Source organism: Sphingorhabdus sp., from assembly GCF_029865925.1.
GTDB lineage: Bacteria > Pseudomonadota > Alphaproteobacteria > Sphingomonadales > Sphingomonadaceae > Sphingorhabdus_B.
Genome location: NZ_JARXAI010000085.1, coordinates 1 through 42,632, shown reverse-complemented (window position 1 = coordinate 42,632; position 42,632 = coordinate 1). Strand labels below are relative to the sequence as shown.

The window sequence follows — 42,632 nt, the reverse complement described above, 5'->3', positions numbered from 1 at the left end:
TGGGCCTTGCGCGACTCGCTGAAGCTAAAGATCGGCCAGTCGTGCATCATGCCCGAAAGCTCCGTAACCTCCACCGAAGGCAGCTTGGCTTTTAGCGCGCGCGAGTCTGTTACCAAGATATCATCGCCGCCGGCAAAGGCCAAAATGGAGGGTAAGCCATCCCAATTGCCAAAGATCGGGCTGCACCGTGGGTCCGTGCGCGGCAAGTCGCCGGCGTACAGCGTGCCGCCTTCGGAAATGCCGCTGATGGTCAATATCCCGTCGCGCGGTTCCGTTTTCAACTGATCGGGATGGGCTGGGTCCAAATTGAGCCAAGGGCAAATGAGCAACAGGGCAGCAGGCAAGGGCTGCGCCGCATCGCGTGCCATTTGCGCCAATGCTGCGGTCAGGCCGCCGCCCGCGGAATCCCCACCCATGACAAAAGGCTTATGGCCGATCTCATCCCTGTAAGCGGCGTAATAATCATTGGCCCAAGATGTAATATGCGCGGCGGCATTTTCGGGCGCGAGGGGATAAAGCGGCGCGGTTACCGACCAGCCATATTGCGACGCCATGCGGGACAGAAATTTCCAATGGACGGAGGTTGCAGGATACACATATCCGCCGCCATGCCAGAACAGGACATGGGCGCTTGGCGCGCGGTCCTTAGGCGCTATATGCCAGACAGGGCGGCCCTGAAACGTGCTTTGCCGCACGTCGAGACCGGCCTTTACAGCTGGCGACGGCTGCGGGCCCGAACGGACCTTAGAAATGTTTTTCTGAAATTGCGGCCCGCCTGTAAACATCCGGCGATAATGGCCTGTGGTGCGCAACATAAATCCAACGAAGCTGGCGGCAAAACTCGGCATAAATATACTCCCCTTAACCGGGCGCTATATCAACGCGTTGAACCAATCAAGTCGTTCGCTTCCCGGCAAGCGATCTCACCGGGAAGCGGGAGACCTACTTTGACGCTGCGATCCAGTCGTCGATCTTCTTTTCCAAAACGGTAAGCGGCAATGCCCCTGTATTCAGAACTTGGTTATGGAATTCGCGGACATCGAATTTGCTGCCCAGTTCCTTCTTCGCTTTGTCCTTCAGGCGCATAATCGTGAGCGCGCCGATTTTATAGGCCAATGCTTGCGATGGAATGGCGATATACCGCTCAACTTCGGCCGTGGCGTCGGTTTTACCCATATCGCTGTTGGCGAGCATATATTCGATGGCCTGTTCGCGGGTCCATCCCTTGCTGTGAATACCAGTGTCAACCACAAGGCGCATGGCCCGCAGCATCTCGTCCGACAATGTCCCGAAGCGCTGATAGGGGTCCTTAAACAGCCCCATCTCATAACCCAAGGTTTCAGAATAAAGCGCCCAGCCTTCGACATAGGCTGTGTTTCCGCCGAAACGCATGAAAGCAGGCAGCTTCTCATTTTCCTGCGCGATGCTGATCTGGAAATGATGCCCGGGCGCGCCTTCATGCAAATACAGGGTGGTCATGCCCGGCGTGGTGCGGCTTGGAAGGTCATAGGCGTTGAAGTAAAAAGTCCCAGGCCGCGAACCGTCCGGCGTGCCTTGCTGATAGCTGCCGCCCGCTTCATATTTTTCGCGGAATTCTTCATAGGGTTTAATCTCAAGCGGTGCCTTTGGCAGATATTTGAACTGCGTTGAAATGGCCGCATCAACCTTTTTGCCGATATCGTAATAGCCTTGCGTCAAGGCATCACGGCTGGCGAGTTTGAACTTGGGATCCGAACGCAAATGGTCAAAAAATTCGGGCAACGTGCCTTTGAACCAGACTTCCTTGCGGATCGCCTCCATCCCCGATGTGATTCGCGCAACTTCGGACAGGCCGAGATTGTGGATGTCGTCGGCCTTCAATGGCAAGGTCGTCGTTTGCTCGATCATATATTGATACAGGCCTTCGCCGCCCTTCATCGCCGAAAGGCCGACCTGTTCGCGCGCCAAGGGCAAATAGCTGTCGCGCAGAAAATCGCGCAGGCGGGAATTGGCGGGGTAGAGGCCGTTTTCGACGATGTCGCGATATTCGGACGTGAGCCGCGTCTTGTCGGCATCGCTGAAACCTTCGGGGAATTTCAGGACTGGACCATAATAGGGCGATTCTTCGGTCTTTTGCGCAAGCTGCGTATTCAATTGATCGACGACGTTGGTGATCGTCATCTTCGTTTCGAACACGCCGGTCGCCATGCCCTGACGGAAACGGTCAATCGACCGATCCATGAGTATGATAAACTCCTTATGCCGTTTCAGGTTGTTGTCATAATCCAGCACTGTCTTGAACGGCGCAGCACCCTGCCCGCTGGCAAAGGTCGGGTAGAATGTGTGAAAGCCAAAAAAGTGATTGAGCGGACGGACAACGGTCAGGTCCATAATTTCTCTGGACAAGCCTTTGAGCGCATCGGTCTGGTTTTGCTTGAACACGTCATAGGCGATTTTGTCGGTGGCGTTCAGCTGGTCACGGTCAATGCTTTTCAGGGCCTCCAAATTGGTTTCGGCAGCTTTGCGTTCATTGGCATAATAAGCATCGGAGATGTAATCGCCAAAGCGATCAGCATAGCGCATGTCGCCTCGGAAAAGGGCGTTGAGCGGGTTGCGCGTCAGGCTTGCTTCGTCATCGGCGGCAAATAATGCGGCCAGTCTCTGGCTTTCTGTGGCCGCAGTCTGCGCCGTCTCTGTGGCCTGCGCATGAACGACCGTTGCACCAAAAGGCGTGAGCAAGGCCACGCTCGCAAGAAGAATGCGTGCAGCTGGTTTCATGTAATACTCTCCAGAATTTATACAGGGCATCAACATGATGCAGTGTGTTCTCGAGCCTGCGTGTCCTCCTTGGACCTAGCGGGCGCAAACGGGTTTCGACAGACGACAAACACCATGAGGCGGGCGATGCGCTGTGCGTATTATGAAGGCTTGGGCGTGTTAATTTCTAGCCAGTTATTTTGTCGGTACCATTTGGTAATAACGTGCTTCACCCCACGCACGACGGGCGTGCCTGTGTGCAATGTCTTGTAGTTGAGCGTCCCGTCAGGCTTCACATTGTTCCATATCAGCATCGTCCCCGCCTGCGGCCGAACGCCAAGGCCAAGGTGCGGAAATTCCGTTGTGCCGCCTTCCTCGGGTTCGTCAAGGAAGATCATCGCTGTCCAGCTGCGTTGCCCACCGGACCGACCTTCATGTGCCCAATAGTCTTGCGTAGGGTGGAAGAAATCGTGATGCGCCTTAAACTCTTGCCCGACCTGATAGCGTTGCCCCTGCATCGTTTCGGCATAGGTGTTATCGATGCCCAGAACATCGCTCATCCGTGCCTCGACCTTAGCGATGAACGCGTCCCACCGGTTGAGATGGCAGCTATAGCTTGTGCGAAAGCCTTCCTGCTCAGTGCCCTTGTACAATGTCGACGGCACAGCATCGGCGTCTATTTTTGCAATCATAGTTTTGCAATCGGCCGCACTCAGAAACCCCTGATACAGATAGAGCTGCGCCTCTGCATGGTCGACCTGCTGCACAAGCGGATTGGCACCCAAACGGCTTGTGACATGCGTGCCAATGCGCGCAAGCTTTGCAGGATCGTTGTTGGGATCAAACTTTGGGGCGGTTGTATCAGCTTGCATGAGGTCACCGAATCATGGAACAATCCGTCCTCTTACCATGACCCAATCCGCCTTTTCTAGGGTGCGAACGTTGGTCAGCGGATTTTCTTCGACGGCAACCATATCGGCAGAATAACCAACCGCGATCCGGCCGATTTCATTTTCCATTCCAAGCGTTTTTGCGGCTACTGTGGTCGCACTGGCAAGCGCCTCCGTTGGGGTCATTCCCGCTTTCACTAACAAGGCAAATTCGCCGCCATTGCTGCCATGTTCGAACACACCGGCGTCGGTTCCAAAGGCGATAGCTACACCCATGGCCTTGGCGCGTGTGACCTGCCGCCCTGCCGCTTCAAGCGCTTGCTTCGCCTTTACTTCGACAGTGGGGGTATAGATGCCCTTGCCAAGGCGTGCGCGCACGCCTTCTAATGCCATCAGGGTCGGCACCAAAGCCGTACCTTTTGCCTTCATAACCTTCAACGCGGCTTCATCGGCAAAGGTACCATGTTCGATGGAGTCGATCCCCGCTGCGGCCGCTGCCTCAATGCCGCGCGCGCCATGGGCATGCGCCATAACCTTTAGCCCAAGCGAGTGGGCAGTGTTGGTAATGGAGACCATTTCTTCATTCGTGAAATGCGCTTCCAATCCTCTACCTTGTTGCGACAATACGCCGCCCGTGGCGGTAATTTTGATAACGTCTGCCCCGGATTTAGAGGATTTGCGCACCTTTTCTGCGCATTCGACTGGGCCGGTGCAGGTATATCCCGAAGCTAGCGCAGTAAGCACATCTGTGCGGAACCCGGTAACATCGCCATGCCCGCCGACAATGGACAAAGCCGGTCCGGCGGCGATGATCCGTGGTCCAATGATCCGTCCCTCCGCAGTACCACGGCGCAAGACAAAAGCCGTATTTTGCGCAGAGCCAGCCTCGCGGACCGTAGTGAAGCCAGCCTTGACCGTTAGTGCCGCGTTCTTAACGCCCATGACAACACCCCATTCGTCGGGATTAACCGCTTCATCACGGAAATCATCGCCCGGGTCGCCGGTCAAATGGACGTGTAAATCAATAAGGCCAGGGACCAATGTCTTGGTAGATAAGTCGACAACCGTATCCGCTTGAAACGGATTTTTTGTGCCTTTCGCAATGTCTTTGATACGCCCATCTTCAACTAGGATGACGGCTGGACCCGTGGGGCCGGTTGCAGCATCGGGAATGAGGTTGCCGACGATGATGGCTTGAGTCGCTGCCATAGTGGGCGCTGAAACCAAGGCCGCTGCGCCTGCGAGCAATAGATACCGTAACATCAAAACCTCTCCCATTTTTATGAAACGGAGATTGGTCAGGTTGTCACGATGTTACAAGGAAAAAAGGCTGGATTGATTAATCCAGTGCCGCGACCCACGATAAACTGCTACGATAATGCGTTTCGATGACGGTGGGTTTTAGGGGATCTGGTTAAACGGGATATCCATGACCGGAAATTGCTCCCATCCGGTAAAATCAAAATGCCACCACTCATTGGATAAACCTACAAAACCCTCCGCCTCCAAATAGCGCGCCAAACGGGCACGGTTCGAAATGGCTGTGGCAGATGCGCCCATATAATCACGATGCGCTTTTTCCGAAAAATCGTCAAACTCGGTTGGCATTTCGACAAGTTGCCCGTTGCGCAAGTCATGCAAGGTCAAGTCGACGGCACAACCGCGATTGTGTTTGGACCCTCTTTTGGGGTTCGCGACATATTCTTTCTTGGGACCAACGGGCGTGGCCTCCCACAGTTTTTTGGTAATGCGCCACGGGCGATAGGCATCGTAAATTGTTAGCCCGAAACCATCGGCTTGCGCGGCTTTGCTGGCGCGCGCGACGGCGTGCGCGGCAGGTGCGGCCAAAAACGCGCGGGCTTCGTCATACAACACTCCGCCGGTAAAATTGTTGGCGGTCGCATACCGCATATCGAGCCGGATCGCCGGATCGAGCTTTATGAGCTCTAACAACCTTTTGGGGTCATCAGGTTTAAGCGCTGCGGCTTTGTCCGCTGGAATGAACGCCACATCGCTGTCGGGACCAACCGCCGCGCAGCCGACCAGTGGCAGGGCCGCCAGCCCAAACGCCACCTCACGGCGCGAGAAGGTTATGCCGTGTCCTTCGCGAGCCATTCTTCAAGCCATTTGATGGTGTAATCGCCATTCTGGAAATCGGGCTCTTCCAACAGGCGTTGATGCAAGGGAATGGTGGTCTTCATACCCTCAATCACAAACTCGCCAAGCGCACGGCGTAAGCGCATCAGGCAGCCTTCACGTGTCTGGCCATAAACAATTAGCTTTGCGATCATGCTGTCATAATAAGGCGGGACTTTATAGCCATGATACAGGCCGCTATCGACGCGCACATACAGGCCGCCGGGCGGGTGATACCAGGTAACGGTTCCAGGTGAGGGCATGAACGTGCGCGGGTCTTCGGCGTTGATCCGGCATTCAACCGCATGGCCCGTGAAGGTTACGTCTTCTTGCTTAAACGAAAGCGGTTTGCCCTCAGCGACGCGGATTTGTTCGCGTACCAAATCGATACCAGTGATCATTTCGGTGACAGGATGTTCGACCTGCAAACGTGTGTTCATTTCGATGAAATAGAATTCACCATCTTCCCAGAGGAACTCGATAGTGCCCGCGCCGCGATAGCCCATGTCGGCCATTGCCTTGGCGCAGATATTCCCCATGCGGTCGCGCTCGGCAGTTGCAAGTACAGGTGAAGGAGCTTCTTCGAGGACCTTTTGATGCCGCCGCTGCAGCGAGCAATCGCGTTCACCCAAATGCACCGCATTGCCGTTGCCGTCGCCGAAAATCTGAAATTCGATATGGCGCGGGTTGCCGAGATATTTTTCGAGATACACGGTCGCATCACCGAACGCCGCTTTCGCTTCGGACCCAGCTTGCTGCATTTGGGTCTCAAGCTCTTCTTCGCTGTTCACGACCTTCATACCGCGGCCGCCGCCGCCTGACGCAGCTTTGATGATTACAGGATAGCCGATGTCGCGTGCGATCGCCTTGGCCTCATCCACATCCTCAATCGCGCCGTCGGAGCCGGGCACAAGCGGAAGACCCAATGCACCTGCCGAACGCTTGGCTTCGACCTTGTCTCCCATGGTCCGGATATGCTCGGGCTTCGGGCCGATCCATGTGATATTATGGCTTTCAACGATTTCGGCAAACTGGGCGTTTTCTGACAAGAAACCATAGCCGGGGTGAATGGCGTCGGCATGGCTGATTTCGGCCGCGGAAATAATCGCTGGAATGTTTAGGTAGCTGTCAGTCGCCGATGGCGGCCCGATGCAAATTGCTTCATCGGCAAGCCGCACATGCATGGCGTCTGCGTCGGCCGTTGAATGGACGGCAACCGTCTTGATCCCCATTTCATGCGCAGCGCGGTGAATACGCAGCGCGATCTCGCCGCGGTTGGCGATAAGGATTTTCTCAATGGCCATGTTTACGCAATCGCCAACAATGGCTGGTCAAATTCGACTGGCTGCCCGCTTTCGACATAAATTTCGGTGACTGTCCCTGAACTGGCGGCAACAATCGGGTTCATGACCTTCATCGCTTCGATAATCAGGACAGTGTCGCCAGCTTTCACTTGCTGACCAATGCTCACAAAAGGTGCCGCTTCGGGGTCAGGCGTGAGATATACCGTACCGACCATCGGGGACTTCATGGCATTGGCAGAGATAGCAGGGGCGCTTGGTGCAGCAACGGCCGCGGCCGGTATCGCTGCTGGTGCCGCAACGGGCGCCGCCGCCAAAGGTGCCGCCACCGCAGTCATCGTGCGCGACACGCGAATTTTGCGTTCGCCGTCCGCAACCTCAATTTCGCTAAGCCCAGCGTCGTTCAGCATCGCCGCCAATTCGCGGACAAGGTCCGTGTCGACTTGCATGCTGCCAGTAGTTCCTATCTTCGCCGCCATGTAGTACTCCTTGGGACGCTAAAATTATATTGCAGCGCCTAATGTCAAAGTTGTAACGCTACGTCCAGCGCCAGTTCGTACGACTTTGCGCCATGTCCCGCAAAGACCGCCTTAGCGGCCATGCCAACATAGCTCAAATGCCGGAAAGATTCCCTTTTGTGGGGATCGGATAAATGCACTTCGAATACCGGCACGGTAATCGCCTTGATCGCGTCCAAGATTGCGACTGACGTGTGGGTAAAGCCAGCAGCGTTCAATAACACGGCCTTCGCGCCAACGGCTTGCGCCTCATGCAGCCAGTCAATCAAATGGCCTTCATGGTTGGACTGCCGAAAATCGATAGAGGCACCCGCGGCGCGCGCACGGTCATCCAATCGGCCCGCGATATCATCAAGGGTGTCTGTGCCGTAAATTTCAGGTTCGCGTGTACCAAGCAAATTGAGATTTGGTCCATTCAGAACAAAGATTGTTGGCTGGTCAGCCAAAATACGTCCCCCAATATTATCAAAGCAGCGGTTGCACACCGCGTCTGGGAAGCACTATATGCCCCTCGACAAAAATAGCGAGATGAAATGACCTCTTCCCTAGCAAACGATTCTATCTCCCTGACGCTGAATGGCGATCTGCGCCGCTTTCGTAAGTCTGCCACTGTTGCCGACCTTGTCCGCGACATTGGCCTTGATCCGAGCAAAGTGGCCGTGGAGCGCAACCTTGAAATCGTCTCGCGTTCGACGCTGGAAGACGTTGTCTTGGCGGATGGCGACAGGTTGGAGATCGTCCATTTTGTTGGCGGCGGGCAAGACAATACCCCTAACGATAGCTGGACCGTGGCGGGACGCACGTTTCATTCGCGGCTGATTGTGGGGACGGGCAAATATAAGGATTTTGAACAAAATGCTGCTGCGCTTGTGGCATCGGGTGCAGAGATAATCACGGTTGCTGTCCGGCGCGTCAATGTGTCGGACCCCAAGGCGCCGATGCTGACGGATTTTATTGACCCTAAAAAATACACCTATTTGCCCAATACCGCTGGTTGCTTCACCGCGGACGACGCGATCCGTACATTGCGTTTGGCGCGCGAAGCTGGTGGTTGGGATCTTGTAAAGCTTGAAGTGCTTGGCGAGGCCAAGACGCTATACCCCGATATGCGCGAAACATTAAAGGCGACTGAGGTCCTGGCTAAGGAAGGCTTCTTGCCTATGGTCTATTGCGTCGATGATCCGATAGCGGCCAAGCAATTGGAGGACGCAGGTGCAGTCGCGGTGATGCCATTGGGCGCGCCGATTGGTTCGGGTCTTGGCATTCAAAACCGCGTTACCATCCGCTTGATTGTCGAAGGCGCTAAGGTTCCCGTTTTGGTGGACGCAGGCGTCGGCACTGCATCTGATGCCGCAGTGGCGATGGAGTTGGGCTGCGATGGTGTGCTCATGAACACCGCCATTGCCGAGGCCAAGAACCCCATTGCCATGGCAACCGCGATGAAGCTTGCGGTTCAGTCCGGCCGCATGGCCTATCTGTCGGGCAGAATGGGTCGGCGCATGTATGCGGACCCCTCCAGTCCGCTTGCTGGCTTAATCTAAACTTCCTCGATATATCGAGGAAATGGCCTAAGCTTTTGCCGCAGCCTATCATTTACCAGCAAGGCGTTTAACGTCCGCCAGATATTTGCGCCCGATGCGCATCGCATGGTCTTCACCCAATATCGCGTGCCAGACGCCGCCACCTTCATGGCGCAGCCCGATAATCAGGTCCCGGCGCACAATATGGCTGCGGTGGATGCGCTGAAATTGTTCCGGGTCCAAACGCTTCTCAAGCGTTGAAATGGTTTGGTGCAGCAGATAGCTGCGTCCTGCCGTATGCAGCCGCATGTAATCCCGCTCTGCTTCAATCCGTTCAATGTCCATCGCGGCAATGCGGATAAGCTCAGCGCGATGCGATACCCAGAATTCATGTGCATATCTGCCGTCGGTTTTTGAAGACGGTAGTGCCTCGGCGTCATGGGTGCCGCACGCGCGGGCTATAGCGCGGCCAAGCCGTTCGCTCGATACGGGTTTCAACACATAGTCGACAACGTCCAAGTCGAAGGCTTCGACCGCAAAATTGTCGTACGCCGTGATCAGAATGATCGCTGGCTTTTTGTGTATTAATCCCAAGGCGCGCGCAGCGTTGATGCCGTCCATTTTCGGCATGCCTATATCCAGAAAGATGAGGTCGGGCGTCAATTGCTCTGCGATCTGGAGCGCTTCGATGCCGTCACCTGCGGTGCCGACAATGTCGATAACGGGATGGTCTGCGCTTAAGGTTCTAAGGCGCTCGACGGCAAGTGGTTCGTCATCAACGATCAACGCCCGCAAGCGTTTCATGCCGCTATCCTATGGCTTAAAGGCAAAGTGAGCATCGCGATAAATCCGCCACCATCCAACAGTTTTGTATCGAGGCGCGCTGCTGATCTATAGCGGGCCTCCAATCGGTCACGCACATTGGCAAGGCCAATGCCGCTGCCGCCGACATGATCGGCATCCATTACCTCGCCATCGTCAACGACACACAGCACAAGGACATCACCTTCGCTTTTGGCGTTGATGATGATTTCAACCGGACGTGTGGTGCGCGAGACCCCATATTTGATGGCATTCTCGACAAGGGGTTGCAGGATTAAGGCAGGCACATGCTGACCCATTAACGCATCGGGGATATTGATTTTGACGCGCAGCCGTTTGGGATAACGCACGCTTTCGATTTCCAGATACAGCCTTTGAAGTTCGACCTCTTCGGCAAGTGTAACATCCTCAAGCGGATCAGATGACAGGCTTGTCCGATAGAAATTGGACAGATTCTGGATCATCGCCTCGGCCTCTTTGGGTTTTCCGGTAAGGACAAGGCTTGAAAGCGAATTCAGTGTGTTGAACAGAAAGTGGGGATTGACCTGATAGCGCAGCGAACGCAGTTCGGCATTCTGCGCCGCTTGCGCAAATCGAGAGGTTTTGCGCTCGGCCTCCCGAACTTCGCGCGCATAGCCAATGGCGACGTACAGAGAGCTCCACGCGATCAGGAAGAAGTAATGGGTGACCGAAATGTCGGCAATTTCTTGCCAGAAGGACAGCCCCAGCTGCACCTTCAAATCCTCAACCGACCGCCCGACGCTTGGGTCTTTAAAAAGGCTAATGGGGTCGTACAGATTGAAAATATAAAAATTGGCAGATGCCAAGACTATAGCGCACGGGATTGCACCGATAAATGCCACGCTCACGCGAGAACTGAGCGACCGGCGGTCTGCATTCCGTAGACCGAAATACAATATCCACGTCACGAGCACACCCACTAACCCCACCATCAAGCGGCGTTCGAACAGCACGGCCTGCGCCGGAAAATCGAGCAGGGCCGCGCGCAGTGACAATATGAGCGCGTAAAACGCCCAGAACCCAATGATGGTCAGCAGGGCCATCTGATGGCCGATAAGTGCATTGCGGGGCGTGGATTTATCCATGTCTTGCTATAGCCGATTTTACGCCAGTTGCACCACGTGCTGCGTCTCTCGTCGAATGCCTCGTTAATTTGGTCGAATCTTTATCCACTGCATCGGTTGTTAATCCTTCGCTAAACATGTTGGAGCGATTATGTTATTCTTGGGAATGAGAGGGATATCGGCATGACGAAAGCAACGCATGAAGGTCCGGGCACCTTAACATTGGCCGAGATGAAAGAATTTGCGGGTTTTAGCGCTGCGACACAGCGGTATATCCGGCGGTCACTGGATGTTGCGTTTGATCGCAAGGATGCCATTGCCCTGTGGTCACGCGACGCGGTCGAGGTTACGTCGATTGATGCCCAATATTTATTTTACGCACGTTTGCCGGATATCAAGGCGTTGGTTCCGGATTCGGCTGTGCTGCAAGATGCCGAACCCTTTCTGGCGCAACTGGTAACGCTGTCGGCATTTGATTTGGGGCAGGGACCGATTGCATGCTTTGCGGCATATCGGTTTTTGTACGAGCGGTTGCTTGGCGCCGATGCGCGGCCGTGGTTGCCCGCAGCATTCTGCGCCGCAGCAGCAATGCCCCACGTACCGCCGTGCAAGCGCAAGATATTGCTGCAATCGATCAGTGAGGCCGCTGTGACCGCAACAGGTTGGTCAAAGCGCCCGCCAAGCTTTTATCCTGAATGGGTGGACAAGGTTGAGGCTGGCAGTAGCCGCGCTTTTTAAGCAGTCGGTCTAAGCTGGCTTTCGTTGATAGCGGAAATACCAAACCTCGTGCCCCTGACGGCGCGCCTTGGCCTCATAACGGGTTTCGGGCCAGCCGCCGGGACGGTTTTGAAAATCGGCCGCATTGTTGCCGAGCCAATTGAATTGCTGACGATGCCGCTGCATGACCATCAACGCATGGCGGACATATACGGGGTGGTCCGTGCCGAACCGGAATTCGCCGCCGGGCTTTAATTTCGCCGCGATCAAATCCAATGGCCCATTATTCATCATCCGGCGTTTCACGTGCCGTGCCTTTGGCCAAGGGTCCGGATGCAACAGATAGACAAAAGATAATGACTTATCTGGAACGCGGCGCAGCATGTCCAAGGCATCGCCCATATGCAGGCGGACATTGTGCAGTCCGCCCTCGCGGATATGGGATAAAGCTTGGGCAACGCCGTTGAGAAACGGCTCGCATCCGATAAAGCCATGATCGGGCAGCATGTCGGCGCGGTAGGCCATATGCTCCCCGCCACCAAAGCCGATTTCAAAGTGCATTACGCGGTCGTCGCCGAACAGATCCATGCTGCCAAGCGGGCCTTCGTCTGGAACCGCGATTTGCGGCAACAGATTCTCAACCAACTCATTGTGCTCGGAGCGCAGCTTTTTGCCCTTTGAACGGCCATATAGGCGGTTCAGCGTCGTTGGGTCCCCGGTCTTGTTCGCAGTCATAGGCGTGGCGGCTAAACTTTCAGCCGCCACGCTGCAAGTGTAATCAAGTGGTCCTTACCCTAAAGCGGCCTTCAAATCTTCGACGAGATCGGTGCGCTCCCACGGGAAGAAATCGCCTTCCGGCTTACGACCGAAATGACCATAAGCGGCCGTCCGGCGGTAAATGGGCTTGTTCAGGCCAAGATGGGTGCGGATACCGCGGGGGGTAAGGCCACCCAGTTTTTCGATACCCATGATGGCAGCTTCGATCTGGTCATCACCCACCGTACCAGTGCGGTGGGTATCGACATAAAGCGACAATGGCTTCGATACCCCAATCGCATAGGCAAGCTGAATCGTGCAGCGCGTGGCAAAGCCGGCGGCGACAATATTTTTTGCCAGATAGCGCGTGATATAGGCAGCCGAGCGGTCGACCTTTGTCGGGTCCTTGCCCGAAAACGCGCCGCCGCCATGCGGGGCTGCGCCGCCATAAGTATCAACGATGATCTTGCGTCCGGTCAGGCCAGCATCGCCATCCGGTCCGCCAATTTCAAAGCTGCCGGTCGGGTTGATGTGATACTCGGTTTCGGTCAGCAGGCTTGCTGGAAGCAGGTCGGCAATGACGCCCTTCACATAATTGTGCAGCTGCGCCTCTTTTTCGCCTTGGTCATATCCCGGTGCATGCTGGGTGGAGACGACAATCGCGGTTGCAGCTTCAGGCTTGCCTTCGCTGTTGTAGCGCAAAGTGACCTGGCTTTTGGCGTCCGGCTCCAGAAACGGTGCTGCGCCCGAATGACGGTCAGCGGCCATGCGTTCGAGGATCTTGTGGCTGTAATCCAGCGTGGCGGGCATCAGGTCAGGCGTCTCTGTCGATGCATAGCCAAACATGATGCCTTGGTCGCCAGCGCCCTCATCCTTGTTGCCACTGGCGTCTACGCCTTGGGCAATCTGTGCGGACTGGCCGTGTAGGTTATTTTCAAAACGCAAGGTTTCCCAGTGGAAGCCCTTTTGCGCATAGCCGATTTCCTTGACGGTGCGGCGGACAGTGGCTTCGATTTCTTCTTTGGCACCTTCGGCCCATGCGCCATTTTCATAGACGCCTTTGCAACGGATTTCGCCAGCGAGCACAACCAACTGCGTGGTGGTCAGTGTTTCGCACGCGATGCGCGCTTCGGGGTCTTTTGACAAAAACAGGTCGACGATAGCGTCGGAGATTTGGTCCGCAACCTTGTCCGGATGTCCTTCGGACACGGATTCGGAGGTGAAGAGGTAGTTTGATCGCATGGTTTTTCCAGTCTATTGGCTGTATCTGCGTATAAAGAATTCTTTATATCGATTTTGTGCCCCTAGCCCTTACCGCGACGGCGGGCAAGCGGTAACAACGCCAATAGAATCAATATCCCGGCTAGGGTAAGCGGAATGATGTTGCCAAAATGCGCGAACAATGTCGGCGCTTTCGCCCGTGGCAATCGTGCGTCGATGCGACCATCAATACCCAAAGGCAGGCTTTTCACGATCCTGCCATCGGCATCGATGATCGCACTTATTCCCGTTGGTGTGGCCCGCACGACGGGCAAGCCTTCCTCCATCGCGCGCAGCCGTGCTTGCGCCAAATGCTGCGGCGGACCGACATCTCCGAACCAAGCGTCATTGGATGGGTTGAAGATGAAGTCCGGCCGGTTCTTGCGATCAACGACTTCGCCGGAAAAGACCATTTCATAACAGATTTGCAGGCCAATTTTGACTGGCTTATCATTGACGGACACGGTCATCGTCTGTGGACCCGGGCCAGGCCAGAAATCCAGACTTCCCGGAACCAGCCGCGCCAGCCCCAGCCGTTGCAGCAGCCAAGGCATCGGCAGATATTCGCCATAAGGGACAAGATGCGCTTTGTCATAATGGCCAAGCAACTGGCCATAAGCATCCATTGCCGACGCACTATTGCGCGCGGCAACGAGCCGCCCCTTTTCAATTACAAGGCGGTTGGCGCCTGTTACCAGCACATCGCCATCTCCCATGAGTGTGGTCAGACGCGCTCGGCTGCCGGCCGCGCTGTCGCCGGGTTGCCCTTGATAATAACGATAGGGATAGCCTTCCTCCAGATAGTCCGGAATTGCGGCCTCAGGCCACAGGATTAAGCGCGGGCCTTGGTCGGGCAAGGGGCGGCTGTTCATCGCCAGCTTGGCAAAGTTCACTGCGTCATAGCCCAAAGCATATTTGTCAGATTGCGAGATATTGGGCTGGACTACCGTGACCGTGACGGCTTGCGCATGTGCGGCGGCGCTGCGGTCATCTTCGCCCCAAAGGGAAAAGCGCCCGATGACTGCGGTCGCGACCAGTATACAGAGCAGAACGCCACCAACGGTATAGCTTGCCCACCGGCCTTTGGTGCGCTCGCCAGATACGGCTTGTGTCCGCAGCGCCGCAAATTGGTAGACACCACCTACAGTCAAAATGACGATAGCTGACAGGCCGTAAGTACCAATCACGCTGGCTGTCTGCGCCACATATGGCATCGAAACCGTAATGACGCTGAGCGGGTTCCAGACATAGCCTGTGAAAACCCAACTGCGCAGCCATTCGGTGATAATCCACAATCCGGCGAAGGCGAATATGAGGGGAAGTGTGTCCGCAGTACCCTTGATCTCGTCACTCCCGCCTGCACGGGAATTACGGAAGTTGTTCGTTATGGTGCGACCTATCCAATACGCCCCACATGTCGCCAAAGCTGGGTAGACCGCAAGATACAGCGCCAGCCCCAACACTGCGATATAGCCAAGCCAAATTGGCATTGCCGCCTGAAAGGTGAAGGCTACGGCAATCCATTGATTGCCAAAGGCGAAATGCCCAACGCCAAATAGCCATCCAAGCATGAAGGCGCGCTTTGCATTTTGCGCTTTCGTAATAAGGTGCATGAGCAAGGCAAAACACACCAGCGTGAGCGGCCAAAGCCCCCATGGCGCAAAGCCATAAGCGGACAATGCGCCAGCGCCCAATGCGGCCCAGCGCGGGAATTTTTGAAGCAAGTCCGAGATCTTCTGCACCTCCCGCCTTTGCCTGTGCAATGTGACAAATGCAATCAGTCACATAGTGTCGCAGCTTGCGGTTCAGCCACAGCCTGCTAATTTGGGAAAATGATATTTCTTGCAATGGCGCTTGCCGCAACGCCCCCTTCCACCCTGACCGCGACGCAATAAAGCGACCTTGCATGTGTTGCGGCGTTGGCCACCTTGGCGGAAAAACAACGGATTGGCTCTGCCCCATCCGATGCGCCGGACGTTCGCCAATCGGGTAAAATATGGGCTGGCATATTGGGCAGTCGGATTACGGCGCAAAGCGGGCAACCGCGTGAGTTGGTCGCGGTGGCGATGGGCGAGGCGGCAGCGGCTGAATTCCAACGGCCAAGCGACTCCGCCCGGATCAATTTATGCGCCTTGCAAATGTCGGCAGAACTTGCTGCTACTGACACTATCGACAAACCCTTACCCAAGCCGGTGAAATCAAAATGAGCCTTCGTCCATTCCATTTGGCCTTTCCCGTCCATAATCTTTCCGAAGCCCGTCATTTTTATGGCGAGGTCATGGGCTGTGCCGAAGGCCGGTCATCCGACCAATGGATTGATTTCGACTTTTTTGGCCACCAGATTGTGGCGCATCTTGATGCTGGCGCGCGCAGCGTTGCCACGCACAATCCCGTCGATGGCCATGATGTACCCGTACCCCATTTTGGCGCCGTCCTGACTATGGCGCAATGGCAGGCCTTGGCAGAGCGCGTTCAGGCGGCTGGTATCCAATTCGGCATTGCACCGCATGTCCGGTTCAAAGGCCAAGTGGGCGAGCAAGCAACGATGTTCTTCTATGACCCAAGCGGCAATGCGTTGGAGTTTAAGGCCTTTGCCGACGACGCGCTTTTGTTCGCGCGCTAACGCGGCCTAACGTTGAATGCTGGAGGCCTGAGAACAGCCGTCACTTTTTTCAGCGCCGCCGCCTGCAAGCATCGTAAATGCGATAAATCCGCCGACCACAATGAGAAGAAACGCAGCCGTCACCCATGCCAGATATTTGTCGATGAACGCTTTAATCGGCCGTCCGAATTTCCAGAACAGGAAACCAACCAGCATGAATTGAAACGCACGGCTGAGGACGCTGGCCCAGATGAAGGTAAACAGGTCCATCTTGATAAACCCGGCCGTCAGCGTGATGAGCTTGAACGGGATTGGGGTCGCGCCCTTTATCAGGATTATCTCGGCACCAAATTCCCGCAAGTAACAGGCGGCAGCCGGAAAACTGTCCCACAGGCCAAGCGCCTTTAACAGCGCAATGCCAATGGTCTCATAGGCGAAATAGCCGATGGCATAGCCAAACAGGCCACCCATCACCGATGCCAATGTGCACACTACCCCGAACCGCAACGCTTTGTCCGGACGCGCAAGGCACATCAGCCCAAGCAGAGGATGCGGCGGAATGGGAAAGAAGGAACTTTCGACGAAAGAGAAAAGGAATAGCCAGCGCTCGGCATGGGCATGCCCTGCCTTTTCCATCATCCAATCATATAATTTCTTCAACATCGCATCCGGCGATAAGACGCGTGGACCGGCTTGTCCAAGCTTTTAACCCGCGCGCGGATCTTGTTGAGATAGGGCTTGCGGGCTTTGGTTTGAGTCATGGCCGGGCACGAACACAAAATACCCCAAAATGATCAGCGATAAAATGATTAGGATCTTCAACAGGTCGCGTAAATCCTGCGCACGCAGCCGTTTTTTGGAGTTATTGCGCGGATGCAGTGGTTTTCCAGCAATGTCGAGAATGATGGCCATCGGATACTCCTTGACCAGAAAAACCCACTGCCTCGGCTTATGTTCCGTGCGGGGCATCACCAAGGCTTGCATTTTGCCGCGCTTATGCACAGCGAGGGTCTATGGATTTTCAAAACTTCGATATCGATCATTTCCTGCACACGCATTGGCAAAAAAAGCCGCTGCTGATCCGTAACCCGTGGTCCAATTGGCAAAACTTGCTTGAGCCTGACGAGCTGGCTGGATTGGCGTGTGCGGAAGAGGTGGAATCGCGCCTGATTTGTCAGCCAGCTGGCGGATGGGAAATGGAGCAGGGGCCACAGGGCGAAGAGCGCTTGTCCGAACTTGGCGAAAGCCATTGGACTTTGCTGGTGCAAGCGGTTGACCAACATGTACCCGCCGTCGCTGACCTCATCGCGCCGTTCCGCTTCATCCCCAACTGGCGCATTGACGATGTGATGGTGAGCCTCGCCGCTGACCAAGGCGGGGTCGGACCGCATTTTGACCAATATGATGTTTTCCTGATCCAAGGGCTTGGCCGTCGGCGCTGGCAAATCGGGCCTTTATGTGATGGCGATACGCCATTGTTGCCGCATGAGGATTTGAAACTCCTCGCGGAATTTACGGCGACCGACGAATGGGTGCTGGAACCCGGTGATATCCTGTATGTTCCACCCGGATTTGCGCATAATGGCGTTGCCGTTGGTTCGGATTGCATGACCTATTCGGTCGGTTTCCGCGCGCCATCGCGCAGCGACCTATTGGGGCATTTTGTCGATGACGTTCTCGACGGCATTCCGGACGATGAATTATACCGCGACCCGGATTTGGCACGCCAAGCCAACCCCGGTGAAATTTTACCCGACGCGCTTGTGCGGTTGCAGCAGATGATGCTCGAGTCGCTGTCGGACCCTGCCCGCTTTGCCCGCTGGTTCGGAACCTTCAACAGCACGCCCAAATATGCCGATATGGACTGGCAACCCGAAACACCGGTTGAACCGGAAGATGTTCGCGCAAGCATAAACGACGTGGTGCAGTTATTGCGCAATCCGGCGAGCCGCTTGGTCTTTATCGCCAATGGGGATGACGCGGTGATGCTGTTTGCCGATGGTGCATGTTTTGACTGTGTGGGCGAAACGTCGGCTGTGGCAAAAATTCTCTGCGCGCAGGATAGCCTTGTCCTTGACGTTGACCTTGCGACCAACGCGGCCGTCGTCGATCTCCTGACACAGCTATGCAACATGGGCTGCGTCGCGTTCGAAAGCGAGGAATGATCTGCGCACGCGTTTAAGCATCTGCGCGAAGAAAGCGCGTTATGCGACGGAGGCGGAGGCTGTTGCGGCGATTGCAGCGGCGACCATCACGTTGCGCCATTATACGTGCGACCGTTGCGGCCAATTTCATTTGACGAGCCGGACCAAGGGCAAGCGCATCGCGCGGCCGGTGACTATTTAGCCTTCAACCTCTCGCCATGTTCCCGGCGCGAGGCCATCGAGCGTCCATTCCCCAATCGCGCGCCGCACCAACCGAAGCGTCGGATGCCCGACCGCAGCGGTCATGCGCCGCACCTGCCGGTTGCGGCCTTCGCGGATGGTCAGTTCGATCCAGCTATCGGGGATGGATTGCCGCACACGGATGGGCGGGTCGCGCGGCCAGAGCATCGGGTCGGCAACCCGCTCGGCCTCGCAGGGCAGGGTCAGGCCGTCCTTCAACGAAACCCCGCGCCGCAACCGCACCAGCGCATCGTCGGCCACATCGCCCTCGACCTGAACCAGATAGCTTTTGGCCATCTTATACTTCGGGTCCGATATCTGCGCCTGCAACCGGCCATCATCGGTCAGCAGCATCAGCCCCTCACTGTCCATATCCAACCGCCCAGCGGGGTAGACACCGGGGACGTCGACAAATTGCGACAGTGTCGGGCGCGGCGACCCTTCGGTCCCCTTGTCGGTGAATTGCGGCAAGACGCCATAAGGTTTGTTGAACAGGATGATGCGGGACATGATTGCGCCTTAGCCAAAGCGGGCGCGCGGCGATATCATCTTGTGCCAACTCATTTTGTCTGTGGGAACTTCGCGTATAAGAAGGCTCTTAATAGGGTGTAGGAGATTGCAATCTGGACGGGGGCAGTTGGAGATTTTCAGCCCACCAAACTGGCATGCGATTGTGGGACAGGTCTATCGGACGCCAAAGCCATTATAATGTGGGTCAATGGATCAGTGGCCGCTCCATATCTTCGCCGGCCGGCGGCACCTTCATTGACGTGGAAGCGCGCGAAACGCTTGATACAATTATAAAATTTTTGCGGTCTATTGGCATGTGCGCAAGCTAAACTTGCAAGCTGGAGAAAGTGGATAAAAATATCAAATATCGACAATAATGGCGACATTTTAGCAACAGTATAGATGCATGGCGACTTGCATAAGTGGAACAAAAACCTTAGGCTGAAGTTCTTAAATTTACATTCCTAAAATAGAAAAGGGGAAAGTTAATGCGTAAGTTAGCCATAAGTTTGGCGCTCGCTTCTGCGGCTCTGGCATCACCGGCTTTGGCCCGCGACGATCAGTGGTATGTTGGAGTTGATGGTGGGGCGATGATTGTAGACGACCCTAGCTTGGAAATTAGCACGCTTCAGAACGCGGCGTCGATTGACACGAATAAGGGTTTTGATGTTGGCGGCGTTGTAGGTTATGATTTTGGTGGTTTCCGTCTGGAATCAGAAGTCTCCTATCGTCAAGCCGATGCAAAAGGCTTCAATAGCCAAACATCTCAGATCACAAGCGGTAGTGCCACTGCGCTTCAGCCCGCTGGTTCCTACAGCGTTACTGGTAACGCAAGTGCATTAAGCTTCATGGCCAATGGATTGTTAGATTTCGGTGACGATGACGGCATTCAGGGTTTTGTTGGCGGCGGCGTCGGTGTGGCACGCGTTGACATGCAAACTGTATTGGCAGCTCCAGCATTTCTTGACGATTCCGACACTGGTTTCGCATGGCAGGCACTTGCTGGTGTTCGCACGCCATTGAGCAAAAACTGGGATGCCGGCTTGAAGTATCGTTTCTTCAATGCGAGCAACGTTAACCTGGTTGATCGTCTTGGTCGCGCGGCTAATACACGCTTGCGTTCGCACAGCATCATGGCCAGCCTGGTTTATAACTTCGGTGGTGCACCTGCGCCAGTCGAAGTGGCTCCTCCACCGCCACCACCAGTCTATGTGGCGCCACCGCCACCGCCACCACCACCGCCGGTTTGTAACTTGGGCCCATATATCGTATTTTTCGATTGGGATAAATCGAACCTGCGTCCAGATGCGGCTTCGGTTTTGGATAATGCTGTTGCGCAATATGCGAACTGCGGCATGGCAAAGGTTATGCTTGCTGGTCACGCCGATAAGTCGGGTACCGCAAAGTATAATGTCGGCCTATCGCAGCGTCGTAACGATACCGTTCGTGGCTACCTTGCTTCGAAGGGCGTTACAGACGGCGCAATGAGCGCTGAAGCATTCGGTGAAACTGCACCTCTGGTACAGACTGCTGATGGTGAGCGTGAACCGCAAAACCGTCGCGTTGAAGTGACTTATGGTCCAGGTTCGGGAATGTAATTTCCAAACTGACGTAATGTTAGAAGAAAGGCCGGTCGCAAGACTGGCCTTTTTTTGCGCGATGTGGACGCTATGCCAGACAAGCAGGCTGGGTTTTACGCGGCGGCCTTTGCTTTGGGTCGGGCGTTCACAGTCGCAGCTTCCAAAAGGCGCGTTTCAAGAGCTTTTAGTTTATTCTTGTTTTCGATTTTTCCGCCAAACAAATCGGTGACATAAAATGTGTCGACCGCCCGTTCGCCATAGGTCGCAATATGCGCGCTGTGCAATGTGACCTTGGATTCAAAAAGCGCTAGCGCCAGATTATTCAACAATGCAGGGCGATCGAGTGCGTTTACTTCAATCACGGTAAACCGGTTTGAGGCCTGATTGTCGATCAACACCGATGGTGCAATTTTAAAGGCGTCCGTCCGGCGCAACGCCTTTGGCTTAGCCTCGAGCTGGATCATCAATTTGGCGCGATTTGTCAAAGCTTCCTCAATGCTCCGCTTAAGTCGGTTTAGCTGCCCTTGCTCTTGAAAGGGACGCCCCAGCGGGTCTTGAATGAGGAAGTTATCGACCGCCATCCCATCGCTACTGGTATGAATACGGGCATCGATGATGTTGCCGCCAGCCAAATGTATGGCGCCGGCAATCCGGTAGAAAAGACCCGGATGGTCTGCCGCAAAAACAGTGACCAGCGTTGCCCCACGGTCGGGGTAGAAACATGCGTCAATCGCAAGCTCTGTCCCGGCGTTCTTCAGTATATGCCAGGCGTTCCGCGCGATAATGTCATCGGGCTCCGCTATCCAATAGGCGTCGGGCAGATTTTTCGCGAACGCCGCAAATTTTTTCGAGGGCAATTTTAATAAGGCTTCCAGCTGCGCCTTTTTCGATGCGATCCGCTCGCCACGGCCCCTTTGCTTGTGACCCAAACGAAGCACTTCTTCAGTGGCTTCATACAAGTCTGACAGCAATTGCCGTTTCCAACTGTTCCATACACCTGGCCCAACCGCGCGGATATCGACAACGGTGAGCACGAGCAGAAGTTTTAGGCGTTCTGGGGATTGAACGGCTTGGGCAAAGTCTAAAATTGTCTTAAAGTCAGCCAAGTCACGTTTAAACGCAGTGGCAGACATCAATAGATGGAAACGAACCAGCCAGGCCACGGTTTCGGTTTCGGCTGGCGAAAGTCCCAGACGCGGGCATAAAGTGTCGGCCACTTCAGCCCCCAGCACGCTATGATCGCCGCCACGTCCCTTGGCGATGTCGTGCAGCAAAGTTGCGATAAACAATACCCGCTTGCCAACGATTTGCTGAACGATGGCTGTTGATAATGGATGGTCCTGCTTCAACTTTCCGCGGCTGATATCAGCCAGCAAACCAATGGCGCGGATGGAATGTTCGTCGACTGTATAATGGTGATACATGTCGAACTGCATCTGCGCGACTACCCTACGAAATTCGGGAATAAATCTTCCAAAGATAGTGGATTCATTCATCCAACGCAGAACTGTTTCCGGGTCGCGCGGCGATGTTAGGACATCCAGGAACAGGGCGTTGGCTCTGGGATCACGGCGAACAACCTTGTCTACCAATCGTGCATCCCTTTGTGCCGCGCGCATCGCCAAAGGGTGGATTTCCAATTCATGCAAGTCGGACAAATGGAAGATTTCGAGGAGGCGCACCGGGTCGCGCATGAAAAATCCGTCATCGGGCAAGGCGAGCCGGCCTCTGTCCAGTTGAAAGCCATTGAGCTTGCGTGGTTTGCGGACGAAACTTGGAATGAAACGGCGACCTTTTTGCGCCATGGCCTCGTCCAAATGCGCAAGAAACAACCCTGTGACGTCGCCGACCGTTTTTGCGTTCAGGAAATAATAATGCATGAACCGCTCTACCGCTGAACGGCCGGGGCGATCGGCAAACTGCATTATTTCAGCCACATCGCGCTGCAAATCAAACGTCAGGCGTTCTTCTGCGCGGCCTGTTATATTGTGCATGTGGCATCTTACGGCCCACAGGAAATTTTCGGCTTTTCTGAAGCGATTGTATTCGTCGGCACTCAGCAGGCCGACGTGCACAAGTTCGGACGCCGTAGGCACTTTGTGGACGTATTTTCCGATCCAATACAGCGTATGCAGATCGCGCAGGCCGCCTTTGCCATCTTTGATATTTGGTTCCACGACATATCGGCTGTCACCCATGCGCTTGTGTCGGTCATCGCGTTCTGCCATTTTCAACCGGACAAAATCGGGTGCCGTATTGCCCACCACTTCTTTCCAGAAGCGCAGCGATGCTTCTTCATACACCCCGCGGTCGCCCCACACGAACCTGCTTTCCAGCAAGGCTGTGCGAATGGTCAAATCCTCCTGCGCCATTTTCACGGTTTCATCTAAGGATCTGCTCGACTGGCCAACTTTCAGGCCGAGATCCCACAACAAATAGAGGGTCGCCTCCACTACTTGCTCCGTCCACGAGCTGCGCTTGTAGGGGGTAACAAAGGCGATATCGATGTCGCTGTACGGCGCCATTTCGCCGCGGCCGTACCCGCCGACCGCAAGTACCGCGATCCGTTCTGATGCAGTACGGTTCGCGGCGGGGTATGCGTGAACGGTCACATAATCATAAATGAGCCGAACAATCTGATCTATCAAGAATGCCTGTTCAGCCGAAGCGTGATAGCCCTGCGACGGGTGTTCGCCCAAGCGTCGCTTAATTTCGGCGCGACCTTCGGCAAGCGCGGATTGCAGAATTTCGAGCACGTGCGAACGCCGCGCTTGCGCGCCGGTTTCACGCATCACGCTCTCAATTTTTTCAGCAAGCGCGCTCCGGTCGATGATATCGCGCTGTTTGCTAATACGTTCCACTGTTGATGCCATCAGGCGACCTTAGTCGCCAAATGGCACCATGTCAGCATCAAGCAGAGATCTTGGCATTATATTCCCGCCGCAGCGTTACCCGGTCAATCTTCTGCGTGCCCAATCGTGGCAATGGTTCATCTACTTGCCAGAAATGCGCAGGAATTTTGAACGGCGCAAGGCGCGGTGCCAAAAAGGCCTTCAGCTCTTCTTCTGTCAGCGTCACGCCGTCCTTTGTCTGGTAGACAATGCCCGGAACCTCGCCATATCTGTCATCAGCAATGCCGAACACGGACAGCTCGACGATGGAATCATGTTCATAAGCCGCAGCTTCAACTTCGGGGCAGCTGACATTTTCGCCACCACGGATGATGATGTCTTTCTTGCGGTCCACGATGAACAGATAGCCGTCCTCGTCCAGATACCCGATGTCGCCCGTCCGGAAAAATCCATCGGCGGTAAAGGCATCACGCGTTGCGCTTTCGTTGTTCCAATAGCCATTGAAGTTGGCAATCGTCCGAATGGCGACTTCACCGCGCTCACCCTGTGGCAAAATGTTACCATCATCATCAAGCATTTCGACTTCGACGATTGGTTTTGTCGCTGGACCGGTGCTGGTAGGCTTTTCAAGGTAATTGTCCGTGAAGTTACCGCAGCCAACGCCATTGGTTTCGGTGAGGCCATAGCCCAATAACGGATAGCCCCAGCTCATTTCCTTACGAATTTTTTTGACATGCTCGACAGGGCGAGGTGCGCCGCCCGCTGCAAAGGCAGTGCAGCTTGTTAAGTCATATTTATGCCTTGCCGGATGCGTTGCAAGCTCAATGCTCATCAACGGAACGCCAACGAAATAGCTGATCCGTTCCTTTTCAATGATGCGCATGGCCTCTTCGGCGTCCCATTTTGGCATCAACACAAGCTTGCGGCCAATGGCGAAGCTTTGCAGCACCAAAGGTATCGATGCGGTGACGTGGAACAAGGGCACGTTGACGAGAGCTGAAGGTTGCGCGGGCATGGCCTGCCCAGTCGAAGACAAAAGCTCGAAAAACACGAGCGTTTGCCCGACATAGCTCATTGCGCCTTGGACGACGGCCCGGTGGTCCGACACGGCCCCCTTGGACTGTCCTGTAGAACCGGACGTATACAAAATTGTGGCATTATCCAGCGGGTCGATTGCGGGCAGTGGGGTATCCGCGCCACCGCCCTTTGCGGTCAAAACGGATAAGCCATCCAATGGACGTGAATCATGCTTTATGATCAACAATTCACATCCGCCAAGATCCTGTTCCGCCATCCGCGCGGCGCGCTGTGTATCGGCAAGGACAAAGCGGCAACCGACCATGCGAATGCCTTCGGCAAGTTCGCCGCCTTGCCACCAGCCATTGAGCAAAGTTGCAACACCGCCTGCCATGACAATAGCCATATAAGCGACAATCCAGTTGGCCGAGTTGCGCGCGGCAATCCCAACGCGTTCCCCTTTTTGGAGCCCGTAACCCTCAACCAATCCACCCGCCAATGCGCGTGCCGCACCATAAGTTTCTGCGAAACTTGACCGGATATCTCCGTCGACCAGAAATTCTTTGTCCGCATGGGTAGCGCAGAAAAATGCCAGATAGTCCGCCATATTTCCGGGTGCTTTGGCGAAAGCCGGCATTTGCACGCCATATTTCTCCGCGTAGGTGATCGACAATGGCCCATCATTATCCATCAGGCGCGCGATGGTGGCGTCGATCGCAAGGTCCAATTGGGTCGGCATATGATTCTCTCCTAAACGCTTTGTGCACCTTCTATTTGGCTCTATAGGAATGTCAAAAGATCCTAAGGAAATATTGTGTCATTCGAGATTATTTCAACTGCCGCTGGTTTTGTTCAGTTTACCGACCTTGGCGTAGGTCCTGTTGCGCTTGATTTGGGCTTCTTCCAGATCCGTTGGTACTCGCTTGGGTATCTGGTTGGCATTGTGCTTGGTTATTGGATGCTGCTGAAATTGCTCGCACGTTCCGGCGCGCCAATGTCACGTGAGCAAGCCGATGATATAATCCTGTACGCCACCTTGGGTATCATTTTGGGTGGTCGGATTGGCTATATTTTATTCTACCAACCATCCATTTTACAAAATCCGATGGATGTTTTCAAACTTTGGGAAGGCGGGATGTCGTTTCATGGCGGCGCGATTGGGATCATATTTTCGATCTGGCTTTTGGCGCGCAAGCATAAGCTCTCTTTCTTGCGGGTCTGTGATTATGTCGCCTGCGTCGTACCTTTTGGGATATTCCTCGTGCGCCTTGCGAACTTTGTGAATGATGAGCTTTGGGGCCGCGTCACCGACGTACCGTGGGCCGTTGTCTTTCCCAATGGCGGCGATTTGCCGCGCCACCCAAGCCAGCTTTATGAAGCTGTGCTTGAAGGGCTTTTGATGGCGGCGATATTGTGGCCATTATTCTGGAAAACCAATGCGCGGTATAGGCCCGGGTTCCTGACGGGTATGGCCGCAATCATTTATGGCACAGCCCGGTTTTCCATCGAGTTTTTCAGGGAGCCCGACCAGCAGCTACAGTGGCTGGTGGAAGCAAGCGGCCTGAGTATGGGACAGTGGTTGACCATTCCGATGATATTGGTAGGCCTGTTCCTGTTGCTCACAGCAGGTGCCCGCAAGCAGCGCGCCCAGGCCATAGCCGGCAGTAACAGTGGCGCTTGACACAGAGCAAGTTGCAGTCCGCCTTGCGCAGCAGATAGAGGCGGCCGGCCCCATTAGCATTGCTGAATATATGTGTGTAGCCAATACTGCTTATTATGGCGGCGCTGATCCGCTTGGCGCGGCTGGCGACTTTATCACTGCCCCCGAAATTTCGCAGATGTTCGGCGAAATGGTAGGCATATGGCTGAGTGACATATGGCTGCGCCAAGGGAGCCCATTTGGCTGCTATTATGTGGAGCTTGGTCCGGGTCGGGGGACGCTGGCGGTTGATGCGCTTCGGACCATGAAGCGTTTTGGATGGGAGCCTTCTGTCCACTTTTTGGAAAACAGCCCGGCGTTGCGCGCCAAGCAATCCCAAGCCGTGCCGCATGCAACCTTCCACGACAATCTGGACAGCCTGCCGTCCGATGCACCTATGTTCATTGTGGCAAACGAGTTTTTTGACGCACTGCCTGTTCGGCAGATGATACTATCGCATGCCGGTTGGCAGGAGCGCGTGGTCGTGCGTGATCGAGGATCGCGCTTTGCCGCAATGCCGGGCGCGCCTATTGCCGATACTGTAATTCCCGAGCCTTTTCGCGTTGCCGCCGTTGGCAGTATTTACGAAACCTGCCCTGACGCCGCTGCCATCATGCACACGCTATCGCACCGGTTGGCGCAACGGGGTGGGGCAATGTTGACGATTGATTATGGCTATACCCAGCCAGGCCTTGGCAGCACGTTACAGGCGGTGCGAAACCACCAATATGCGGATCCTTTTGCCGACCCCGGCTTTTGCGATCTCACGGCCCATGTTAACTTTCTTGATCTCGCACGACGTGCCGAAAATAGTGGCTTGGCAGTGGCGGGACCAATGGGGCAAGGGACCTGGCTCTCCGGTCTTGGTATTGACCAGCGCGCCCAAAGCTTAATAAGGGCGCACCCCGACAGGGCCGCTGATATCAATGCCGCACGCAAACGGCTGGTGCATCGGGGGTCGATGGGCGCCTTGTTCAAGGTCATGGCAACATACGCAAAAGATTGGCCAAAGCCTGAGGGCTTTGGCCCTTAAACGGTTAGTTTGCCCAATCGGCGATTTGGGCGGCAACATCGTTGGCGGCGGAATTCAGCGCAGCGCCAGCTGTCGCAGCTTCGATTGCGGCTATGCGTTTGCGTGCCTCAAATCTGCGCTTTTCTGTTGCGGTGCCACGCATGATTTTTAACGCATCATAAACCACAACCGCCTCGTTGGAAGATGCGTCAATGCCAAACTCAATTAAACTACCCGACAAGGACCGCGGCGCTTTGCCGCCTGCATCAATCTCATTGAGCACGAGGTTGCCGCTCTTTGCAGACACGGTTTCCACCAACAGGGATTGCATCAATCGGGCTGGCTTATCCGCCCAAAATGCACCCTTCAGATAGGCGATGCTGCTGGCATTGATCTGGACAGGGATCCGGTTGGTATCCAATTTGCGTGGTACATCTGGCATCTGAATGACCAAGGCTTCTGTTGCCGAGGCTGTTCGTGCAACGCCTGCGGTTACAACATTGTCAGCGGTGAGCACAAGCATGGACGCTGGCGCCTTGCCGCCGAAGCTTACGCACCCGCCAAGTGCTAGGATGAGGGGTAGCGCAACGATGCGTGGGCCGAATTTTATGCTGAACATCATTTCTGGTTCCTGCTGCCGGGTTTATAATCTGGTAAGGCAGGGCTGCCAACGACGCTGCCAAGACCGCCTTGATCCACTTTCTCAGTCACGGATTTTAATGATCCAGATAGCTCTCTAAGATCACGTGCCAGTTTTGTGACCTCAGGCAAAGTCTGCGTGTTAAGTGTTTCGATCGCGGGATTTGCATTGTTCAACGTGGTTTCCAATGCGGCCAAGCTTCCATTTGCGGACCGAAGCGTTTTGCGCAATTCGTCCAACATCGGGCGGCCATCGCTATCGAGCAGCCTGTTTGTGGTACCCGCCATTTTGGTGATTTCGTCTGCGGCCAGACCCGCCTTTTGCAAGGCAATACGAGATTCTTGAATTGCTGCGCGCAAGTAAGGGCCTTGTGTCGCTAATGTGCCCGACAGGCTTTCAACATTATCGAGAATTTGTTCGATGGACTGTTGGTTTTTATCGGACAGAATATTGGTCAGCCGCTCAGTCAGTGTTGAGAGCCGTTCCAAAAGCAAAGGCGCATTGTTCAACAGTTCGCCCAACGCGCCAGGCGTTGTGGGGATTACCGGAACACCGGTGGGGCAGGCAGCCTTCGGATTGGCATCAGGGCAGATCAGGGCAGGCGCTCCCTTTACCGCACCATCAAGCTGTATTTCAGACACGCCAGTAAAGCCAACGCCGTTAATCGTCGCTGTGGTTCCCTGCAGCACAGGTACTGTCTGCTTGATGCTAATGCGCACACGTACAAAATTGGGATCAGGCCCCCACAATTCTATGCTTTCAATTTGGCCCACAGGGACGCCAGAGAATGAGACGCTAGAACCTTTTGCAAGGCCATTGACCGATTGCTGAAAGAATATGTCATACTCTTTGTTGTCGCCATCGCCTAGGCGCGAAAGCCACACCGTGAATGCCGCAAGCAACACCAGAAGTAGAAGGGTGACGGCACCCACCATCACATAGTTGGATTTGGTTTCCATCGTCCTGCCTTATGACCTTCCTCGTTGCTGCATTTCCGCACGTACTTTGCCATTTTGGTCGCTATGGCCGCGGCGTGCCGCGCGTCCGCGTGGGCCGCTGAAATATGCGTTGATCCAAGGATGATCGATAGCCAGCAATTCTTCAATAGCGCCAATGGCAATAACTTTTTGGTCTGCCAAAACGGCCACACGGTCACATATCGCATATAGCGTATCAAGATCATGCGTTATCAGAAAAACTGTTAGGCCCAATGTTTCCTTTAAATCGCGCGTTAAATTATCGAAATTGGCAGCGCCAATGGGGTCAAGGCCAGAAGTTGGTTCATCCAGAAACAACAATTCAGGATCCATTGCCAAGGCACGCGCCAGACTGGCACGCTTGCGCATACCACCGGATAGTTCTGACGGATATTTATGCGCTGCTTCTGGAGGAAGACCGCTCAAAAAGATTTTGTACCGCGCGATCTCGTCGAGCAGGTCTTTGCTGAAATCTGGATAGAATTCGCGCAACGGTACCTGAATGTTTTCCGCGACGGTTAAAGTCGAAAACAATGCGCCGCCTTGAAACAATGCGCCCCAGCGCCGCCTGACGTCGGTTGCCTCGTCTTCCTCTTTGCCGATCATGCCCTGATTAAAGACACGGATTTGTCCAGCGATAGGTTCTTGCAGGCCGATTATCGATCGCATGAGCACAGACTTGCCTGTGCCTGACCCGCCAACCACGCCCAGTATCTCGCCGCGGCGGACTTCGATGTTGAGGTCCTGGTGAATGACTTGATCGCCAAAGCTGTTGCATAGGCCAGTCACAGAAATGATGTTGGGTTGGTCCACGGCCTAACCCCAGCCAATTTCGCTGAAAAATACGGCGAAAAATGCGTCGAGTACGATCACAAGGAAAATGGCCTGGACGACCGCTGCAGTGGTTTTTAGCCCGACTTGCTCGGCATTGCCTTTGACCTGCATGCCTTGAAAACAACCGGCCATTGCGATGATCGCGCCAAATATGGGCGCCTTGATCATTCCAACCCAGAAGTCGGTTAGGGGCGTCACTTCGCGCAATCGCTGAACAAAAGTGGCGGGCGGTATATCCAAGACGATCCAGCACAATATGCCGCCGCCAATAATCGACATCAAGGATGCGTAAATGCCCAGCAAGGGCATCATAATCACGGCGGCTATCACGCGGGGCACAACAAGTGCCTCGGCCGGAACAACGCCAATTGTGCGCATGGCGTCGATTTCTTCGGTAATTTTCATCGTACCAATCTGCGCGGCAAAGGCAGAACCTGAGCGCCCAGCGACCATGATTGCTGTCATCAGAATACCCAATTCTCGCAGCGTCAGTCGGCCGATGAGGTTGATGGTAAATATCTCGGCACCAAATTGCCGCAGTTGGACTGCGCCCTGCTGTGCGATAACGATTCCGATAAGGAAACTCATCAGGCCAACAATGCCCAGCGCACGCACGCCCACCATGTCGAAATGCTGCACGACGGCATGCCAGCGAAAGCGGCCTGGATTCATCATCAAGATGAAGAATGCCTTCACCACTTGTCCGACAAAACCAAGGAATTGCAAAAGCGTGGTAATACCAACCACCACGCCGCCGCCAACTTCAGCCAAAAAGCGATTGAGTGATGACACATGCGGTCTTGGAACTGCCTCTGCCGCATCAACGCCGCTCACGGCGTCAATTAAGCGACCTGCATCTTTGGCGCATCCGGTGATGTCAGCGGCATAAAATTTGGCCGTCCGATGTACAAGCCATGCACCCACGGTATCCATCTGGTCGACGGCTGAAAGGTCGATTTGAGACACTGGGCCCGTTACATTGCGCAATTGGCCATCTACGCCACTGATTGAAGCGATGACAAAGCTACCCGACAACCGGACAATGCGTCCGCCTTCGGGGCTGTCTTCTACAACAAAATTTGCAGGGTTAGCCATGACCATATAACTGGCGTATAATGAGAACTATCACAAGCCTGTAGACGTTTTGCTTAAGAAAATCCCTGTAGCTATATGATGACTGAATCCAAAGTAACCCTGCTCGCCATATATGATATGGACAAAACCGTCACGCGGCGCGCGACCTATAATGGGTTCCTCTTGCATATGGCGTTTAACAAGTCACCGTGGAGATTGTTCCTCTCACTGCTCTTGCCGCTTGGCGTGGCGCTCTATGCGTTGAGGGTCTGGGACCGCGCGCGGCTTAAACAATTTGCGCAAATACTGTTGATTGGTCGGCGCGTGCCCAAGGCCCGATTTGCCAAATATCTTGAAAGCCATGCTGATCTGGTGGTTGGCAAAAACGTTTACCCACAGCTGCTGGCGCGCGTGGCCGAGGAAAAGGCCGCTGGCTATCGTCATGTGATGGCGACAGCCTCTTATCGTTTATATGTTGAGGCAATTGCCAAGCGGCTTGGCTTTGACGATGTGATCGCAACCGACCTGTCAACCGACAGCAGCGGGCATGTTCTGGCGCGCATTGATGGGCATAACTGCTATGATGCGGCAAAGCTTGCGCGCGTCAAAGACTGGATGGACAGCAACGGCCTCGACCGTGCAACGTGCCATATTCGTGCCTATTCAGACCATGTTTCCGACGCGCCTTTGCTCAGTTTTGCCGACGAACCCTTTGCCACCAACCCCCATGGTCCGCTGGCGCGGCTGGCGGAGACCAAGGGCTGGCCAATCCTTGATTGGCGCGTTGCTAAAAGCTGAACCCGCGCATCCTTAGTTGCTGAGGTACTTACAAATGCGTCATGGCCGCATGTTTAGTCTTCTTTGATCAAGCTCGTCTGGCGCGTTTCGGGCAACATCAGATATGCTATTACCGTCGCACCAACACACAGCGCCACGTACCAGAAAAAGCCTGTCTCATTGCCCGAACTTTTGAACCACAAAGCGACATATTCAAGTGTTCCCGCAAATATAGTATTTCCGACAGCGTAGGGAAAGGCTACGCCCAAGGCCCTAATGTGCGCGGGAAATAGCTCTGCCTTCACCATTGCATTGTTGGCGGTATACCCGCCGTGAAGGGTGATCGGGATCAGAATCAACGCTAACGCCACGGCAGGTGATGTTGTCTGTCCGACTAGCATATACACCGGCACCGCAGCCAACGCTACGCCAGCGCCTGCAATGAATAGCAACGGCTTGCGTCCGAAACGGTCCGCTAACAAGCCAGCGAGTGGCTGCAAACAGAAGGACCAGATTAACACGCCAGCAATAATTAGCGTGGCAGTCTGCTTGTCAAAACCCGCCGTATTGATGAGATATTTTAACATGTATGTGGTGAAAGCATAGGAGGCCAATCCGCCTCCGCCAGACATGATCGCGACAAGAATGCAAGATCGTTTGTGGTCACGCCAAAGTAACTTGAGCGAAGAATGTTCGTGCTTTTGGTCAATATTGCTGAAGGACTTTGTTTCAGTCATCGTCCTGCGCAATAGATAAACGCACAACGCCAGAAACGCGCCAATGACAAAAGGAATGCGCCAGCCCCAATCGCCCAACTGGGTTTCACTTAAAACGGCTTGCAAGAGTAACGCGACCAGAATGGCAAGCAATTGCCCTCCGCTTAAGGTGGCATATTGAAAACTGGACCAAAAGCCGCGGCGTTCGGCTGGCGCCATTTCAGACAAATAGGTGGCGCTGGAGCCATATTCGCCGCCGACCGACAGACCCTGAATCATACGGGCAATCACCAGAATAGCTGGCGCGACGACACCAGCCTGCGCATAAGTGGGTGCGCAAGCGATGGCGAGTGACCCACCAGCCATCAATAAAACGGATAATGTGAGCCCAGCTTTCCGTCCATGCTTGTCACCATAAATCCCCATAACCCATGCCCCAATTGGGCGCATCAGAAAGCCAGCTGCAAAGATTGCGGCGGTATTAAGTAACTGCGCTGTCAAATCGCCTTCAGGAAAGAACAGGGGCGCAAAGTAGATGCTGAATGTCGCGTAAGCGAACCAGTCATACCATTCGACGAGATTGCCGGCCGAGCCGCCGATAATCGACTTCAGCCGTTGCCTTGTCATACCAACGCCAACGCCCATTAGGTATTTCCGATCCCGATAAGTGACATTTGCCCTCCATATCCTGGTTCGTTCAGGTGGCAACTGCGCCGGTAACTGAAAAACCGTTCGGGTTGGCTATAGGTGTCCTGCCCCAAACATTCGATATTCTTGACGCCGGCTGCGGCAAGCCGCGCGGCAACATAGCCTTCGATATCGAACTGATAATGTCCTGCTTTTCCATCCCGGAAAAAGCGAGCATTTTCCGGATTAGCATCAGCAAAGCGTTCAAAGAAACCTGCATCAACTTCATAGCTTTTTTGCGCGATACAAGGACCGATGGCGCACACCATTCGGTCGCGCGTTGCCCCTAATTTCTCCATGGCGGCTATAGTGCTTTCATTAACGCCGGTAAACGCGCCTTTCCATCCGGAATGCGCTGCGCCGACAACACTGGCGCGGGTGTCTGCAAACAATACAGGTACGCAATCCGCCGTTTGGACGGCCAACAAGATGTGTGGACGATCTGTCACCAGCGCATCCGCCTTGGGCGGGTTGTCTTGGTCAATTGCGTCAGTGACAGTAAAGACATCAGGTGAATGTATTTGATATACACGCGCAAGCGCGGCACCGGGCATTACCTCGGCAACCGCGCGGCGACGGTTTTCGATAACGTGGTCGCGGAGATCGTCCGATCCTAGGCTGCAGTTCAAGCCTGCATAAATGCCGGTGGAAACACCGCCAATACGGCCAAGGAAACCGTGCGCAACATCACTCAACGCCTTTGACTTGATAACTTCAACGGTCACGTCGCTTGGTTCCTCCCAGTGCGCTTAATTGCAACTGCCGCGCTTGACGGCAAGCCATTAGATTGCGAACCGGTGTTCATGCAGCGACATATACTAATATTTGGAATTGGCTACACTGCCACCCGCCTTGCCGATAGGTTGCGGGCCGAGGGCTGGCTTGTGACAGGCACAAGGCGGATGAGCGCCGGCGATGCTTTTGCCTTTGACGATGAAGCGGCGGTTCTTGCCGCGCTCGAAAACGCGACACACATCTTGTCGAGCGTGCCGCCAATGGGGGAGGGCGGCGATCCTGTGCTGCAAAAATATGGCGCGGCTATTGCTGCCAGCGCTGTTTCTTGGACCGGCTATTTGTCGTCAACGGGTGTTTATGGTGACATCGGCGGCGCATGGGTCGATGAAAGCGCACCCGTGGGCGAAGGGCACCGCGCCGCACGCGCGCAAGCAGATCTTGCATGGCAGGCATTGCGCAATGATGTCCGCGTTTTTCGCTTGCCCGGCATTTATGGCCCCGGCCGTTCTGCGCTGGAGCGGGTCACAGACGGCAAGGCACACCGTATCGATATGCCGGGACAGATTTTCAGTCGCGTGCATGTTGACGACATTGTTGACGCCGTCCGCGCCAGCTTCGATGGTCCTGCTGGCGTCTACAATATAGCTGACGATGCACCTGCCTCGCAAAATGCCGTTATCGAATATGCGTGCGACTTGCTGCAGCTAGAATGGCCGCCTTTGTTGTCGATCGAGGCGGCAGGCCTGTCGCCGATGGCCCGCGGATTTTATGCTGAGAACCGCCGTGTCGCGAATGGTAAAGCGAAAAGGCTGCTCAATTGGCAACCGCGATATGCCCATTATCGGTCGGGTTTAGGCGCCTGCATCGCGACGACTAGACCAAGCATCGCCAACGCGCTGCCCGCCAGCGCCAGCGTTGACCAGACATAGCCTTCGAATATCGTCGAGAGCAGCATCGCGACCACGGGAATGACCACGCCCGTATAGGCTGCCTTGCCGGGGCCAATGTCGCGGATTAGGCGGAAATAGAGCGGGAAGGTTATGACCGTTCCAACGATACTCAGATACAGGACGCCGCCAATATAGCCAGGACGCATATCGACAATCGGCGGACCAGCCGTGACGAAAGCAAATACGCTATTGCCAATGCTACCCCACAACATTGACCAAGCCAAAATCGTGATCGTTGGAAAACGCGCAATTCTTGGTGTGACCTGAAGCACGTTGGACACGGACGCCGTCGCCACAGCACATAATACCAAAGATAGCCCAAGCAGCACATCCGCTCCGTCCACGGGCGCGGCGCGGTACTCCTGCAACATTAACAGCCCGACCCCAAGGCTGGCAATCAAGGAACCCAATTTGAATGCCCCGCTTATGGGTCGCCCAAGCCAATATTTGGCGAGCAACGCATTGGGCACAATCAGCAAGGCGAACACCACCGCGACAAGGCCTGATGTCACATAATGCTCGGCCGTATAGACAAAGTTAAAGTTTATCCCGAATTGCAACAGGCCGAGCAACATCGTCCAACCGACCATCGGCCTGTCAATTTTCAGCGGCTGACGCAGCACAAGCGCCAGGATGAACATGCCGATCGCGGCCACGATGAAACGATAGGTAACCGACCATGTCGTGGGCACCGTGCCCAATTGATCGCGGATGACGAACCAGGTTGATCCCCAGATGAGGGACGTCACCATAAAGGGTATCCACACCCGTGGTGTTAGAAATCCTGGCTCTTCGCCCGTCTTTGCGCCAATCATGCTCATAGCGCAGCGATAGCGCGCGCCAACGGGGCCACGTCGGTTTCGGTGTGCTGCCAACTGGTCACCAGTCGCGCCGCGCCCCAATTTTCGTCGACCACGCCCCAATCGTAAAAGTCAAAACCCTGTGCCCGTAACGCATCAGCTTCGGCCGATGTCAGCCGCAGAAAAAGCTCATTGGCTTGAACAGGGTATAGCAAGCGTTCGCCCGCGGCCTGCGCAATGATCTGCGCCGCGGCATTGGCGGAGCGCGCATTGTGCAGCCACAAGTCACCTTTAAGCATCGCCAGCAATTGTGCCGCAAGAAACCGTCCCTTGGATTGCAAATGCCCGGCGCGTTTGCGGCGATAGCGCGCGGCATCCGCCAGCGCGGAGTCAAAATAGACCAAGGCCTCAGCGCCCATGCCGCCATTTTTGACAAAGCCGAAGCTTAAGATGTCGACCCCGGCGTTTACGGTCACGTCGGCGGGCGTGCAGCCCAAATAGGCAACTGCGTTGGCAAAACGCGCGCCGTCCATGTGCAATCCAAGCTTGCGTTCGCGGCATAATGCCCCAAGCGCCGCGACCTCTGCAGGCGTATAGACCATGCCATATTCGGTGGCGTTGGTAATCGATAGGGCAGCGGCCTGCACTTGATGCACATCGTTGCGAATGGCGTCGAGGGTGACAGTGACGGTCGTGGGAGACACTTTTGCGCCATCTCCCTCAATCAACATCAATTTCGCGCCAGCGGTGTAGAAACCCGGCGCGCCGCATTCATCGACCTCAATATGCGCCTCACGGTGGCAAATGACGCCCTGATGCGGTTGCACGAGTGAAGCAAGCGCCAGGCAATTGGCGCTGGTGCCGGTCGCCACCCACAACACGGCAACATCGCGGCCAAACAGTTCGGAGAACGCCCCATCCAATCGCGCGCTGTATTGATCGCCGTCATAGGCGGTGTCGATCTGGTTGGCATCGGCCATGGCTTGCATGACAGCAGGGTGCACCGGGGCGGCATTGTCAGAGAAGAAACGCATGGAAAATCGCATGGCGGGAAACCCTGTGTGGCGTCAAGCGGTAAGGGGAATTTGCAATCGCTAGATCATCGTGGCAGCGGTAGAGGAAAATAGCACCACAGGCTTTAATCTTAAGTTTCCCGTGATGACAACGCGCTGCCGCGCAAGAACTCAATTGCTTCGCCTTCCGAGACGACCTCTGCATATTTCGCCTGAAGATCGAATAAATTTGCGTCATGCGGGGCCGAATGGCGGTCCCCACAGGCATCACGGACAACAAAGGGTGCAAAGCCAGACTGGAGCGCATCCAGAGCGGTTGCGCGCACACATCCCGACGTCGACAGGCCAGTGATAAGCAACGTATCGATGGCCGCGGTCGTGAGGATGTCCGTAAGCGCAGTTCCAAAAAAGGCCGAGGCAAATTGCTTCGAGATGATGCGTTCGTTATCCAAGGGTTGAAGCGACGGCGGAAATACGCCGTAGGGTGAACCTTTCACAAAAACACGGAGCGACGGAATTTTCTTGTAGAATAAACCGCCATCCGCGCCGTCCTTTTCATAGACGACATTTGTGAAAATCACCGGAATGCCGGCTGCCCGAGCCGCAGCCAAGAGGCGTATGTTGCTCTCCAAAGCTTCCTCAACATGGGCGTAAAGAGGCGACGCTTTGTCTAAATATGCCATGACAAAATCGACGATCAGTAGTGCAGGGCGCTTGCCAAAAGACAAGCGACCATCAAACGCACCAACATAGTTTGCTGCCAGATCGTCGTCCTCGTGTGGCATCAGATTGCGCCTGCCGCCTTCAGCCGATCGAGTTCCTGTGCTGCCATACCCAGCAGTTCGCCGTAAATCTCGGCATTGTGCTGCCCAACTGTAGAGGGTGCAGGCGACCGCACGCCGCTTGGCGTCGCAGACATTTTTGGAAAGGTGCCTTGCATTTTCAGCTTGCCATAACGCTCGGTCTCGACCTCGATAATGGCATCGCGCGCCTGAAAATGCGGGTCGGCCAACATCTCGGGCGCGCGGTAAACGCGGCCTGCCGGGATGGAATATTTGATCACCAATGCGTCCACTTCGTCAACGGTCAACGTCGCGGTCCATGCATTAATGCGTTCGTCCAGTTCCAACTGATTATGGCCACGCGCCAAATGGGTTGCATAACGTGCGTCGGTACCAAGCTCAGGCATGCCCATAGCTTCTGCCAAACGTTGCCACAGCGAGTCTTTGTTCGCGCCAATCATATATTCGCCGTCTTTGCAGATATAGACATTGGAGGGCGCAATGCCCTTAAGGATGGAGCCCGATCGCTCGCGAATGAACCCGCTATGGTCATATTCAGGAACCAGTCCCTCCATGACTTGCAACACGCTTTCATACAAAGCCGCGTCGATAATCTGACCCTGACCTGTGACGCTGCGATGGTGCAATGCCGCCAGCACGCCCATGCACCCATAAGTCGCGGTCAGCGTGTCACCAATGGAGACCCCCATGCGGCTTGGAGGGCGGTCGGGTTCGCCAACAATATAGCGCCAGCCGCCCATGGCCTCGCCAATACCGCCAAACCCTGCACGGTCCGAATAGGGCCCTGTTTGCCCATAGCCGGACATACGCGCAATGATGAGGCCGGGATTTTCTGCCAAAAGCACATCTGGCGCAAAACCCCATTTTTCCATTGTACCGGGTTTGAAATTCTCGACCAGAATGTCTGCTTTGCCGATCAACTTGCGGACAAGCGCCTGTCCTTCGGGGACACGCAAATTGGCCGAAACAGATTTTTTGTTGCGCGCTATGACTTCCCACTGCACCTTTTCTGCGCCTTGGCCCCAGACACGCATGGGATCGCCGGCACCCGGTGGTTCCACCTTGATGACCTCAGCGCCCATATCGCCAAGCAACTGTCCGCAAAACGGACCAGCAAGCAGCTGGCCGAGTTCAACAACGCGCAACCCTTTTAGTGCGCTCACTCGGCGGCTTCCAAGGTTGTCCAAACCGGCTGGACAGGCGCGCTAAGGCCTGTCTCAACTTCGCAATTGGCACGCAATTGTTCAATACTGGGTCCATAATTGAACAGGGAAAGCGCTGCGCGTTCTTGCCTTAACTTGGCACGCAGCGCGTCGGTGGCCCCAACGTCTACTTCGCCATGCGCATTTGCGATTACGCCATAGGCTTTTGCGCCGGCCACAGTGACAAGCCCTTGCACGATCTCTTTGCCAACAAGGGCAGGGTCGCGGTCAAGGGCATCGCCCCAGCCACCGCCGCCCCAGGTGATGAAGTGCAACTGATCGCCCTCTTCTACATGAACGTCTTCAACCTTGTTGCCGATAATCTGCGAGCTGCCGTCGGCCTTTTCGAGAATTTTACGCGCACGTTTGCCGGGTTCACCGCCATTGACACCCCATGGAGGCACGAACCACCGATCGTCATGGATCGAAATTGTTCCGCTCGCGAGGAAACGATAGGTCATGTGAATGCCGTTTCCGCCGCGATGCAAACCTGCGCCGCCACTGTCGGGTTCTGTTTCATATCGTTCGATGAGCAGCGGGAAGTAACGCTCCAGAAACTCGTTAGGCACATTCGTAAAGCCCGGCCACAGAGAGTGACCATCGGGCCCATCGCCCATTGGCCGACCTGGAATACCGCCAAAGCCGATTTGGAAGAGCTGGAACCAATCGCCCTTCTTGTCATTGCCCGAGTAGAACATGTGTGGGCTTGATGAGAATCCGGCCGCATTTAAGAATTCCGGTGTTTTTTGTCCCAAGAGACCACCTAAAATATCGAAAATGCGACCCAACGCGTGGGTGCGACCCGAGAGCGCTGCTGGAAATTTCGGCTTGAGAAGCGACCCGTCCGGAATGCGGACATCGATCAGATCATAAAAGCCATCGTTGAATAGAATCTGTGGATCGAAAACCATGATCATATAAATGCCGAAGAACATCTTGAACATATTCTCGTTCAAGAAGAAGTTGATCGACGCTTGGCTTTGCGGGTCAGTGCCAGCAAAATCGAGCACAACCTTTTCGCCTTCGCGCCACATGGTGCACTTAATTTTATACGGGCCAGCGCCCATGCCATCGTCACAGATATAATCTTCGAAACTTACTGGATCTTCGCCAATTGCCATGGCGATGAGCGATTTCATCGCACGGTGATTGCGCGCGAGCAGTTCTTGCGTGGCAGAGATGTAGACATCGTCACCAAAGCGCCCGGCCATTTCGATGACCCGGCGTGCAGCCACCCGGCACGAGGCAATGAGCGCATTGAGATCCGCCTGACACCAATCTGGTTTGCGGGTCTGATGCATCACCAGCTTCATCAGGTCGTCGTTATACTCGCCCTTTTTCCATATTTTGACTGGTGGGATACGAACGCCCTCTTCAAAAATCGAACGGGCATTGATCGGCATTGATCCCACAACTTTGCCGCCAATATCGGATTGGTGACCGAACATGGATGTGTAGGCAATCAATCGGCCGTCTTTGAACACGGGTAAAAGGACGAGCCAGTCGTTTGAGTGGCTGACCGCACCGTCGCAGGAATAAGGGTCAGACAGCAGGATCATGTCGCCGTCTTCCAGCGAACCATCCCAGTTATCCAGAAAGCCGCCAATGAAGCTACCGAATTGACCAACAATCATTTTGCCGGTGTGGTCCGCGATTAATGGAAACGCATCACCTTGCTCCCGAATACCGGGGGACATTGCTGTGCGTACCAGCGTTGCGTCCATTTCGATGCGGGCATTACGCAGCGCATTTTCAATGATGTCGAGCGTGACGGGATCGATAGCGATCTTGTTAAAGGGCGTATTGTTTGTTTCAATGATTTGGGCGGGCATGTCGTTAGCCTCCTCAAGCCAGATTGATCAGGATGTTGCCGACTTTGTCGACTATTGCGACGCAGCCAGTTTCGATGAGTGTGGTCGAATCCATTTCGACAACGATAGCTGGCCCTGGAATGATATCCCCCTGACGCAACTTGGATCGATCATAAATGACCGCAGCCTGTTCCATGCCATCCATCCACAAAACATGGTCGCGCATTTTTGCAGCAGCCGGGTTTCCATCCCCCTTAGGCAATTCTGCAGCAGGCAAATCCAAAGCTTGCCCCAATGCGACCGCGCGCAAGTTCACGATTTCGTGCGGGGTATCCATGTTGAAGGTGAACAACCGAAGATGCTCTTCGTCGAACCGCTTCAATATGCCCGCGACGCCGTCACGTTCCAAAATGTCTGGCGTGATCGTCAACGGTACTTCAAAAGCCTGACCGGCATACCGCACGTCGATTTCAAATTCGCTGCTGATGTCTGCGTCATTTATGCCGTCGGACTGCAATTGCGCGCGGGTCTGCTCTGCCATTTCCTTGAGAATGGCAACAAGTTCGGCCGCATCAGTGGTCGTGGCCAAACGTGAAAAGCTGCGCGCAGTTTCGGTCCGCATGCGTGTTGTGGCATCGCCCAGTGCACATAACACGCCCGGTGACATGGGCGATATGGCAGGCCAGCTGCCCATCAGCCTTGCCACGGCATTGACGTGAAGTGGTCCGGCACCGCCGAAGCCCATCAGCGCAAAATGCCGCGGGTCATAGCCTTGCTGAACTGAGATCATGCGCAACGCGCCGAACATGTTTTCGTTGACGATATCAATGATGCCGCGCGCCGCAGCCATCAAGTCGATGCCAAGCGCATCGGCGATGGTCTGCACCGCCTTTTTCGCGCCCTCACGGTCAAGTTGGAAGGTTCCGCCCAACAGATTTTCGGGCAGATAGCCAAGCACGACATTTGCGTCCGTGACCGTGGGTGCTTCGCCGCCCTTGCCATAGGCCACAGGACCTGGAACCGCGCCTGCAGACTGCGGACCAACGCGCAGGGCCCTCGTGAGTTCGGGCACATAGGCGATTGACCCGCCGCCCGCGCCAACGGTCTTCACATCCAATGAAGATGCGCGCACCGCCAAATGGCCGACTTCGGTCGTACGCACACGGCGTGGTTCAAGATTTTCGATCAGCGCGACATCGGTTGATGTCCCCCCCACATCAAGGGTGAGGATGTTTTTGATACCTGCATTCTTGCCAACCCAAAGCGCACCGGTAACGCCGCCAGCTGGCCCCGACATCAATATGTCGACGGGATGCTCCTGCGCCTTTTGCGCGGACATCAGTCCGCCGTCGGACCGCAATAGCGACAATTTGCCAGTAAAACCGGCGTCGGCAAGCTTACTACGCAGGTTGGAGATATATTTGCCGACGACTGGGCGCACTGCGGCGTTTGCAACGGTTGTCAACGTCCGCTCATATTCCTGCATTTCAGGCAGCACTTCATGGCTGAGCGACACAGGGACATTTGGCAGCAGCTCACGTGCCAATTCGCCCACGCGGGCCTCATGTGCCCCATTTGTATAGGCGTTCATGAAGCTGACGGTGATTGCCTCGACGCCTTGCGCCTTCAGATAGGCCAAAGCGGTTCTGGCGGAAGCTTCATCCAAGGGGCGCACTTCACCGCCTTGCGCATTCATCCGACCGCCAACGGTTACGGTATCTTCCAAAGCGGCCAAGGGTGTTGGCTTTGGCCAGATAATCCACGCGGCAAGCCCACCTGGGACATAAGAGCGCGCTATCTGCATGATATCACGATATCCCTCGGTCACGATAAGGCCAACGCGTGCGCCCTTGCCCTCAAGCACCGCGTTGGTCGCGACAGTTGTGCCGTGGAGGAAATATTCTATCCCGGTCGCATCGACGCCTGCGGTGGCACAGATGGCATTCACGCCGGTCAGGATACCTTCGCTGCTATCATGTGGCGTAGACGGCGTCTTGTGCCGCCAGAACGCGCCAGTGTCCGCGTTGAATAACAATAGGTCAGTGAATGTTCCACCGACGTCAACGCCCAAACGATACCCCATTAATATCTCCCTCAACCTATTTTCGGAAATGCTGGCGCCTGCGCCACCATGCCGGGTAGTTTTCTGCCCATAATGTCCGATAGCCATTGGCTAGCCTCAATAAGGCTATCCAAATTCATTCCCGTGGACACGC

At 55.0% G+C, this 42,632-nt stretch carries 41 protein-coding genes; 11 read left to right on the top strand and 30 right to left on the bottom strand.

Features of this window, described 5'->3' with window-relative positions; genetic code table 11:
• From QE270_RS08810 to QE270_RS08775, 8 genes are all read right to left on the bottom strand, one after another.
• Nucleotides 1-848: alpha/beta hydrolase fold domain-containing protein (locus tag QE270_RS08810; protein WP_300038223.1), on the bottom strand; the 848-nt coding region annotated here is incomplete at its 3' end.
• A gap of 94 nt (nucleotides 849-942) precedes the next feature.
• Nucleotides 943-2,757 carry a DUF885 family protein gene (locus QE270_RS08805; RefSeq protein ID WP_300038220.1) on the bottom strand — a complete coding sequence of 605 codons (1,815 nt, stop codon included), beginning with the start codon at nucleotides 2,755-2,757 and terminating at the stop codon, nucleotides 943-945.
• Between the two features lie 140 nt (nucleotides 2,758-2,897).
• On the bottom strand, nucleotides 2,898-3,608 hold the full coding sequence (locus QE270_RS08800) for a 2OG-Fe(II) oxygenase (protein ID WP_300038219.1): 711 nt from the start codon (nucleotides 3,606-3,608) through the stop codon (nucleotides 2,898-2,900).
• 12 nt (nucleotides 3,609-3,620) lie between these two features.
• Nucleotides 3,621-4,889 (bottom strand): amidohydrolase family protein, encoded by a 1,269-nt coding sequence (locus QE270_RS08795; protein WP_300038216.1) that lies wholly within the window; start codon nucleotides 4,887-4,889, stop codon nucleotides 3,621-3,623.
• Nucleotides 4,890-5,027: 138 nt separating this feature from the next.
• Complete coding sequence (locus tag QE270_RS08790) at nucleotides 5,028-5,741, bottom strand: M15 family metallopeptidase (RefSeq protein ID WP_300038213.1); 714 nt, start codon at nucleotides 5,739-5,741, stop codon at nucleotides 5,028-5,030.
• A complete protein-coding gene (gene accC, locus QE270_RS08785; protein ID WP_300038210.1) occupies nucleotides 5,717-7,066 on the bottom strand; it encodes an acetyl-CoA carboxylase biotin carboxylase subunit in 1,350 nt (449 codons plus the stop codon). Before accC ends, QE270_RS08790 begins: the two co-directional genes overlap by 25 nt.
• Before the next feature lie 2 nt (nucleotides 7,067-7,068).
• The gene (accB, locus tag QE270_RS08780; protein WP_300038207.1) at nucleotides 7,069-7,542 is read right to left on the bottom strand and encodes an acetyl-CoA carboxylase biotin carboxyl carrier protein; all 474 of its coding nucleotides are present in this window, start codon (nucleotides 7,540-7,542) and stop codon (nucleotides 7,069-7,071) included.
• Between the two features lie 44 nt (nucleotides 7,543-7,586).
• The gene (locus QE270_RS08775; RefSeq protein WP_300038204.1) at nucleotides 7,587-8,027 is read right to left on the bottom strand and encodes a type II 3-dehydroquinate dehydratase; all 441 of its coding nucleotides are present in this window, start codon (nucleotides 8,025-8,027) and stop codon (nucleotides 7,587-7,589) included.
• A gap of 87 nt (nucleotides 8,028-8,114) precedes the next feature.
• Here QE270_RS08775 and thiS point away from each other — a divergent pair, with 87 nt between their 5' ends.
• Nucleotides 8,115-9,122: a sulfur carrier protein ThiS gene (thiS, locus tag QE270_RS08770; RefSeq protein WP_300038201.1), complete on the top strand. Its 1,008-nt coding sequence runs from the start codon at nucleotides 8,115-8,117 to the stop codon at nucleotides 9,120-9,122.
• A 48-nt stretch (nucleotides 9,123-9,170) separates the two neighbouring features.
• On the opposite strand, the gene QE270_RS08765 is transcribed toward thiS, so the two are convergent.
• Together QE270_RS08765 and QE270_RS08760 are read right to left on the bottom strand one after the other, a co-directional pair.
• Entirely contained in the window at nucleotides 9,171-9,905 is a 735-nt protein-coding gene (locus tag QE270_RS08765) for a LytTR family DNA-binding domain-containing protein (RefSeq protein ID WP_300038198.1), read from the bottom strand.
• Nucleotides 9,902-11,029 carry a histidine kinase gene (locus QE270_RS08760; RefSeq protein WP_300038194.1) on the bottom strand — a complete coding sequence of 376 codons (1,128 nt, stop codon included), beginning with the start codon at nucleotides 11,027-11,029 and terminating at the stop codon, nucleotides 9,902-9,904. Before QE270_RS08760 ends, QE270_RS08765 begins: the two co-directional genes overlap by 4 nt.
• Before the next feature lie 162 nt (nucleotides 11,030-11,191).
• Between QE270_RS08760 and QE270_RS08755 the strand changes: the two genes are divergently transcribed.
• On the top strand, nucleotides 11,192-11,746 hold the full coding sequence (locus QE270_RS08755; RefSeq protein ID WP_300038191.1) for a hypothetical protein: 555 nt from the start codon (nucleotides 11,192-11,194) through the stop codon (nucleotides 11,744-11,746).
• Nucleotides 11,747-11,755: 9 nt separating this feature from the next.
• Here the strand turns inward: QE270_RS08755 and trmB are convergent, their stop codons facing one another.
• From trmB to lnt, 3 genes are all read right to left on the bottom strand, one after another.
• Nucleotides 11,756-12,460, bottom strand: a complete 705-nt coding sequence (gene trmB / locus QE270_RS08750) for a tRNA (guanosine(46)-N7)-methyltransferase TrmB (protein ID WP_300038188.1) — start codon at nucleotides 12,458-12,460, stop codon at nucleotides 11,756-11,758.
• 54 nt (nucleotides 12,461-12,514) lie between these two features.
• Nucleotides 12,515-13,723 carry a methionine adenosyltransferase gene (gene metK / locus QE270_RS08745; RefSeq protein WP_300038185.1) on the bottom strand — a complete coding sequence of 403 codons (1,209 nt, stop codon included), beginning with the start codon at nucleotides 13,721-13,723 and terminating at the stop codon, nucleotides 12,515-12,517.
• Nucleotides 13,724-13,785: 62 nt separating this feature from the next.
• Nucleotides 13,786-15,483, bottom strand: coding sequence for an apolipoprotein N-acyltransferase (gene lnt, locus QE270_RS08740; protein ID WP_300038182.1), 1,698 nt, complete (start codon nucleotides 15,481-15,483; stop codon nucleotides 13,786-13,788).
• 186 nt (nucleotides 15,484-15,669) lie between these two features.
• Here lnt and QE270_RS08735 point away from each other — a divergent pair, with 186 nt between their 5' ends.
• Both QE270_RS08735 and QE270_RS08730 read left to right on the top strand, forming a co-directional pair.
• Nucleotides 15,670-15,948 carry a hypothetical protein gene (locus QE270_RS08735; protein WP_300038179.1) on the top strand — a complete coding sequence of 93 codons (279 nt, stop codon included), beginning with the start codon at nucleotides 15,670-15,672 and terminating at the stop codon, nucleotides 15,946-15,948.
• On the top strand, nucleotides 15,945-16,364 hold the full coding sequence (locus tag QE270_RS08730) for a VOC family protein (RefSeq protein WP_300038176.1): 420 nt from the start codon (nucleotides 15,945-15,947) through the stop codon (nucleotides 16,362-16,364). Before QE270_RS08735 ends, QE270_RS08730 begins: the two co-directional genes overlap by 4 nt.
• A gap of 6 nt (nucleotides 16,365-16,370) precedes the next feature.
• Here the strand turns inward: QE270_RS08730 and QE270_RS08725 are convergent, their stop codons facing one another.
• Nucleotides 16,371-17,006 (bottom strand): YqaA family protein, encoded by a 636-nt coding sequence (locus QE270_RS08725; RefSeq protein ID WP_300038173.1) that lies wholly within the window; start codon nucleotides 17,004-17,006, stop codon nucleotides 16,371-16,373.
• A gap of 42 nt (nucleotides 17,007-17,048) precedes the next feature.
• A complete protein-coding gene (locus tag QE270_RS08720) occupies nucleotides 17,049-17,255 on the bottom strand; it encodes a hypothetical protein (protein ID WP_300038170.1) in 207 nt (68 codons plus the stop codon).
• 101 nt (nucleotides 17,256-17,356) lie between these two features.
• Between QE270_RS08720 and QE270_RS08715 the strand changes: the two genes are divergently transcribed.
• The gene (locus tag QE270_RS08715; RefSeq protein WP_300038167.1) at nucleotides 17,357-18,508 is read left to right on the top strand and encodes a cupin domain-containing protein; all 1,152 of its coding nucleotides are present in this window, start codon (nucleotides 17,357-17,359) and stop codon (nucleotides 18,506-18,508) included.
• A 1-nt stretch (nucleotide 18,509) separates the two neighbouring features.
• The gene (locus tag QE270_RS08710) at nucleotides 18,510-18,689 is read left to right on the top strand and encodes a hypothetical protein (RefSeq protein WP_300038228.1); all 180 of its coding nucleotides are present in this window, start codon (nucleotides 18,510-18,512) and stop codon (nucleotides 18,687-18,689) included.
• On the opposite strand, the gene QE270_RS08705 is transcribed toward QE270_RS08710, so the two are convergent.
• A complete protein-coding gene (locus QE270_RS08705) occupies nucleotides 18,686-19,237 on the bottom strand; it encodes a pseudouridine synthase (RefSeq protein ID WP_300038164.1) in 552 nt (183 codons plus the stop codon). The two genes, QE270_RS08710 and QE270_RS08705, sit on opposite strands and share 4 nt — an antisense overlap.
• 488 nt (nucleotides 19,238-19,725) lie before the next feature.
• Here QE270_RS08705 and QE270_RS08700 point away from each other — a divergent pair, with 488 nt between their 5' ends.
• The gene (locus tag QE270_RS08700) at nucleotides 19,726-20,835 is read left to right on the top strand and encodes an OmpA family protein (RefSeq protein ID WP_300038161.1); all 1,110 of its coding nucleotides are present in this window, start codon (nucleotides 19,726-19,728) and stop codon (nucleotides 20,833-20,835) included.
• A gap of 95 nt (nucleotides 20,836-20,930) precedes the next feature.
• On the opposite strand, the gene QE270_RS08695 is transcribed toward QE270_RS08700, so the two are convergent.
• Entirely contained in the window at nucleotides 20,931-23,690 is a 2,760-nt protein-coding gene (locus QE270_RS08695) for a [protein-PII] uridylyltransferase (protein ID WP_300038157.1), read from the bottom strand.
• A 37-nt stretch (nucleotides 23,691-23,727) separates the two neighbouring features.
• Nucleotides 23,728-25,425: a class I adenylate-forming enzyme family protein gene (locus QE270_RS08690; RefSeq protein ID WP_300038154.1), complete on the bottom strand. Its 1,698-nt coding sequence runs from the start codon at nucleotides 25,423-25,425 to the stop codon at nucleotides 23,728-23,730.
• 75 nt (nucleotides 25,426-25,500) lie between these two features.
• Here QE270_RS08690 and lgt point away from each other — a divergent pair, with 75 nt between their 5' ends.
• Together lgt and QE270_RS08680 are read left to right on the top strand one after the other, a co-directional pair.
• A complete protein-coding gene (gene lgt / locus QE270_RS08685; protein WP_300038151.1) occupies nucleotides 25,501-26,367 on the top strand; it encodes a prolipoprotein diacylglyceryl transferase in 867 nt (288 codons plus the stop codon).
• On the top strand, nucleotides 26,357-27,418 hold the full coding sequence (locus tag QE270_RS08680) for an SAM-dependent methyltransferase (protein WP_300038148.1): 1,062 nt from the start codon (nucleotides 26,357-26,359) through the stop codon (nucleotides 27,416-27,418). Before lgt ends, QE270_RS08680 begins: the two co-directional genes overlap by 11 nt.
• 4 nt (nucleotides 27,419-27,422) lie before the next feature.
• On the opposite strand, the gene QE270_RS08675 is transcribed toward QE270_RS08680, so the two are convergent.
• Genes QE270_RS08675 through QE270_RS08660 form a run of 4 tightly spaced genes read right to left on the bottom strand, consistent with a single transcriptional unit; the run spans nucleotide 27,423 to nucleotide 30,943 of the window.
• The gene (locus tag QE270_RS08675; protein ID WP_300038145.1) at nucleotides 27,423-28,019 is read right to left on the bottom strand and encodes an ABC-type transport auxiliary lipoprotein family protein; all 597 of its coding nucleotides are present in this window, start codon (nucleotides 28,017-28,019) and stop codon (nucleotides 27,423-27,425) included.
• Nucleotides 28,016-28,996: an MlaD family protein gene (locus QE270_RS08670; protein ID WP_300038142.1), complete on the bottom strand. Its 981-nt coding sequence runs from the start codon at nucleotides 28,994-28,996 to the stop codon at nucleotides 28,016-28,018. The genes QE270_RS08675 and QE270_RS08670 overlap by 4 nt, the downstream gene beginning before the upstream one ends.
• Nucleotides 28,997-29,005: 9 nt before the next feature.
• Nucleotides 29,006-29,827 carry an ABC transporter ATP-binding protein gene (locus QE270_RS08665; protein ID WP_300038139.1) on the bottom strand — a complete coding sequence of 274 codons (822 nt, stop codon included), beginning with the start codon at nucleotides 29,825-29,827 and terminating at the stop codon, nucleotides 29,006-29,008.
• 3 nt (nucleotides 29,828-29,830) lie between these two features.
• Nucleotides 29,831-30,943 (bottom strand): ABC transporter permease, encoded by a 1,113-nt coding sequence (locus QE270_RS08660; RefSeq protein ID WP_300038136.1) that lies wholly within the window; start codon nucleotides 30,941-30,943, stop codon nucleotides 29,831-29,833.
• 75 nt (nucleotides 30,944-31,018) lie between these two features.
• Between QE270_RS08660 and QE270_RS08655 the strand changes: the two genes are divergently transcribed.
• The gene (locus QE270_RS08655) at nucleotides 31,019-31,720 is read left to right on the top strand and encodes an HAD-IB family hydrolase (RefSeq protein ID WP_300038133.1); all 702 of its coding nucleotides are present in this window, start codon (nucleotides 31,019-31,021) and stop codon (nucleotides 31,718-31,720) included.
• 53 nt (nucleotides 31,721-31,773) lie between these two features.
• Here QE270_RS08655 and QE270_RS08650 read toward each other — a convergent pair whose 3' ends face one another.
• Nucleotides 31,774-33,060 carry an MFS transporter gene (locus tag QE270_RS08650; RefSeq protein WP_300038131.1) on the bottom strand — a complete coding sequence of 429 codons (1,287 nt, stop codon included), beginning with the start codon at nucleotides 33,058-33,060 and terminating at the stop codon, nucleotides 31,774-31,776.
• Nucleotides 33,060-33,827 carry a peptidoglycan editing factor PgeF gene (pgeF, locus tag QE270_RS08645; RefSeq protein WP_300038128.1) on the bottom strand — a complete coding sequence of 256 codons (768 nt, stop codon included), beginning with the start codon at nucleotides 33,825-33,827 and terminating at the stop codon, nucleotides 33,060-33,062. Before pgeF ends, QE270_RS08650 begins: the two co-directional genes overlap by 1 nt.
• A 78-nt stretch (nucleotides 33,828-33,905) precedes the next feature.
• Between pgeF and QE270_RS08640 the strand changes: the two genes are divergently transcribed.
• Nucleotides 33,906-34,766, top strand: coding sequence for an SDR family NAD(P)-dependent oxidoreductase (locus QE270_RS08640; protein ID WP_300038125.1), 861 nt, complete (start codon nucleotides 33,906-33,908; stop codon nucleotides 34,764-34,766).
• Here the strand turns inward: QE270_RS08640 and QE270_RS08635 are convergent.
• The 6 genes from QE270_RS08635 to QE270_RS08610 form a co-directional block, all read right to left on the bottom strand.
• The gene (locus QE270_RS08635; RefSeq protein WP_366142259.1) at nucleotides 34,676-35,608 is read right to left on the bottom strand and encodes an EamA family transporter; all 933 of its coding nucleotides are present in this window, start codon (nucleotides 35,606-35,608) and stop codon (nucleotides 34,676-34,678) included. The two genes, QE270_RS08640 and QE270_RS08635, sit on opposite strands and share 91 nt — an antisense overlap.
• The gene (locus QE270_RS08630) at nucleotides 35,605-36,621 is read right to left on the bottom strand and encodes a beta-eliminating lyase-related protein (protein ID WP_300038122.1); all 1,017 of its coding nucleotides are present in this window, start codon (nucleotides 36,619-36,621) and stop codon (nucleotides 35,605-35,607) included. Before QE270_RS08630 ends, QE270_RS08635 begins: the two co-directional genes overlap by 4 nt.
• A 110-nt stretch (nucleotides 36,622-36,731) precedes the next feature.
• Nucleotides 36,732-37,385, bottom strand: coding sequence for an isochorismatase family protein (locus QE270_RS08625; RefSeq protein WP_300038119.1), 654 nt, complete (start codon nucleotides 37,383-37,385; stop codon nucleotides 36,732-36,734).
• The gene (locus QE270_RS08620; protein ID WP_300038116.1) at nucleotides 37,385-38,566 is read right to left on the bottom strand and encodes a CaiB/BaiF CoA-transferase family protein; all 1,182 of its coding nucleotides are present in this window, start codon (nucleotides 38,564-38,566) and stop codon (nucleotides 37,385-37,387) included. Before QE270_RS08620 ends, QE270_RS08625 begins: the two co-directional genes overlap by 1 nt.
• A complete protein-coding gene (locus QE270_RS08615) occupies nucleotides 38,563-40,437 on the bottom strand; it encodes a hydantoinase B/oxoprolinase family protein (protein WP_300038113.1) in 1,875 nt (624 codons plus the stop codon). Before QE270_RS08615 ends, QE270_RS08620 begins: the two co-directional genes overlap by 4 nt.
• 13 nt (nucleotides 40,438-40,450) lie before the next feature.
• Nucleotides 40,451-42,499 carry a hydantoinase/oxoprolinase family protein gene (locus tag QE270_RS08610; protein ID WP_300038110.1) on the bottom strand — a complete coding sequence of 683 codons (2,049 nt, stop codon included), beginning with the start codon at nucleotides 42,497-42,499 and terminating at the stop codon, nucleotides 40,451-40,453.
• Nucleotides 42,500-42,632 lie beyond the last annotated feature (133 nt).

Excerpts from the sequence above, each read along its gene's own strand:
- QE270_RS08715 (WP_300038167.1), top strand. The coding sequence starts at position 17,357 with ATGGATTTTCAAAACTTCGATATCGATCATTTCCTGCACACGCATTGG.
- QE270_RS08670 (WP_300038142.1), bottom strand. The coding sequence starts at position 28,996 with ATGGAAACCAAATCCAACTATGTGATGGTGGGTGCCGTCACCCTTCTA.
- QE270_RS08635 (WP_366142259.1), bottom strand. The coding sequence starts at position 35,608 with ATGAGCATGATTGGCGCAAAGACGGGCGAAGAGCCAGGATTTCTAACA.
- QE270_RS08610 (WP_300038110.1), bottom strand. The coding sequence starts at position 42,499 with ATGGGGTATCGTTTGGGCGTTGACGTCGGTGGAACATTCACTGACCTA.
- metK (WP_300038185.1), bottom strand. The coding sequence starts at position 13,723 with ATGCGATCAAACTACCTCTTCACCTCCGAATCCGTGTCCGAAGGACAT.
- QE270_RS08765 (WP_300038198.1), bottom strand. The coding sequence starts at position 9,905 with ATGAAACGCTTGCGGGCGTTGATCGTTGATGACGAACCACTTGCCGTC.
- thiS (WP_300038201.1), top strand. The coding sequence starts at position 8,115 with ATGACCTCTTCCCTAGCAAACGATTCTATCTCCCTGACGCTGAATGGC.
- QE270_RS08805 (WP_300038220.1), bottom strand. The coding sequence starts at position 2,757 with ATGAAACCAGCTGCACGCATTCTTCTTGCGAGCGTGGCCTTGCTCACG.
- QE270_RS08760 (WP_300038194.1), bottom strand. The coding sequence starts at position 11,029 with ATGGATAAATCCACGCCCCGCAATGCACTTATCGGCCATCAGATGGCC.
- QE270_RS08630 (WP_300038122.1), bottom strand. The coding sequence starts at position 36,621 with ATGCGTTTCTTCTCTGACAATGCCGCCCCGGTGCACCCTGCTGTCATG.
- accB (WP_300038207.1), bottom strand. The coding sequence starts at position 7,542 with ATGGCGGCGAAGATAGGAACTACTGGCAGCATGCAAGTCGACACGGAC.
- QE270_RS08730 (WP_300038176.1), top strand. The coding sequence starts at position 15,945 with ATGAGCCTTCGTCCATTCCATTTGGCCTTTCCCGTCCATAATCTTTCC.
- QE270_RS08725 (WP_300038173.1), bottom strand. The coding sequence starts at position 17,006 with ATGTTGAAGAAATTATATGATTGGATGATGGAAAAGGCAGGGCATGCC.
- QE270_RS08755 (WP_300038191.1), top strand. The coding sequence starts at position 11,192 with ATGACGAAAGCAACGCATGAAGGTCCGGGCACCTTAACATTGGCCGAG.
- accC (WP_300038210.1), bottom strand. The coding sequence starts at position 7,066 with ATGGCCATTGAGAAAATCCTTATCGCCAACCGCGGCGAGATCGCGCTG.
- QE270_RS08700 (WP_300038161.1), top strand. The coding sequence starts at position 19,726 with ATGCGTAAGTTAGCCATAAGTTTGGCGCTCGCTTCTGCGGCTCTGGCA.
- QE270_RS08795 (WP_300038216.1), bottom strand. The coding sequence starts at position 4,889 with ATGTTACGGTATCTATTGCTCGCAGGCGCAGCGGCCTTGGTTTCAGCG.
- QE270_RS08640 (WP_300038125.1), top strand. The coding sequence starts at position 33,906 with ATGCAGCGACATATACTAATATTTGGAATTGGCTACACTGCCACCCGC.
- QE270_RS08790 (WP_300038213.1), bottom strand. The coding sequence starts at position 5,741 with ATGGCTCGCGAAGGACACGGCATAACCTTCTCGCGCCGTGAGGTGGCG.
- QE270_RS08650 (WP_300038131.1), bottom strand. The coding sequence starts at position 33,060 with ATGGGCGTTGGCGTTGGTATGACAAGGCAACGGCTGAAGTCGATTATC.
- QE270_RS08615 (WP_300038113.1), bottom strand. The coding sequence starts at position 40,437 with ATGCCCGCCCAAATCATTGAAACAAACAATACGCCCTTTAACAAGATC.
- QE270_RS08655 (WP_300038133.1), top strand. The coding sequence starts at position 31,019 with ATGATGACTGAATCCAAAGTAACCCTGCTCGCCATATATGATATGGAC.
- QE270_RS08705 (WP_300038164.1), bottom strand. The coding sequence starts at position 19,237 with ATGTCCCGCATCATCCTGTTCAACAAACCTTATGGCGTCTTGCCGCAA.
- trmB (WP_300038188.1), bottom strand. The coding sequence starts at position 12,460 with ATGACTGCGAACAAGACCGGGGACCCAACGACGCTGAACCGCCTATAT.
- QE270_RS08695 (WP_300038157.1), bottom strand. The coding sequence starts at position 23,690 with ATGGCATCAACAGTGGAACGTATTAGCAAACAGCGCGATATCATCGAC.
- QE270_RS08660 (WP_300038136.1), bottom strand. The coding sequence starts at position 30,943 with ATGGCTAACCCTGCAAATTTTGTTGTAGAAGACAGCCCCGAAGGCGGA.
- QE270_RS08675 (WP_300038145.1), bottom strand. The coding sequence starts at position 28,019 with ATGATGTTCAGCATAAAATTCGGCCCACGCATCGTTGCGCTACCCCTC.
- QE270_RS08720 (WP_300038170.1), bottom strand. The coding sequence starts at position 17,255 with ATGGCCATCATTCTCGACATTGCTGGAAAACCACTGCATCCGCGCAAT.
- QE270_RS08625 (WP_300038119.1), bottom strand. The coding sequence starts at position 37,385 with ATGCCACACGAGGACGACGATCTGGCAGCAAACTATGTTGGTGCGTTT.
- QE270_RS08690 (WP_300038154.1), bottom strand. The coding sequence starts at position 25,425 with ATGCCGACCCAATTGGACCTTGCGATCGACGCCACCATCGCGCGCCTG.
- QE270_RS08800 (WP_300038219.1), bottom strand. The coding sequence starts at position 3,608 with ATGCAAGCTGATACAACCGCCCCAAAGTTTGATCCCAACAACGATCCT.